The organism is Streptomyces sp. NPDC002640 (assembly GCF_053592575.1).
Window position 1 is genome coordinate 52,854 of record NZ_JBSFVZ010000005.1, and the last position, 56,251, is coordinate 109,104.

60 protein-coding genes and 1 pseudogene (1 of these 61 running past the window's edge) are annotated in these 56,251 nt (G+C 70.8%); 47 read left to right on the forward strand and 14 right to left on the reverse strand.

Annotation, left to right across the window (positions count from 1 at the left end; all coding sequences use genetic code 11):
- The 7 genes from ACWD3O_RS08545 to ACWD3O_RS08575 all read left to right on the forward strand — a co-directional run.
- The coding region (locus tag ACWD3O_RS08545; RefSeq protein ID WP_451415279.1) for a hypothetical protein at positions 1-567 on the forward strand (567 nt) is incomplete at its 5' end.
- Positions 568-683: 116 nt separating this feature from the next.
- Positions 684-1,028: an SH3 domain-containing protein gene (locus tag ACWD3O_RS08550; protein ID WP_332757089.1), complete on the forward strand. Its 345-nt coding sequence runs from the start codon at positions 684-686 to the stop codon at positions 1,026-1,028.
- Between the two features lie 606 nt (positions 1,029-1,634).
- Positions 1,635-2,819, forward strand: a complete 1,185-nt coding sequence (locus tag ACWD3O_RS08555) for an MFS transporter (RefSeq protein ID WP_451415280.1) — start codon at positions 1,635-1,637, stop codon at positions 2,817-2,819.
- Positions 2,820-2,864: 45 nt separating this feature from the next.
- Positions 2,865-3,683, forward strand: coding sequence for a tryptophan synthase subunit alpha (gene trpA, locus ACWD3O_RS08560; protein WP_413093173.1), 819 nt, complete (start codon positions 2,865-2,867; stop codon positions 3,681-3,683).
- A 57-nt stretch (positions 3,684-3,740) separates the two neighbouring features.
- Positions 3,741-4,130 carry an MFS transporter gene (locus tag ACWD3O_RS08565; RefSeq protein WP_451415281.1) on the forward strand — a complete coding sequence of 130 codons (390 nt, stop codon included), beginning with the start codon at positions 3,741-3,743 and terminating at the stop codon, positions 4,128-4,130.
- Positions 4,019-5,029: an MFS transporter gene (locus ACWD3O_RS08570; protein ID WP_451415282.1), complete on the forward strand. Its 1,011-nt coding sequence runs from the start codon at positions 4,019-4,021 to the stop codon at positions 5,027-5,029. The genes ACWD3O_RS08565 and ACWD3O_RS08570 overlap by 112 nt, the downstream gene beginning before the upstream one ends.
- Positions 5,030-5,093: 64 nt before the next feature.
- On the forward strand, positions 5,094-5,318 hold the full coding sequence (locus ACWD3O_RS08575; RefSeq protein ID WP_451415283.1) for a hypothetical protein: 225 nt from the start codon (positions 5,094-5,096) through the stop codon (positions 5,316-5,318).
- Between the two features lie 48 nt (positions 5,319-5,366).
- Here ACWD3O_RS08575 and ACWD3O_RS08580 read toward each other — a convergent pair whose 3' ends face one another.
- Positions 5,367-5,801: a hypothetical protein gene (locus ACWD3O_RS08580; RefSeq protein WP_451415284.1), complete on the reverse strand. Its 435-nt coding sequence runs from the start codon at positions 5,799-5,801 to the stop codon at positions 5,367-5,369.
- 261 nt (positions 5,802-6,062) lie between these two features.
- On the opposite strand from ACWD3O_RS08580, the gene ACWD3O_RS08585 reads away from it, so the two are divergent.
- The 3 genes from ACWD3O_RS08585 to ACWD3O_RS08595 all read left to right on the forward strand — a co-directional run bounded on the left by ACWD3O_RS08585 (position 6,063) and on the right by ACWD3O_RS08595 (position 7,716).
- A complete protein-coding gene (locus ACWD3O_RS08585) occupies positions 6,063-6,503 on the forward strand; it encodes an SsgA family sporulation/cell division regulator (protein ID WP_451415285.1) in 441 nt (146 codons plus the stop codon).
- Positions 6,504-6,695: 192 nt separating this feature from the next.
- Positions 6,696-7,175, forward strand: a complete 480-nt coding sequence (locus ACWD3O_RS08590; protein WP_451415286.1) for a hypothetical protein — start codon at positions 6,696-6,698, stop codon at positions 7,173-7,175.
- Between the two features lie 58 nt (positions 7,176-7,233).
- Positions 7,234-7,716 (forward strand): hypothetical protein, encoded by a 483-nt coding sequence (locus ACWD3O_RS08595; protein WP_451415287.1) that lies wholly within the window; start codon positions 7,234-7,236, stop codon positions 7,714-7,716.
- Between the two features lie 266 nt (positions 7,717-7,982).
- Here ACWD3O_RS08595 and ACWD3O_RS08600 read toward each other — a convergent pair whose 3' ends face one another.
- Entirely contained in the window at positions 7,983-8,189 is a 207-nt protein-coding gene (locus ACWD3O_RS08600; RefSeq protein WP_325749212.1) for a DUF397 domain-containing protein, read from the reverse strand.
- A 17-nt stretch (positions 8,190-8,206) separates the two neighbouring features.
- Positions 8,207-9,067 (reverse strand): helix-turn-helix domain-containing protein, encoded by an 861-nt coding sequence (locus ACWD3O_RS08605; protein ID WP_451415288.1) that lies wholly within the window; start codon positions 9,065-9,067, stop codon positions 8,207-8,209.
- 484 nt (positions 9,068-9,551) lie between these two features.
- On the opposite strand from ACWD3O_RS08605, the gene ACWD3O_RS08610 reads away from it, so the two are divergent.
- A complete protein-coding gene (locus ACWD3O_RS08610) occupies positions 9,552-9,995 on the forward strand; it encodes an ATP-binding protein (protein WP_451415289.1) in 444 nt (147 codons plus the stop codon).
- A 68-nt stretch (positions 9,996-10,063) separates the two neighbouring features.
- Here ACWD3O_RS08610 and ACWD3O_RS08615 read toward each other — a convergent pair whose 3' ends face one another.
- Positions 10,064-10,555 (reverse strand): TrmO family methyltransferase domain-containing protein, encoded by a 492-nt coding sequence (locus ACWD3O_RS08615; RefSeq protein WP_451415290.1) that lies wholly within the window; start codon positions 10,553-10,555, stop codon positions 10,064-10,066.
- 195 nt (positions 10,556-10,750) lie between these two features.
- Positions 10,751-12,133: a Tat pathway signal protein gene (locus ACWD3O_RS08620; RefSeq protein ID WP_451415291.1), complete on the reverse strand. Its 1,383-nt coding sequence runs from the start codon at positions 12,131-12,133 to the stop codon at positions 10,751-10,753.
- Positions 12,134-12,442: 309 nt separating this feature from the next.
- Here ACWD3O_RS08620 and ACWD3O_RS08625 point away from each other — a divergent pair, with 309 nt between their 5' ends.
- From ACWD3O_RS08625 to ACWD3O_RS08740, 24 genes and pseudogenes are all read left to right on the forward strand, one after another.
- A complete protein-coding gene (locus ACWD3O_RS08625; RefSeq protein ID WP_451415292.1) occupies positions 12,443-12,898 on the forward strand; it encodes an ATP-binding protein in 456 nt (151 codons plus the stop codon).
- A 263-nt stretch (positions 12,899-13,161) separates the two neighbouring features.
- Positions 13,162-13,668: a hypothetical protein gene (locus ACWD3O_RS08630; RefSeq protein WP_451415293.1), complete on the forward strand. Its 507-nt coding sequence runs from the start codon at positions 13,162-13,164 to the stop codon at positions 13,666-13,668.
- A gap of 303 nt (positions 13,669-13,971) precedes the next feature.
- Positions 13,972-16,215, forward strand: a complete 2,244-nt coding sequence (locus ACWD3O_RS08635; protein WP_451415294.1) for a nitrate- and nitrite sensing domain-containing protein — start codon at positions 13,972-13,974, stop codon at positions 16,213-16,215.
- Positions 16,216-16,230: 15 nt separating this feature from the next.
- Positions 16,231-16,689 (forward strand): roadblock/LC7 domain-containing protein, encoded by a 459-nt coding sequence (locus tag ACWD3O_RS08640; RefSeq protein ID WP_451415295.1) that lies wholly within the window; start codon positions 16,231-16,233, stop codon positions 16,687-16,689.
- Positions 16,686-17,075, forward strand: a complete 390-nt coding sequence (locus ACWD3O_RS08645) for a DUF742 domain-containing protein (protein ID WP_451415296.1) — start codon at positions 16,686-16,688, stop codon at positions 17,073-17,075. The genes ACWD3O_RS08640 and ACWD3O_RS08645 overlap by 4 nt, the downstream gene beginning before the upstream one ends.
- Positions 17,065-17,625 carry a GTP-binding protein gene (locus ACWD3O_RS08650; RefSeq protein ID WP_451415297.1) on the forward strand — a complete coding sequence of 187 codons (561 nt, stop codon included), beginning with the start codon at positions 17,065-17,067 and terminating at the stop codon, positions 17,623-17,625. Before ACWD3O_RS08645 ends, ACWD3O_RS08650 begins: the two co-directional genes overlap by 11 nt.
- A gap of 14 nt (positions 17,626-17,639) precedes the next feature.
- On the forward strand, positions 17,640-18,890 hold the full coding sequence (locus ACWD3O_RS08655) for a cytochrome P450 (RefSeq protein ID WP_451415298.1): 1,251 nt from the start codon (positions 17,640-17,642) through the stop codon (positions 18,888-18,890).
- 152 nt (positions 18,891-19,042) lie between these two features.
- Positions 19,043-19,330: a hypothetical protein gene (locus ACWD3O_RS08660; RefSeq protein WP_451415299.1), complete on the forward strand. Its 288-nt coding sequence runs from the start codon at positions 19,043-19,045 to the stop codon at positions 19,328-19,330.
- A 2-nt stretch (positions 19,331-19,332) separates the two neighbouring features.
- A complete protein-coding gene (locus ACWD3O_RS08665; RefSeq protein WP_451415300.1) occupies positions 19,333-19,506 on the forward strand; it encodes a hypothetical protein in 174 nt (57 codons plus the stop codon).
- A gap of 56 nt (positions 19,507-19,562) precedes the next feature.
- Positions 19,563-22,691: a lantibiotic dehydratase gene (locus ACWD3O_RS08670; RefSeq protein ID WP_451415301.1), complete on the forward strand. Its 3,129-nt coding sequence runs from the start codon at positions 19,563-19,565 to the stop codon at positions 22,689-22,691.
- 80 nt (positions 22,692-22,771) lie between these two features.
- On the forward strand, positions 22,772-24,622 hold the full coding sequence (locus ACWD3O_RS08675) for a glycoside hydrolase family 15 protein (protein ID WP_451415302.1): 1,851 nt from the start codon (positions 22,772-22,774) through the stop codon (positions 24,620-24,622).
- 159 nt (positions 24,623-24,781) lie between these two features.
- Positions 24,782-25,654, forward strand: a complete 873-nt coding sequence (locus ACWD3O_RS08680) for a helix-turn-helix domain-containing protein (protein WP_451415303.1) — start codon at positions 24,782-24,784, stop codon at positions 25,652-25,654.
- Positions 25,651-26,532 (forward strand): SAM-dependent methyltransferase, encoded by an 882-nt coding sequence (locus ACWD3O_RS08685; RefSeq protein ID WP_451415304.1) that lies wholly within the window; start codon positions 25,651-25,653, stop codon positions 26,530-26,532. The genes ACWD3O_RS08680 and ACWD3O_RS08685 overlap by 4 nt, the downstream gene beginning before the upstream one ends.
- Positions 26,516-27,844 carry an MFS transporter gene (locus ACWD3O_RS08690; protein WP_451415305.1) on the forward strand — a complete coding sequence of 443 codons (1,329 nt, stop codon included), beginning with the start codon at positions 26,516-26,518 and terminating at the stop codon, positions 27,842-27,844. Before ACWD3O_RS08685 ends, ACWD3O_RS08690 begins: the two co-directional genes overlap by 17 nt.
- A gap of 388 nt (positions 27,845-28,232) precedes the next feature.
- Complete coding sequence (locus ACWD3O_RS08695; protein WP_451415306.1) at positions 28,233-28,655, forward strand: recombinase family protein; 423 nt, start codon at positions 28,233-28,235, stop codon at positions 28,653-28,655.
- Complete coding sequence (locus tag ACWD3O_RS08700) at positions 28,652-28,960, forward strand: helix-turn-helix domain-containing protein (RefSeq protein WP_451415307.1); 309 nt, start codon at positions 28,652-28,654, stop codon at positions 28,958-28,960. The genes ACWD3O_RS08695 and ACWD3O_RS08700 overlap by 4 nt, the downstream gene beginning before the upstream one ends.
- Complete coding sequence (locus ACWD3O_RS08705; protein ID WP_451415308.1) at positions 28,957-29,571, forward strand: DUF6624 domain-containing protein; 615 nt, start codon at positions 28,957-28,959, stop codon at positions 29,569-29,571. Before ACWD3O_RS08700 ends, ACWD3O_RS08705 begins: the two co-directional genes overlap by 4 nt.
- Entirely contained in the window at positions 29,568-30,500 is a 933-nt protein-coding gene (locus ACWD3O_RS08710; RefSeq protein WP_451415309.1) for a hypothetical protein, read from the forward strand. Before ACWD3O_RS08705 ends, ACWD3O_RS08710 begins: the two co-directional genes overlap by 4 nt.
- On the forward strand, positions 30,497-31,318 hold the full coding sequence (locus tag ACWD3O_RS08715) for an endonuclease/exonuclease/phosphatase family protein (protein ID WP_451415310.1): 822 nt from the start codon (positions 30,497-30,499) through the stop codon (positions 31,316-31,318). Before ACWD3O_RS08710 ends, ACWD3O_RS08715 begins: the two co-directional genes overlap by 4 nt.
- Positions 31,319-31,450: 132 nt before the next feature.
- Positions 31,451-31,669, forward strand: coding sequence for a hypothetical protein (locus ACWD3O_RS08720; RefSeq protein WP_451415311.1), 219 nt, complete (start codon positions 31,451-31,453; stop codon positions 31,667-31,669).
- A gap of 50 nt (positions 31,670-31,719) precedes the next feature.
- On the forward strand, positions 31,720-32,613 hold the full coding sequence (locus ACWD3O_RS08725; protein WP_451415312.1) for an endonuclease/exonuclease/phosphatase family protein: 894 nt from the start codon (positions 31,720-31,722) through the stop codon (positions 32,611-32,613).
- Positions 32,614-32,638: 25 nt separating this feature from the next.
- Positions 32,639-33,535: an endonuclease/exonuclease/phosphatase family protein gene (locus ACWD3O_RS08730; RefSeq protein WP_451415313.1), complete on the forward strand. Its 897-nt coding sequence runs from the start codon at positions 32,639-32,641 to the stop codon at positions 33,533-33,535.
- Positions 33,532-33,657, forward strand: coding sequence for a hypothetical protein (locus ACWD3O_RS08735; protein ID WP_451415314.1), 126 nt, complete (start codon positions 33,532-33,534; stop codon positions 33,655-33,657). The genes ACWD3O_RS08730 and ACWD3O_RS08735 overlap by 4 nt, the downstream gene beginning before the upstream one ends.
- Before the next feature lie 12 nt (positions 33,658-33,669).
- Positions 33,670-34,206 (forward strand): annotated as a pseudogene (locus ACWD3O_RS08740) (DUF6302 family protein); the annotation flags it as partial.
- Positions 34,207-34,316: 110 nt separating this feature from the next.
- Here ACWD3O_RS08740 and ACWD3O_RS08745 read toward each other — a convergent pair.
- Positions 34,317-35,726, reverse strand: a complete 1,410-nt coding sequence (locus ACWD3O_RS08745) for a Twin-arginine translocation pathway signal (protein ID WP_451415315.1) — start codon at positions 35,724-35,726, stop codon at positions 34,317-34,319.
- A gap of 611 nt (positions 35,727-36,337) precedes the next feature.
- Between ACWD3O_RS08745 and ACWD3O_RS08750 the strand changes: the two genes are divergently transcribed.
- The 9 genes from ACWD3O_RS08750 (at position 36,338) to ACWD3O_RS08790 (ending at position 48,026) form a co-directional block, all read left to right on the forward strand.
- On the forward strand, positions 36,338-37,435 hold the full coding sequence (locus ACWD3O_RS08750) for an XRE family transcriptional regulator (protein ID WP_451415316.1): 1,098 nt from the start codon (positions 36,338-36,340) through the stop codon (positions 37,433-37,435).
- 187 nt (positions 37,436-37,622) lie between these two features.
- The gene (locus tag ACWD3O_RS08755) at positions 37,623-39,170 is read left to right on the forward strand and encodes a condensation domain-containing protein (RefSeq protein WP_451415317.1); all 1,548 of its coding nucleotides are present in this window, start codon (positions 37,623-37,625) and stop codon (positions 39,168-39,170) included.
- Between the two features lie 75 nt (positions 39,171-39,245).
- Complete coding sequence (locus tag ACWD3O_RS08760; protein WP_451415318.1) at positions 39,246-40,253, forward strand: sugar phosphate nucleotidyltransferase; 1,008 nt, start codon at positions 39,246-39,248, stop codon at positions 40,251-40,253.
- On the forward strand, positions 40,250-41,806 hold the full coding sequence (locus ACWD3O_RS08765) for an AMP-binding protein (RefSeq protein WP_451415319.1): 1,557 nt from the start codon (positions 40,250-40,252) through the stop codon (positions 41,804-41,806). Before ACWD3O_RS08760 ends, ACWD3O_RS08765 begins: the two co-directional genes overlap by 4 nt.
- Positions 41,806-43,689 carry a transketolase-like TK C-terminal-containing protein gene (locus ACWD3O_RS08770; protein WP_451415320.1) on the forward strand — a complete coding sequence of 628 codons (1,884 nt, stop codon included), beginning with the start codon at positions 41,806-41,808 and terminating at the stop codon, positions 43,687-43,689. Before ACWD3O_RS08765 ends, ACWD3O_RS08770 begins: the two co-directional genes overlap by 1 nt.
- Positions 43,686-44,822, forward strand: a complete 1,137-nt coding sequence (locus ACWD3O_RS08775) for a 3-dehydroquinate synthase family protein (RefSeq protein WP_451415321.1) — start codon at positions 43,686-43,688, stop codon at positions 44,820-44,822. Before ACWD3O_RS08770 ends, ACWD3O_RS08775 begins: the two co-directional genes overlap by 4 nt.
- Positions 44,819-45,829, forward strand: coding sequence for a BadF/BadG/BcrA/BcrD ATPase family protein (locus ACWD3O_RS08780; protein ID WP_451415322.1), 1,011 nt, complete (start codon positions 44,819-44,821; stop codon positions 45,827-45,829). The genes ACWD3O_RS08775 and ACWD3O_RS08780 overlap by 4 nt, the downstream gene beginning before the upstream one ends.
- Entirely contained in the window at positions 45,826-46,665 is an 840-nt protein-coding gene (locus tag ACWD3O_RS08785) for an inositol monophosphatase family protein (RefSeq protein WP_451415323.1), read from the forward strand. Before ACWD3O_RS08780 ends, ACWD3O_RS08785 begins: the two co-directional genes overlap by 4 nt.
- 14 nt (positions 46,666-46,679) lie before the next feature.
- The gene (locus ACWD3O_RS08790; RefSeq protein WP_451415324.1) at positions 46,680-48,026 is read left to right on the forward strand and encodes a hypothetical protein; all 1,347 of its coding nucleotides are present in this window, start codon (positions 46,680-46,682) and stop codon (positions 48,024-48,026) included.
- Here ACWD3O_RS08790 and ACWD3O_RS08795 read toward each other — a convergent pair.
- The 4 genes from ACWD3O_RS08795 to ACWD3O_RS08810 all read right to left on the reverse strand — a co-directional run bounded on the left by ACWD3O_RS08795 (position 48,010) and on the right by ACWD3O_RS08810 (position 50,626).
- On the reverse strand, positions 48,010-48,561 hold the full coding sequence (locus tag ACWD3O_RS08795) for an NUDIX hydrolase (RefSeq protein WP_451415325.1): 552 nt from the start codon (positions 48,559-48,561) through the stop codon (positions 48,010-48,012). The two genes, ACWD3O_RS08790 and ACWD3O_RS08795, sit on opposite strands and share 17 nt — an antisense overlap.
- Positions 48,562-48,669: 108 nt before the next feature.
- The gene (locus ACWD3O_RS08800; protein ID WP_451415326.1) at positions 48,670-49,344 is read right to left on the reverse strand and encodes a hypothetical protein; all 675 of its coding nucleotides are present in this window, start codon (positions 49,342-49,344) and stop codon (positions 48,670-48,672) included.
- Positions 49,341-49,934 (reverse strand): hypothetical protein, encoded by a 594-nt coding sequence (locus tag ACWD3O_RS08805; protein ID WP_451415327.1) that lies wholly within the window; start codon positions 49,932-49,934, stop codon positions 49,341-49,343. The genes ACWD3O_RS08800 and ACWD3O_RS08805 overlap by 4 nt, the downstream gene beginning before the upstream one ends.
- Positions 49,931-50,626, reverse strand: coding sequence for a hypothetical protein (locus ACWD3O_RS08810; protein ID WP_451415328.1), 696 nt, complete (start codon positions 50,624-50,626; stop codon positions 49,931-49,933). The genes ACWD3O_RS08805 and ACWD3O_RS08810 overlap by 4 nt, the downstream gene beginning before the upstream one ends.
- Positions 50,627-50,706: 80 nt before the next feature.
- Here ACWD3O_RS08810 and ACWD3O_RS08815 point away from each other — a divergent pair, with 80 nt between their 5' ends.
- Positions 50,707-51,483, forward strand: a complete 777-nt coding sequence (locus tag ACWD3O_RS08815) for an isoprenyl transferase (RefSeq protein WP_332757131.1) — start codon at positions 50,707-50,709, stop codon at positions 51,481-51,483.
- 2 nt (positions 51,484-51,485) lie between these two features.
- On the opposite strand, the gene ACWD3O_RS08820 is transcribed toward ACWD3O_RS08815, so the two are convergent.
- The 4 genes from ACWD3O_RS08820 to ACWD3O_RS08835 form a co-directional block, all read right to left on the reverse strand.
- The gene (locus tag ACWD3O_RS08820) at positions 51,486-52,331 is read right to left on the reverse strand and encodes a hypothetical protein (RefSeq protein WP_451415329.1); all 846 of its coding nucleotides are present in this window, start codon (positions 52,329-52,331) and stop codon (positions 51,486-51,488) included.
- Entirely contained in the window at positions 52,328-53,017 is a 690-nt protein-coding gene (gene uppS, locus ACWD3O_RS08825) for a polyprenyl diphosphate synthase (RefSeq protein WP_332757133.1), read from the reverse strand. Before uppS ends, ACWD3O_RS08820 begins: the two co-directional genes overlap by 4 nt.
- Positions 53,014-54,102: a polyprenyl synthetase family protein gene (locus ACWD3O_RS08830; RefSeq protein WP_332757134.1), complete on the reverse strand. Its 1,089-nt coding sequence runs from the start codon at positions 54,100-54,102 to the stop codon at positions 53,014-53,016. The genes uppS and ACWD3O_RS08830 overlap by 4 nt, the downstream gene beginning before the upstream one ends.
- A gap of 193 nt (positions 54,103-54,295) precedes the next feature.
- Positions 54,296-55,024 (reverse strand): SDR family oxidoreductase, encoded by a 729-nt coding sequence (locus ACWD3O_RS08835; RefSeq protein WP_451415330.1) that lies wholly within the window; start codon positions 55,022-55,024, stop codon positions 54,296-54,298.
- A 426-nt stretch (positions 55,025-55,450) separates the two neighbouring features.
- Between ACWD3O_RS08835 and ACWD3O_RS08840 the strand changes: the two genes are divergently transcribed.
- Both ACWD3O_RS08840 and ACWD3O_RS08845 read left to right on the forward strand, forming a co-directional pair.
- Positions 55,451-56,056, forward strand: coding sequence for an rRNA adenine N-6-methyltransferase family protein (locus ACWD3O_RS08840; RefSeq protein ID WP_332757136.1), 606 nt, complete (start codon positions 55,451-55,453; stop codon positions 56,054-56,056).
- Positions 56,044-56,251, forward strand: the beginning of a protein-coding gene (locus tag ACWD3O_RS08845) for a metallophosphoesterase (protein WP_451415331.1). The gene runs 968 nt beyond the window's last position; the window shows 208 of its 1,176 coding nt (coding positions 1-208); the start codon lies at positions 56,044-56,046; the stop codon falls past the right edge of the window. The genes ACWD3O_RS08840 and ACWD3O_RS08845 overlap by 13 nt, the downstream gene beginning before the upstream one ends.

The window sequence follows — 56,251 nt, forward strand, 5'->3', positions numbered from 1 at the left end:
CGTACGGACCCCGGTACGGACCCGGGCACCGACCCCGGTACGGACCCCGGTACGGACCCGGGCACCGACCCCGGTACGGACCCCGGTACGGACCCGGGCACCGACCCCGGTACGGACCCCGGTACGGACCCGAAGCCCGACCCGAAGCCCGACCCGAAGCCGGACCCGAAGCCCGACCCCAAGCCGGACCCGAAGCCCGACCCCAAGCCCGACCCCAAGCCGGACCCGAAGCCCGACCCCAAGCCGGACCCGAGCGTCGACCCCACCCCGGACCCGACCTCAAACCCTGGGGGTGGCGACGAGTCGACGCCGGGGGCCGGGTCGGGCAAGCCGGCGGGTGAGGCAGCTGGCAACGGCAAGTCCGAAGCGAGCAGGGTGTCCGACACCACCCAGAACGTGGCGGACAGCAAGCCGAGCGGATCGCTCGCCCATACCGGAGCGGACGGCAACACCCAGCTCGGCCTGGCGGCAGGTGGGTTGCTCGCGGCCGGCGTTGCCGCCCTCGGAGTCGCCGGCATCAACAAGCGCCGCGCCGCTCGAGGCGCCGGCAAGCCCGACGCCGCGTAATACCACGTCGCAACCGATCAGGCGGGGGTGAGAACACCCCTTACCCCCGCCTGCTCAGGCGTGTCGCATTTATGGCTTTTGTTCAGGAAGCGCCAGCGATCGAAGGAGCAGCACTCATGAAGTCCATCCGCCGTTTCACCACCGTCGCCCTGTCCGCGGCCCTCATGGCCGGCGGGGCGGCCGCCCTGGCACCGGCAGCGTCAGCGGCCACCGCCTCCAGCTGCACCTACAACCTGGCGGACCACAACGCCCAGGTCGACGGGAACGGAATCAACTACCGATCGGGCCCGGGGACGTCGTACGCCTCCAAGGGATTCCTCTACGACGGCGACGACCTGCGCATCTACTGCGGCAAGGGTGACTGGTACTACGGCAAGTTGATCTACCGGTCCAAGAGCGGCATGGCCGCGAACACCTACGGCTGGATACGCAAGGACATGCTCCTCAGCCTCGCCGGCTAGCCGAACCTGCCAGGCGGTGCGAGCTGTCACCGCTGGGCCCTCCGTATACGCGATGCCCGCAACGCGGGCTCCCCCCACACGCGCTGGGCGGTGCCCCGGCCCAGGGCCGGGGCACCGCCCACCCCTCCAGACCGCTGATGCCCTCTGCGGCCCACTTGCTCACGCCACGACGAGGAGACGCAGTGTCACCCGCTCAGCCAGCCCCCCGACCCCGACAGGTCCCGGGCGCACGCACCACCCTTCCCGGGCGAGCCCGTCGGCAGCCGCTGTCACCTCGACCGGTTTGGCAAGACGTCTTCCTCGAACCCCGGTACGACCCGGCGATTCAGCAGGAGATCGACGCCGACCTCGAGCTGGAACAAGAGATCGCACCTCCACGAAGACGAAGCGGTCGGGGCTGAGCATCGCGGCGCTCGAACTTGTCCGTCGGGTTCCAGAGACGGCCGACAGGTCCGGGCTCAATCCGGGCCACCCACCCCTCTCCCACCAGCACAACCGGGCGTTCGCCCCTCAAGTATCCGGAGCAGCTGCATGACCACCGCCCCCACCATCATCACCCCGCCCGTCAGCCCAGCGATGCGAGCGGCGCGATCCGTCGTCTGGACCTTGCTTGCCTCCTCTCTGCTCATCAAGGCCGCCGGCTTCGCATGGGACTTCCTGGGCTACTACGTCGCTGACGGGCTCGGATACGGCACCACGGCCGCAGGCGCAGCACTGACCGCATTCGGACTCGGCTGGTGCGCTGGCCTCGCTTCAGCCGGGGCCCTTACAGACCGGCTGGGACAACGGGTCGGCCTCTCGCTCGTCATGGCGCTGTCCTCCCTCGCCTGCTTCGCCCTCGCGATCGCCGAGTCGTTTCCCGCCCTGCTCCTGGTCTCGTTCTTCCTCGGCATGACGATGGAGATCCACCGGCCGGCGGTCAGCGCGCAGATCAACGCCACCATCGACAGTGAAGCCGGCCGTACCCGTGCGCAGTCCTGGCTGTACTGGGCTTCCAACGTCGGCATAGCCATCTGCGCGGCAGCCGGCGGATACCTGGCCCATCACTACGGCTACAAAGCCCTTTTCGTCGTCAATGGACTCGCGTGCCTGGGATTTGCGGCCGTGGCCTACCGAGTCCTGACACCACGGACCGCGACTGACAGCGCCGACGTCCCGGCCGTCACCTACCGCCAGGTCTTCGCCGACCCCTCACTGCGCTGGATCGCCGTCGCGGCAGTCTGCGGCATGACCTGCGCCTGGGGACTGGTCTCTGTCCTGCCGCTACTCATGACCGACGACGGACTCCCGCCCACCAGCTACGGCCTGGCGATGCTCGCCAACACGATCACGGTCCTGGCGCTCACTCCACCCCTCACCCGGCTGCTCGTCGGCTCCGGGGACACCCCCAGATATCCGCTCGTCCCCATCCTCGCCTGCGGCTGCGCCATTCTCGGGCTTGGCATCAGCCTCGCCGCTCTGCAGCACACCACCCTCGGGTACGCCGCCGCGGCCGCGCTCCTGGTCCCCGGTGAGATCGCCTTCTCCGTCGCGCTCGGCGCCTACATCTCGACCCACGCCCCCCGCAACGCCACCGGCCGCTACCAGGCAGTCCTCAGCGGAGCAACCGCCGTCGCCTCTCTTCCGCCGCTCGGCATAGCCCTGGCGCTGAACACCGGTGGCCGCCCCCTGGTCGCCGCCCTCCTGGTCGGCAGCGCACTCGTCGCCGTCGCCGCGTGCCGCCCCCTGGCCAAGGCCCTCCGAGACGCGCAGCAGGAACAAACACATCCGCTTCCCACCCCCGCCCCGTAGCCCGGGCCTCCCGGCCCCGGCCGATCACTCCCCCAAGGACCTTCCGTGCACGACATCACCCCCGCTGCGGCCCGTCTCACCGCCAGGCTGGCCCAGCCCGTACCCGTATTCGGTGCCTACCTGCCGGCCGGATTCCCGGCCCCCGGCCTGGACATCGAGACCCTGCAGATGCTCTCCGTGGCCGGAGCGGACGTTCTCGAAATCGGCCTGCCCCACCCGCATGCCCCCCTCGACGGACCGGCCATCACCGCGGCGAACCAGCGCTCCCTCGAACACGGGACACAGATCCAGGACGTCTTCACCACGGTCCGGCGCACAGCCGAAACCACCCAAGCCTCCGTGCTGGTGATGACGTACTGGGAGCCCGTACGCGCGCACAATCCGCGTCGATTCGCGTGTGAACTCGCCGACGCCGGCGCCGCAGGAGCGTTGATCCCGGACCTCCCCGCGGCTGCAGCTGCCGAGTGGGCCGTAGCCGCCCGGGCGGCAGGACTCCACAACCTGCAGTTCACCCCCCGACAGGCCACCGACACCGAACTCGGCCAGGTCACCGCACCTGCGAGCGGCTGGCTGTACGCCCCAGCCGTTACGGGCCGCACCGGCTACCAGGGACACCTCGACATAGCCGCCCTGAAGGCCTTCACCCGCAGGCTGAAGCGACTGTCCGACGTCCCCATCGTCACCGGGGTCGGCATCTCCAGCCCCGAGCTTGCCGAGCAGGTCGCCCCTCACGTCGCCGGCGTCGTAGTCGGATCCCCCATCGTCCGCTGTCTCCTTCGGCGCCCCGACAGCACCGGCGCAGCAGCTGCCGCCGATACCGCCGCCCTGTTCGCGGACTCCATCCGCACCCCCGCGCTGACCTGACCGAGCAGGCCTCGGCGCGACCACCCCCGCACAAGGAACCTGACCCCTGGAGCAGCCGTGCCTTCTGCCGTCGTTTCGCCGCAGGCCACCACCACAACACCAGCCGAGAACCGCCGATGGCCCCCGATCATCTGGGCAGCCCTGATCGGAACCTTCGCCATCCGTGCCCTCGGCTTCGCCTACCCCTTCCTGCCGTACCACGCCGACAGCCTCGGCTTCTCCGCACAGACGACCGGCTGGGTCGTGGCAAGTTTCGGCGCAGGCTGGCTCATAGGACAGGTGGGCGGCGGCTGGCTGTCCGACCGCATCGGACCGCGCGCAACACTGCCTACGCCATGGCCACAGCCGCGGTCATCCTGCCGATCCTGGCGGAATTGCGCTCCCCAACGGGGCTCATCACCGCCGCCCTCCTCACCGGCGTGGTCTACGACGCCGCCCGGCCGGTGATCACCACACTCATCGACGACACCTTCCCCACCAAGGCGCAGCAGGTACTGGTGAACGGCTGGCGACACTTCGCCGTCAACATCGGCGCCGCCCTCACTGGATCACTGGGCGGCTATCTTGCCGCCACAGCAGGACTTCCGACACTGTTCTGGGTCAATGCGCTCGCCTGCGCGATGTTCGGAGTGGCCGCCGTACTCCTACTCCCTCCGTACACCCGCCGCACCGGCCCCGAGGCAACCAAGACGGGGTACACCCACGCGGTACGCGATGCCCGTCTGTGGCTGCTCTCCCTCGCCAGCCTCTGCGCACTCATCTGCGCCGGCAGTGTCTTCACGGCCCTTCCGATGCTGATGAGCTACGACGACTTGGACGCCACCGCATACGGCTGGACGCAGGTAGCGAACGCGGCCGCCGTACTGATCCTGTCCCCGTTCATGACCCCATGGCTCAGCAGACGCGCTGCGCACGGAGGGCCCATGACCGGTCTGCTGGCCACCAGCGCCCTCCTCCTGGGCGCCGGCATGGGCCTGGCCGGTCTGGCGGATTCCACCGCCGGCTATTGCCTTGCCGCAGCCGCCGCCGTCCCAGGCGAGATCATCCTGTTCATCGCAGCCGGCGACCTCGTCTCCCGCCTTGCCCCGCCTGGAGCACACGGACGGTACGCCGGCCTGTGGGGCAGCAACCTCGCCCTGGCGGTCATCGCCGCGCCTCTCCTTGCCGCCTGGTCCCTGAGCCACGGCGGAGGAGTGACTGCGACATGGACCATCTGCGGCGCTGGAGCACTCGGGGCTGTCCTGTGCTGGCCCCTGCACTCCAGCATCCGCACGGCCGACGCACTCACTACCCCGGGACCCCGCTCAACGAACGATGAAGCAGAGCACTCCGCGGCGACAGCATGACTGTCGGTACCGCCAGGTACGTTGCCCATCACCACCTTTCGCGACTAGCACCTCAGGACAACCATTGAGTGACCCCATCGTCTTCGCGTGGTGCTTCTCCCACGGCCGACTGCACCACTTCGTCGGTGAGCCGTGGTGCACCGCCACCTGGGCTTCCCTTGCAGGCGCAACAGAAGAAGAGGCCCTGTCCGCCAAGGCGCAGCAGTACGGCGAGGCGACGTTTCTCGACCAGCTGCCCAATGAACAGCAACTCGCTCTCATTCGAGGAAGCAGCGACCGCACTGCCTGACAGCAACACCCGGCGGGCTGGAGAAGACGGCGCCTCGTCACGTTGGGCTCAGAACGTCACTAGCAGCCCGAGCACCATGACCGCCACGATGACGCCGACGACGATGATGCGCGTACCTGAATCGGCCGACCGCCACCAGCGGTCGGCGGTCGGCCAACCCGAGGCGTTCACTGCCTTGGAACCGATCCGCCTGGTTAGAGGCTTCCGCGCAGCATCATCGGGCTCCAGGTAGTCAAGATCACCGTCGTCGCTCTCCTGGATCTGTGCGGCAAGCGCACCGAGGAGCTCGTCCAGCCGTTCCGGGCCCAGCTCAAGATGCAACTCGGCCCTGTCGTTGCCCAGAACCAGCATGGGGAAGGGATGGCTCTCGTCCACACTGGTCACCACACTCCAGTCGGCGTAGTCAGCGTGCACCTGATCTTCGATCTCTGCAGGCATGGCCTCCGCGGTCTCGGCCGGCGAAGGGATGTAGTCGGCGGGCAAAGTCGTGACCTCCTTGCGGGCCACCGCGGTGGTGGCCCCGCCGCATGCTCACCGGTCAACCGGACACGGCCCGTCGGCGGTGGTGATCACAGACAGGAGCTCCGGATGGTTGTCCGCTCCACCCCGTAGGTTGCGTGCTCAGTCCCCGAAGAGACCAACGTCGACACCTGCTCACGGATGGCAAGAGATTCGCGACGGAACCCCGGTTCAACGGCCTCAGCTAGACACTCCTGCCATTCACTACCGAGGAGATCAGTTTCGATGAGCACTGATGTGCAGGAGCCGGTCAGCACCGCCTTTGCGATGAGGCTCCACATGCCGCAGCCGCACCCATGCTTCGTCATCACAGCGTTTCTGCACTACGCGCTGGAAGACCCGTACGCCGTACGGATCGTCTTCCGCATGAGCATGGGAGACGAGCCTGTCGTCTGGCACGTGAACCGCGACCTGATCCGAGACGGCCTGGTCCGGCAGGTGGGAGAAGGGGATGTGCAGATCGGTCCTGATCCGCGCAACGCAGACGACATCGTCTTCCGTCTCCGTGTGGGCGACGCCAGCGCGCTTCTGACGGCCCCTCGGCCGCCGATCGAAGACTTTCTCCGCCGTACGACCGAAGTGGTTCCGTACGGCCGGGAGACCTCTGTGCCCAGCGTGCGAGCGGCACTGGATGCCGAACTGGATCGCATCCTCACCATCTCGTAGCCCTGCAACACATCCTGCTGCCTCTCGCCAACACCGTCGCATTGCTTGCAGCTTGGGATGCCATGCCCCTGACTGATGTCAGGGGCATGGCCATTTCCGCACCGACTGGTTGTGTCATGCCGCAGGAGCCCCTGACGCGCATGTTTCCGCAAGGCCCTGGTCCCGTAGTGTCTCGGCTGTCAGGCTCGCGGCATGTCCGTACGCGTCTTCCGCCACGTCCACCAAGAGCGCAGCCACCGGACCCTCGGAGGCACCGTCGTACCGCCCGCAACCGAGACCGCCCGATGGGATGCCATGCTCGAAGCGGTCGCCATCAGCCGCGGGCTGCCCACGAACAGGGGGAAGGAGCTGTACGAATCCTGGCTCGCCGATGTGCAGCCGGCTGAATGCCCGTGCACGTCGTGCGGCGCCGTCCGCCAAGCCCTTGAGACCGAGAAAGCCCGGGAGGCCGCAGGGGCGTACCGGGGAGAGAACGGCTTCTGGATCTTCCCCAATGGGCTGCCCAAGGGAGAGACGCCGACGGGTTCCTACCAGGTCGCCGAGGGGGTCTGGGTAAACGCCGACGAGGCGCACCCGATCACTGCGGCCACCACGAAGGTCGGCGCCGCAACCCGCACGTCGCCGCAGAATGAGAGGGGGGTCACATCAGTAGCGTCCGATCGTGGACGATAGTCCTTCCATTCCCTGGCCATGATCAGATCCTCATCCGCGACCAGGAGGAGGTACCGCTGTGCCGGTCCTGCGCCAGATCACTACGTGCACCGAGCCGTCGACCGTCGTCATCGAACGGCGCGCCCGCGCACACGACCGGTCGGTGGACTACCGGCTGGAGGTCTGCCGACGCCACCGATGGCTGGCGAACAGTTGGAGTGGACGGCGCAGCACTGAAGGAGCCGGCGGGCGATGTGGGACCGTCACCGACTACCGCCCCTACACCCAGATCGTGCAGTCCCATGCCGACCTGTGGCTGCGCCCGTTGGCCGCGAACGGCCCTGAGGACCACGGCGGCGACCTCGCGACCGCGCTCCGCGCGGGGTACGAGTTGCTGACCGTTAATAGGGAACCGACCGGCGTGGCGGTTGCATTGGAACACGCGGCGCGTATCGCCGAAGCGATCACTCTCGGCACCCTGCCTCTGTCCGAGGGACGTGCTCAGGTCCTGGCGGCGCTCGGTGCGGCAGAGACCCTCGACGCCGGAGCACGAGGCGCCTAACTCTCCTGCCACATGATTGCGACCGCTGAGCGGGACGCTCGTGCTGTCCCTTTACCGGCCCCCTTCGGGAGAGCGGTCGAAGCGATGCCTGCAATGTGATGTGACTGCAGCAGGGGGATCCGCGGATGCGGAGGGGCTTGTTGCGGCTTGGGTTCTAAAGGGGGAAAGTAGATGCAGCGTCCCTCCCCACCAACCTTGGGGAGGGACGCTGTCGGCGCACATACTCGCGGCGTATCCGCTCGGACGTCAGATTTCCGTCCGGGTGATCACCCGAGGCGGCCGCTCTTTACATCGTCGACGAAGGCCGCCCACTGGTCAGCGCCGAACACGAAGGCGCCCAGGTGAGGGGCCTTGCTGTCGCGTGCAGCCACGAGGCCCTCCTCCGTCGTCTGTACCTCCAGGCAGTCCCCCTGCTGCGCTCCGCTGTAGGACGACTTCTTCCACTTGCCTTCCGGCAGGTCGTGCCGCATCATTTCACTTTCTTCGCGTCTCAAAGCTCTCGGCGGATTTCCGAGATCAGGTCATTCGACTTCGATGTCGACAGCATCGACGATCGCAGCAGGTCCAGCGAGTCTCTGTACTTTCGAATAGTTGTCTCCTCTTCCAGATATAGGGTCCCGTCCAGGTATTCCACCTGCACGACATCGAGATCCAGCTGGTCTGGGTAACTGTAGAGCGTGAAGGCCCCGCTGCTGGTTCCGGTATATCCCTGCTCGCTGAACGGGACGACGCGAATCTCCACGTTGGATTTTGCGCCGATCTCCAGCAGATGCCGCAGTTGGCCCTTCATCACCTCAGCGCCGCCCACTCGCTGGCGCAGCACGCCCTCCGTGACGATGCAGAGGTAGTCGAGGAAGGTGTCCCTCTCGAAGACGTCCTGACGGCGGAGCCGGATGTTCGCGTAGAAGTCGACCTGCTCATGATCCAGCGTCGGGTCGTTGGCGCTGATGACGGAGGCGGCGTACTCCTTCGTCTGGAGGAGGCCGGGCAGGACCTGCGGCTGGAACGCGACGATTCGTTCCGCGTCCTCTTCGAGCGCGAGCAGCTCCTTGAAGTCCGGTTCGAGCCTGTCGCCGTGGGTGCGCCACCAGCTGCGCCGCTGACCCTCGGCCGAGAGCGCGACCAGCCATGCGCGTACCTTCAGATCGCTGATCTTGTAGAGATCCATCAGCGTTTCCAGCTCGAGACGGCTGACGCGATGGCGTCCCGTTTCGATGCGGCTGATCTTCGGCTTGTCGCCATGGATGGCCTTGGCGGCCTGTTCCGGACTGGTCCCTGCCTTCTCACGCGCTTCGCGCAGAGCGGTGCCCAACCGGCGCCGGCGAGCCGTACGTCGCGCTGGCTGTCCCACCTTCGTCCTCCTCTGTCCTTGTCTTCCGTCAGTGTGACGGACGCGGCCGCCGCAAGGCTACGAGGGGAGCGCTTGCACTTCTTCCGCACGCAGTCCTGCATTTTGTAGCTCAGGAGGTTGCGGTCTGTGCCAAGTTAGGTCCATCGTAAGTAGGCGACCACGATGCGCAACCACTTCGTGGCGGTCAACTGCCGTGCCATGCCGTCTCAGAGGCAGAGCGCGGGTCTGTGAGCGATGACGCCGAGGCTTGAGAGGCAAGTCCATGACGCCAAGCGGAGACGAGGACAGGGGGATCCCCAGCGCCTCCCGGCGGGACGCCATCCCACCGGACGCTGGGGCTCTCCAGGCGCCGTCATCTGTTCAGTTAGCGCGCGACGTGACTTGCGGACGCGACGTCCGAGTGGCGGCCGGCCCCGGCGTCTACGCAGTAGACCGCGCGTGGGTGCATCCCCTCAACGGTGTCGGCTCAGGATGGTTGGCCCCGGTGGCCCGTCTGACCCCGATCGGCAGTCCGATCACCAGGCAGCACCCTGTCGAGCTCGCGATGCCGACAGCCCGGCGGATGGCCCGGGTCAAGGGACGCGTCGGGCTCACGATGCTGAACTGGCATGGCAGCGTGCCGGCCGCGCTGCAGGTCCTGTCCGTACTCGTGGACAACGCCCTCCAGCACGGCCGCGCGGCCGCGAACACGGAAGCAGCTCTTCGCGCATGCCTGAGCATCACAGTGGAGCAGCAACTGCTCGTTGATGTGCAGGACTTCAACCCCGGGTTCGCCGACTTCCGAGAAGTTCGATCCGGGATTGGAAAGGGTCCTTTGATCGAGCTCGTCAGGCGGCGGGCGATCACAGACCTCACATGGTTCGCCGATCCCAACATGCAGGGCAAGACCGTGCGGGCCGTGCTGACCGCTGGGGTGGTGGATCTGTGATCGCGCGCTCAACTTCTCGCCAGGCCCAGGAACGTGCGCATCTGCGGATGGCGCGCTCCCGACATGGGCTAGCGCTTCACGGGCGGGGCATCCCAGTAGTTCCCGAGCATCTCGTCGACCCACTTGGGGACGTGGATCTCTCCGCGGGGGCCCATGACCGGGAAGTACGGCGACACATCGAACACGGGGGTTCCGACGACCGCGTCGAAGTCGGTGACGTGAAGATCTCGTCCCTCGACCCTCACCAGCCTCGGATGGCTGACGGCGAGCTGGTTCGGTCGTCGATGGTTCCGGTGGACGAAGGTGCCTGTGGCCGGCCAGGCCGGGTTGTTGCGTGGGCTACGCGCGTGCAGCGCCACGTCCGTGGGGCTGGCCCGGTTGAATTGCCACAGGATCTCCAGGTGCGAGAACTCCTGGAGCCCCTGAAGGGTCTCCAGGGGGAAGTCCTCGTTCATGCGGATGATCGACTCCACACCGCCTTGGAAGTCGTCGACGGGGTCGATATGACCCGCGACGACCTGCGCGACTGCTGTGATCTCGATCCGCGTTGGGCTGGCCATCAGCGTCCCCTTCGTCACCTGCGCGTTGGGCCGTCCCGGCCCCGGCGGAGGTTCATCGGCACTTCAACCCGGTCAGCCTATGGGGCGCAGTGCGCGCCTTCGCCGACCGGTCCGGGCCGGAGCCCCGACGACCGCGACGTCCGCCGGGTCGGGAAGGGCAGGTTCGCGCGGGTCCAGGCGGGAACGTCCCGCAGGTTACGCCTGGCTCAGCATGGAGCGGGCGCGCGCATCCAGCTCCGCGGCTTGGCTTCCAGCCCGGTTCCGGAAGGGCGAGAGCGCGCGACGCATCTGGACAACGGTCTCCTTCGCCCGGCCCGACTGGACGCCGGTCATCGCGTCGAGGGCCTGGCTCCAGGTCTCGCAGGCGCTGTCGAGGTGTCCTTGCTGGGCCTGCACAGCGCCGAGGTAGCCCAGGGTGACGGAGTGCGTCCTCGCGAACTGGGCTCGCCGTGTCCGGACGCTGCGGTGGAACTGCGTCTCGGCGCCCTTGAGGTCGCCCAGGTCCCGCAGAGCGGCGGCGGTTTCATGGGCGAGGCTGGCCTCGGTGTAGAAGAACACCCGGTTCGGCTCGTCTTCTCCGTCGCTGACCCGTCCAAGGTCTTGCTCCGCACGCAGAAGTGCGGCGACGGCGGCCTTCTTCTCGCCGGCCGCGGCCAGACCGCGAGCGTGCACGACGCCGAGCAGCGAGCGTTCCCGCCAGCAGGCGTGTGCGTAACGGCGGCTGGACAGGGAGGCTTCGGCCAGCCGCACGGCCTCCTGCGGTTGCCCAAGGTCGACGGCCTGGTGGGCCATCGCCCGCAGGATGTGCCCGGCCAGCGGAGCGTCTCCGGCCTCTTCGGCGAGGCCCGTGGCGATCGTCAGCCAGCGCTGCGCGAGGGGGTGCTCCCGCCCGTCGAAGGCCGTCCATCCCGCGAGGTAGGCGAGTTCGGCTGCGGCGGAGGTCATCGAGCTCCGGACGCCGTCGGACAGGAACCGGCCGCTCAGAAGCTCGGCGACATCTGTGCGGAGGTATGCGACAAGGGCGGCGCGGCCGGCGCGGCCCCCGCGCTTCTGGTCGCGGCGGGAGAAGATCGCGGTCATCTCCCGTACGTCTTCGACGTCCTGAGCCGTCACCACGTAGCTCGACAGGGGTTTGCGCGCCCGGGCTCGGTCAGCGGCCCGCTCGAACCACTGGTCGTCGGGGAGGGCCAGGGCAGCCACCGAGTAAGCCGAGGTGGCCAGCAGGTGTCGGCGGTCGATGTCCACCATGTCTTTGCTCCCGAGCGTCACCAGCGTTGTCAGTGGGTCGTCGCTCCACGCCGGCAGCTCGAGCTCGTCGGTGTCCGCCGTCAGTCCGATGTCGGCGAGCGTCACGAGGCGACCGAGGCATCGGGAGAGCGTCTCGGCCAAGATACGGGCAGCCTGGGGCTCGGGGACGACGCCGCCCACCCACTTCGCGATGTGGGACTGGCCCACGCCGGTCAGCTCGTCGGCGCCATGTTCCGCGGCAACCGACCTGACACGCGCAGCCAGGCGGGCCTGAGACAGGCCCGCCTGGGCAATCGCAGCGGCCAGCTTGACGTTGCGCGTACGCCCCATGGTGCGTCCTCGTCCCCGAAACGATCTTTCATCACGTTCATTGGTCCCGCGACCTTGCCGGGATACCCAGCGCCGCGAAGACGCGGTTGTCTCGTGAAGACGATATTCCTCAACCCCTGCGGCAGCGCAGGTGATTCGAGGACCTCATCCACACGAACCCGCCGGGCGAGTGGCCCTGAAAGCCCGATGGCAGGAGAGGAGAAGCGGCCGATGAACCACCTGACGCTCAGGAAGCCCGGCTGCCCGACGGCTCTACCCGCCGTTATGCCGCATGGGGGCATGGCCCTCCCGGCCCAAGGAGTGTGTGCCGTGCCCCACCTCCCCCTTGACAGTGCCAGCACACGCGGCGCGGACGAGCCCCAGTTCGAGGTCTCACTGCCCGCCGAGCGGGCGGCCGTCTCGCGGGTGCGGCGTCAACTGCGCACACGGCTGGAGCAGGACGGCCTTGGTGACGTTGCGGACGACGTCGTCCTGATCTGTACGGAGCTCGTGACCAATGCGGTCCTGCATGGCTGCCTTGGCTTCCCGCCCGGGATCACCATCAAGGTCACCGTCGTCTGGTCTGACGTCCAGCTGCGCCTGGACGTGCGTGATCCGTCCGGCGTACGGCCCAAGGAGCGGGAGTTCTCTGCGAGCCGGGCGAGCGGGCGCGGTCTGCGGCTTGTCGATGAGCTCTCCGACCGCTGGGGCGTCGAGACCGACCCGTCCGGCAGCGGCAAGACCGTGTGGACGGAGCTCGACACCCCCCGGAGGCGAGCATCGTGAGCGTCTATGCAATCACTCGCTCTTCGGCCCACCACTTCGGAGCAGGACCTGCGGCCTCCGAGAGTGCGCCGCCGAACGCGCTTGCCTTCCCGCTGTCGAATGCTGCGGCGGCCAGGCTCCGCACTGCATCGACAGGCGCAAGGCAGAAGGTGTATGGGCACCTGCCCTTCCCCTCGCAGCGGCCCTCTCAGATCGGAGACTACGTGTTATCCGCATTACGCCAGGCCTTTGGTTGGCGTAGGCGTTCCCCGTCGCCCGGCGCCGTGCATGCCGTCGAGGACCTGGTGGAACGGGTGCTGGGTGCGTCACCGTTGCCCCGCGACGACAACGACGTCACGCTGCTCCTCGCGGGCCTGCGCCGGCAGCTCCCTCACCTGGAACAGCTCCTGGACGACACGGCCCCGGACTTGGTCAGCCAGGCACGCCGTATCCGTGACGAGCCGGTGCCGGATGGACGCATGCCCTTGGTGATCCTCACCATCCGGCTTGCAGAGATCGCCCAGGCCCTGGTCGGCGCTCTCCCGGAGAACGCCCTGCCGCGTCGCACGGCCACACAAGATCTTCTCCCCTCCGACGACCAGGCAGTGGACGGCCACCGAAACGTGGTCGAGCCGGATCTCGCCAAGACCGAGCCGCTGCCCCTCCCCGCGCTCGTCCGCACGCCGACGCCCGGTCCCGCCAGGATCCCTTCGCGGAGTCAGTCGAGTCGGGCAGCCGACTTGGTCAGTGCCGCTGCGGGTTCGCTGAGCGATTGCGGGCCCCCCGCATAGACCCGAGCCCGGCGACACGCCATGCCCCGCTCGTCGCCGGTGCTCGCCGTGGGCTTTCGGCTTCCGGGACCGGGGGACCGTCCCGGCACACCGCCGACCCGGTCCCGGAAGCCGAAAGCGAGTGGCAGATCCCCCGTGCTGCCCTCCCGGCTGCCGCGGTTCCCAGAACGCACCCGCGGCAGCCGGTCCACGCCCCCACGCCTTTCCACCCCTCCCACCGTCCGAGGACTCATGACCCCCATAGACCGCTCTGGCCACAGGGCGCCGCGGCGCATCATGACGGTGCGCACCCGACTCATCGTCGTGGCCACCGTCGCAATCACCGCACTGCTCGCCCTGGTCGTCGTCAACGCCGTGCCGGCCTGGGACAAGCAGAGGAACCTGCGCAACGACAGCACCACGGGACGCCTCGGCGGCGAAGCGTCGCTGCCCCTATTCATCGCGGCACAGGCCGAGCGCAAGCTCACGGCCGCCTACCTGGCTCACCCGTCTTCCTCAGCGAAGGCGGCCCTGAAGGCGCAACGGGGCAAGACCGACGCCGGTCTCGCGTCCTTCAGGCGCTTGTCCGGCACCGAGCTGCGCACCGACCAGCGGCACCGATGGGAGTACGTCGAAGCGGTCTACCGGCAGCTCGATGACCTGCCCCGGGTGCGTAAGAGCGTGGATGCCCGGGAGGGCGAGCCGGATGAGGCCACCGGCTACTACACCTCCCTGATCAACAGGATGATCAGCTTCTACCAGGCGTTGAGCGCGATGGACGACGGCCCGCTCACCCTGGAGACCAGGCCGTTGGTCGGGCTCTTCTACGCCTCGGACGCCCTGGCCCAGCAGGACATGCTCATCACCCAGGCCCGGGAATCCGGGCAGATGACGGACGCCCACCGGGTGGCCTTCGCGGAGGTGTACGGCACCCAGCAGGTGATGTACGAGCGGTGGATCGCTCCCTATCTGCCCGAGCAGGAGAAGGCGCTCTACGACAAGATCACCGCGAGCCCGGAGTGGAAGGAGCTCCAGGCGGCGCAGCGGTCGGTCATCACCCCGCCGGCCGATGACCTCGGCAACGGGCAGATCGGCGGCCGGTCCTCCCTCCTCCAGTGGGACGACGCGTACGCGAAGGCCAGCGGGCAGCTCGCCGGCCTGAACCTGCAGCGGACGCAGGGGCTGCTCGCCCACGGCTTCCAGCGGGCGGACGAGATCCGCACTCAGGTGTTCCTCCAGGCCGCCTTCAGCCTGGTCGCGATCCTGCTGATCGCCGGGCTCATCATCTGGTTGATCCGTTCCATCTCCTCGCGGCTGCGTCAGCTGCGTCAGCAGACACAGGAGGGCGCCGAGCGGCTACCGCAGGTCGTGGACCGGCTGATGCGCGGCGAAGCGGTCGACGCAGAAGCTGAATTCCTCGAGCCGGACCGCGGTGACGAGTTCAGCCACGTCCAAGCCGCCCTGATCGAGGCCCAGCGCACTGCGGTGCGCCAGGCCGCCGCTCAGGCCGGCGATCGCCGAGGGATCGGCGCATTCGTCGCGGCGGCGACCGAACGGACCCTCGGACACATCAACCGGGCCCTGGGCCACCTGGAGAAGGTGATGGCCCGGCCGGACGTCGACTCTGCCCTGCTGGACGACCTGATCACCATCGACGGGGCCGTCTCTGCCAGCCGCCGCCACCAGGAGCATGTCGGGACGCTGGCCGGCAGCATGCGACAGGACCTCTACGACCGGCCGAGGTCGATCCTCGACCTCGTCAACGACGCCGCGGTGGAGACCGGTTCTCCCAAGCGGGTAGCCAACCAGGTCACCGACACCGCCTTCATCCCCCCACAGCACGCGGCCGCCACAGTGAAGATCGTCGCCGCGCTGATCGAGAACGGGATCGGCAACTCCACCGGCAATGTGACCGTGCGCAGCGTCAAGGCCGTGCACGGAATCGCCCTGGAGATCGAGGACACCGGCTTCGGGATGCCCCAGGAGGCCATCGACGCCGCCAACGCCGAACTCGCCCAGCACAACCAGGCAACGTTCGAGGCCATGGCACAGCGGCGAGGCAAGCTCGGCCTGTTCGTCGTCGCGCGCCTGGCCGGCAACCACCATCTGAACGTGTCGCTCAGGCGATCCGCGTACAGCGGGATCACCGCCGTCGTCATGATCGACAACAAGGCGCTCACCACGGTGAAGCAAGACGCCTTCGCGCCTCCCGCACCGGCCCGCCCCGCCGCGCCGACGGCTCCCACTACGACGGCCGCGGACGGCGTGACGTCACGCGCTTCCCTGCCTCGTCGGCGACAGCCGGCCCTGGACCCGGCCGCCGCTCATGCGCAGCGTCAGGCCGAGCACCTCGGCGCCGGCGCACTTCCGGCAGCCACCGACGCCGACGCCGTACCGCTGCCGCGCCGCCACGCAGGCCAGCACCTCAACCCCATCCTGCGTAACAGCGCTCCCTCCCCCCAGCCGCGGGGCGCGAGGGACGAGTCCGACCCCCAGCAAGTCGGGGCCGACTGGGCGGACTTCCAGGCCGGAACACAGCAGGCCCCTCAGAACCACCCCCACCGATAAGGACGAGAAGACATCATGAACCCCGAGATCCAGAACCTCCTCGACCAGCGCGTCGGCCAGATCGCTCACGTGCTCGGAGCGGTCGTCGTCACCGAGGACGGCATCTTCCGCTACATGAGCGGCTGGACGAACGTGGCCGCCGACCCCTCCAGGGACAAGTCCGCCGAGGCCGCACGCCAGGAGCTGGGCGAGCACCTGGCCGCGATGACCAGCAGCATGGCCACCCTGGCCCAGCGGCAGGCCGACTACATCAGCGGCGGCCACATGCTGCGCACGGTGGTGGAAACGGAGAAGGGCTGGTGCGTCGCCAGCCGCGCCGGCAATCACTGCGTCATCGCCGTGCACGCGTCGAAGGAGGCCACCCTCGGCCAGCTCGGCTTCGAGTTGACCGATCTCGCCGGTCAGCTCGGCGGCATGCTGGACGTCGAGCAGCGAGAGCTGGCCACGGGCGAGCACGGCGGGACGATCCTGTGACGGCGGCGTCGGGCGGCCGCCGGACGCGGCCGTACGCCGGAACCGGCGGCCGCACCCAGGCTCCCGACGCCACGCTGAGCATCGACACCCAGATCACCGCCCAGACGGGACACGGAGGGCGGCTGCTCAGCGAGCAGCATCAGCTCGTTCTGGACCTGTGCTCCGAACCCAGGGCGGTGTCGGAGCTCGCCGGACTGCTGCAGATGCCCGTCGGGGTCATCACCGTCCTGGTCACCGACCTCCGGCAGCGCCAGATGGTGACCACCCAGGCCCCGGTCGACATGTCCCGCAACGACAACGTCACTCACCGCCTCATGGAGCGCGTACACGCCGCCCTGCAGGCCCAATACGAAGAAGAAACCAGGGGGGCACGGGGTGCCAACTGAACCCGCTCCGGAAGTCGTCAAGCTCGTCGTCGCCGGGGGCTTCGGGGTCGGCAAGACCACGTTCGTCGGTGCGGTCAGCGAGATCGAACCGCTGAACACCGAAGCCGTCATCACCGAGGCAAGCACCGGGATAGACCGCACCGACGGAGTCGAGAAGAAGACCACCACCACCGTCGCCTTCGACTTCGGCCGGCGCACCGTCGACGACGTCACCCTGTACCTGTTCGGCACGCCCGGCCAGGACCGGTTTTGGTACATGTGGGACGACATGGTCCGCGGCGCGGTCGGAGCCATCGTCCTGGCCGACACGCGGCGGCTCGCCGACTGCTTCGCGAGCATCGACTTCTTCGACGTCCGCGGCGTGCCCTACATCGTTGCGGTCAACGCCTTCGACGGCGCACCGGCCTACAGCGAGGCTGACCTGCGCGCCGCCATAGCTCTGCCGCCGCACATCCCCCTGCTCCAGCTGGACGCCCGCGAGTCCGGCTCGAGCACCCTCGCGCTGCTCACGCTCCTGAAGTACCGGCTCAGCCAGTCCGCCACCGCCTGATCCGAAGGACCCCCATGCCCGCCTTCTCTCCCTCCAGCCCCCTTCCCCTCTTCACCGACGAGCTCCTGACCGACCCCTACCCCGCGTACGGCACCCTGCGGAGCACCGGCGCCGCCGTGCACCTGGAGGAGTACGGCGTGTGGGCCATATCCCGGCACGCCGACCTCGCCGCGATCCTCAAGGCCCCGGACATGTTCGGCTCCGAGGGCGGGATAGCCCTCACCGCCCTGGCGAACCAGGAGATCCTCGCCGGCACGGTCCTCGCCTCCGACGGCGCACAGCACGCCAAGCTCCGCAAGGTGCTGTCCAAGCAGCTCGCCCCCCGCGCGATGAAGACCCTGGCCCGCAGGATCACCGACCGCGCCGAACGCCTGGTGGACCAGTACACAGAGCCGGGCCGGTTCGACGCCGTCGCTTTGGCACGCCACATGGTCTGCGACACGGTGATGGAGCTGATGGGCCTGCCCGACGCGGACCGGGAGGTGCTGCTGTCCGGCGCCGCGGCGACGTTCGACGTGTTCGGCCCGCACGGCGACCGCTACCAGCAGGCGCTGCCGCTGGCGTCCCGCATGGTCGAGATGCTCCACGAGAAGCTGATCCGCGAGAACGTGCCCTCCGAGTCGTGGATGGGGGCCATCTTCGAAGCCGTCGACGCCGGGCAGATCGAGGAGAGCGACGCGGTGCCCCTCGCCTCCGCCTACACGGCCGCGGCCATCGACACCACCGTCCTCGGCCTCGCCGACTGCCTCGTCCAGCTCGCCCGGCACCCGGAGCAGTGGCAGGTCCTCCGCCGCGACCCCGTCCGCTGGGCCACGCCCGCCTTCCACGAGGCCCTGAGACTCGAAGCCCCCATACAGGGCTTCGGGCGGCTGCTGACCAAGGACGCCGACATCGGCGGCGTCCACCTGCCCGCGGGCGACCAGGTGTGGCTGCTGTACGGCTCCGCCGGCCGCGACCCCCGCCACTGGGGAGACGAAGCCGACGAGTTCAACGTCAGGCGCCTGCGCAACCACCAACACCTCGCCTTCGGCGGCGGACCCCACCTGTGCGCCGGCATCCCGCTCGCCGAGCTCCAGGCCCGAACCGTCCTGCGGGCCCTGGCCGCCCGCTGCTCCCACCTCACGCTCGACGGCGAGCCGGTCCGCGTCCTGAACAACCTCCTGCGCGGGTACAGCGCCGCGCCGCTCGCCGTCGAGCTCTCCCCCCGTACCTGCGCGCCCGGGACCGGGACGCCGGAACCCTGCCAGCAAGGACCCGTGCCGTGACCCTCGCTACTCGCTCGCCCGGCACGGCCCCTGCCCGACCGGGGAGCCTGGACAGTGCTCCGCAGTCGAGGCCAGTCGGGCCGGGCTGGGAGGTCCTGCTGATGCCCAGCCCCCTCACTGATCGCGTTGTGCGCACCCTCGGAAGGGCCACGATGGCGGCCTCGGCCCTGGGCTGGGTCTTCTCCTACGCCGGGCAGCGCGGGGTCTTCCTGCCTGAGCGATCCGACACCCCCGCCTGGCCGCCCGGCACCACCTACCTCCACACAGGCGAGAGCGTGACGCTGCCGCCCTTCCACTGGCAGATGGACGAACGGGACGACACCGGGGGGTGGATGAACCTGGACGGTCCTCCGCTCAGCAAGCCGCTGCTGCTCCACCCCATCGTCACCGCGATCGCGGCCGACATGTCCACCTGCTCCCTTCCGGCACCGGAGTTGTGACCATGCCCGTCCTCAGCCATCTCTCCCCTCCGACAACCGGCGCCCCGCAAGCAGCCGGACATCAGGAACCGCGCGACCAGCCGCCGAGCCCCGCTCTCATCGAGGTGCTCGACCTCCAGGAGACCGAAGTCCCCCACACCGCGCACGCGCTGGAGCACTTCTTCCCCGACGCCTGATCCGCCTCGCCCCCGACCACTACGACAGCTGTCCGCAGCAGGAAGGCCACGACGCCATGGGTTCCCGCCCGCTGTTCCGCGCCCAGCCCGGCATCATGGTGCGGTCCGTGCTCCTCCACGACCTCCCCGTCCCGCCGGCGCCGGACCCGACCACCGCAGCGCCCGCCGCGACGGCATCGTGGCGGCGCTGGGCGCTCGAGGTCTGGGACGTCCAGCAGATCGCGGCCGCCGTCCGGCACGCAAGTCCCGACCTCGCCCGTGAACTCGACACCCTCAAGGACGCGCCCGCCGAGGCGGAGCCCCTGCGGCGCATCGCCCTGACCCTGCTCAGCTACGTCCTGCGCCTGGCCCACCGGGCCACCCCCTTCGGCCTCTACGCCGGCATCGCCGAGGGGCGCTTCGGGCCGAACGCCGAAGCGCGGTGGGGAGATACGCACCGCACCCTCACCCGTCCGGCCGGCCTGTGGTTCGCCACCGTCGTACAGCAGTTGGAGGCAATCCCCGAGGTGCGGCAGCGCCTGCGGCTGCTCGCCAACAACGCGCTGCGCGTACGCGGTGAACGTCTCGTCCTGCCCTGGCAGCCGCGCGAGCTGGAGGAGACAAGCACGGCCGTGCGCGAGGTGTCGCTCCGGCACACCGCCGCAGTCAGGTCGGTCATCGAGCTGGCGCGCACGCCCCTGCCGTACGGGGACCTCGTGCGCGAACTCGGCGCCGTCCACCCTGATCTCCCTGCGCGCGACGCCGAGGAACTGCTGGACGTCCTCATCTCCAAGCGGATGCTGCTGACCAGTCTTCAGCCCTCGGGCACCCAGACGGACACCCTCGGGTACGTGATCGCCGAGCTCGACCGGGTGGGCGCCATGCGCAGCGGCCCGGCGGCGGAGATCGCCCTCGCCCTGCGGGATCTCCACGCGCAGATGCGTGACCTCGACGACCAGGACCCGCTGTCGGAGAAGGCCGACCGGCAGCGGACCGAGATCGCCGCCCGGATGCGCACGCTAGCCGACGAGCCCTCACCGCTCGCCGTGGACGCCCGCCTGGACGCGACCGTCGTCCTGCCCCGGGCGGTGGCCTGGGAGGCGGAGGCGGCCGCCAGCGTCCTGGCCCGGGTCACCCCGGAACCGCGCGGGACACAGGCGTGGATCCGCTACCGCGAGCGGTTCCGCAGCCGGTACGGGGAGGGCACGCTGATCGCGTTGACGGACCTGCTCGACCCGCACTGCGGCCTCGGCCTGCCCGAGGACTTCCACGGCACCGCGCGGGCCCCCGAGCCCGACGCCCTGCACCGCGACCGGCTGCTGGCCGCCCTCGCCCAGCGCGCCTGGGCCGCGGGCGAGGATCTCGTCCTCGACGACGACCTCGTCCACCAGCTCACCGCCGGGCAGCCACCCGCGGCGACACAGGACATGCCGGCGCACATCGAGCTGACGGCCTCGGTGTACGCCGCGGACGCGCAGCAGCTGGAGGCCGGGGACTTCAGCCTCGCGGTGCGCCGCACCGGCCGCGGGTGGGGCCACTTCAGCGGCGGCCGGCTCGCCGCCCTGCTCGCCGAGCAAGACTCCCCCAGTGACCTGCTGGGCATGATGGCCCGACGCCCGACGACGGTCCGCGGCGCGCTGCCCGTGCAGGTCTCCTTCCCCTCCCTGATGCCGAGAGCCTCCTACATCACACGCACCCCCCGCCTGGTCGCCCCCCTGATCTCCCTGTCCGAGTACCGGCCGGCAGACCCTGACCTCATCCCGCTGAGTGATCTTGCCGTGACCTGCCACGGGGAACGGCTGCACCTCGTCTCCCTGTCGCGGCAGCGCGTGCTGGAAGCGGCGATTCCCCATCCCCTTCAGCTCGAGTGCCAGACGCCCGCCGTCGCGCGTTTCATCGACGAGCTCCAGCGCGGCCAGAGCAGCCGGCTCATCGGCAGCATCGGCAACCTCGCCGCATGGGACTGGGGCGCGGCGGCGCGGCATCTGGCGTTCCTGCCGCGCGTACGGGCCGGGCGCAGCATCCTCAGCCCGGCCACCTGGCGCCTGGTCCACACCGGCCTGCCCGCGGCGAGCGCCTCGACCGCCGAATGGGAGGAGTCCTTCGCCGCCCTGCGGGAACGGTGGAGGCTGCCGCGCAACGTCTACCTGGAGCGCTACGACCACCGGCTCCGCCTGGACCTGGAACAGCCGGCACACCGTGCGCTGCTGCGCTCCCACACGGAGCGGCCCCACTTCGGAGAGCTCACCCTCACCGAGGCCGAACCGGACAACGCCTACGGCTGGTGCGGCGGGCGCCCACACGAGTTCGTGACCTACCTGGCGTCCTCCGCGCCCGCCCGACCCGGGCCCGCCGTCCGCAGCACGCCGATCCTCCGCCGCGACCATGCCTACCTGCCCGGCGCCTCCCGCTACCTCTGCGCCCGCCTGCACTGCCAGCCCCAGGTGCGCCGCGCGCTGCTCACCGACCACCTCCCCGCGCTGGCCGCCGACCTCCCCCACTGCGTGTGGTGGGTCACCGCCCACGACGAAGGCGACCGCCCCCACACCGAGTTGACCCTGCGCCTGCCCCACCCCAGCGACGCGGCCGAAGCCCTGACCCGGCTCGGGCAATGGACCGCAGACCTGAACGACACCGGGGTCATCAGCGACTCCGCCCTCGTCCCGTACCGGCCACACCTGGGCCTGTGGGGGGAAGGGGCCGCGCTGAGCGCCGCAGAGAATGCGTTCGCCGCCGACGCCGCCGTCATCGCGTGCCAACTGGCTCGCCCGGCCCTCCAGGCCCTTCAGCCGGTACTGGCGGCGGCCAACGTCATCGCCATCGCGGCCGGCTTCCACCAGGACGTGACCGAGGGGATGGCGTGGCTGGTCGCCCAGCCCAAGCCGGCCGCCGCCGCGTCGCTGTCCCGCCCCCTGGTGCAACAGGCCCGAACGGTCGCCGACCCGAGCGAGGGGTGGGCCGGTCTACGCCGCATCCCGGCCGCCACCGGACTCGTCGACGGCCCCTGGCTGCGCCGCCACGAGGCGCTGGTCACCTACCGCGAAACCCTGCGCGCCTCGCCCCCGGCCGATCCCGACTCCGTACTCCGCGCGCTGCTGACCGCCCACCTTCACCACGTCGGTGAAACCTCCGAAGGCACCGCGTGGCGCCTGGCCCGGGCCGTCGCCCTCGCCGGCGCGCGTCCGCGCCAACGGCAGACGCATTGATCCCCGCACCCGCACCCGCACCCGCACCCGCACGATCCGTTGGCCACCCCGCGGCCAACGGTCAACCCGAACGGACCCTAATGACCGCGCTCATCGAGGACCACGCCCTCGTCGGTGATATGCACACCGCCGCCCTGATCCACCGCCGCGGCTCCGTCACCTGGCAGAGCTTTCCCGACTTCGACTCCCCCGCCGCGTTCGCCTCGCTGGTCGGCGCCCCGGAGCACGGCTCGTGGGACCTGTGCCCCACCGCTCCCGACGCCCGCGTACGGCGCCGGTACCTGCCGGGCACCCTCGTACTGGAGACGACCTGGACCACGCCCGACGGAGAGGCCCGCGTCCTGGACTTCATGCCGACCCGGGCGCCCGGCAGCGGCAACCCCCAGCTGATCCGGATCGTCTACGGCGTCCGCGGCGAGGTGCAGATGTCCTCGCGGATCCTGATCCGCTTCGCCTACGGAAAGGTCGCGCCCCGCCTGGTGCGCCACCCCCACCAGTTCGGCGGTGACCGGTACGCGGCGCTCGCCGGACCGGACTCCCTCTACCTGGACTCCTCGATACCGCTGAGCGAGCACGCGGACGGGAACGTGGAGGCCACCTTCTGCGCCCGCGCCGGGGAGCAGCAGGTCCTCGCGTTGTCCTGGCAGCCCTCCCACCTGCCCGCGCCGCACCGCCCCGACCCCGCGGCCGCGCTGGAGAGCACCGTCGCGTTCTGGTCCGACTGGTCCGCCGGCAGCACGTACACCGGCCCGTACCAGGAGGCCGTCCACCGCTCGCTGATTGTCCTCAAGGCCCTCACCTACGCTCCCACGGGCGGCATGGTCGCCGCCCCCACCACCTCGCTGCCGGAGGAGATCGGCGGCGTACGGAACTGGGACTACCGCTACACCTGGCTGCGGGACGCCGCGATCGCGCTGAGCGTCCTGGTGCTCACCGGGCAGCTGGAGGAGGCAGCGGCCTGGCGGGACTGGCTCGCCCGCGCCATCGCCGGCGATCCCGCCACCGTGCAGATCATGTACTCGATCAGGGGCGAACGCGACCTCCCCGAGAGCACCCTGCCCCACCTCCCCGGGTTCGAAGGCTCCCACCCCGTACGCATCGGCAACGGCGCCGCCCACCAGCCGCAGCTCGACGTGTTCGGCGAGGTCCTCGACGCCTTCCACCTCGCCGAGGAAGCCGGCCTCGCCCCCTGCGACGACGCCTTCGCCCTCCAGAGCGCCCTGCTCGCCCAGGTCGAGACACGCTGGCACCTGCCGGACGCAGGGATCTGGGAGATGCGCGGCCCTGAGCGGCACTTCGTCCACTCGAAGGTCATGGGCTGGGTCGCCGCCGACCGGATGGTCCGCCGCATCGAGGCCGGCCGCGCCACCGGCCCCGTCGAGAAGTGGCGCAAGCTGCGGGACGCCATCCACGCCGACGTGTGCGCCCACGGCTACGACCCGGTCCGCAACACCTTCACCCAGTCCTACGGCTCCACCGAACTGGACGCCTCCTTGCTGCTCATCCCTTTGGTGGGCTTCCTCCCGCCGGACGACAAGCGGGTCATCGGCACCATCGAGGCGATTCAGCACGAGCTGTCCACCGGCGCCGACGGCCTGATCCTGCGCTACCGCACGGCCGGAGACGTGACCGGCGCCGACGGTCTGGCCGGCGACGAGGGCGCGTTCCTCGCCTGCTCCTTCTGGCTGGTCGAGGCCCTGACGATGATCGGCCGGACCGCCGAGGCGACCGCGCTGTTCGAGAAGCTCCTCGCCCTCGCCAACGACGTCGGGCTCCTCGCCGAGGAGTACGACTGCGTCGCCCATCGCCAACTCGGCAACTTCCCGCAGGCCTTCAGCCACTTCGCCCTGGTCTCCGCCGCGCTGCGCCTGGCCTCCGGGGAGAAGACCGCGGCCCGTGACGAAGCGCTCGGACTGGACGCCGCCGCCTGAACAACGGCTGCCCGGCCCCGCACCGGGCCGGGCAGCCGCCCCGCCCCTCTGACCACCCTGACCACCGACGAAGAGGACGACGCCACCCGTGTCCCCGGCCCTGCTCCCGCATCACCACCCGGCGCCCGCCCGCCGCCCGGCGGCAGCGGCGGTGCGCCCATGACGACGCCCAGCTCACCCGCCTCCACGCCGTGCGCACCGCCCTGCGACATCCCCTCCCTTCCGCCCGTGCTGGTCGGTGCGCTGCTGCGACACCATCGGACGCGCGCCGGTCTGAGCCTGCAGAACGCTGGCCATGCCACCGGGGAGTCGGTCGGCCGGATCGGCGCCGCGGAGACGGCCGGGCTCCGGCTGCCGACCGCGCGTGTGCGTGCTCTGCTGGACCTCTACGGCACACCCGGCCCCGTGATCCAGCACGCGCTGAAGATGGTGACCCTCGCGGGCCACCAGCACCGGATCGACCTGATCGCCCCGCCACAGGCGTGGGCGGACGCCCTGGTTGCCGGGTTCCGGTCCGTCCTCGTCTACACCGCTGATCCTGACGCGCTGACGCTGCTCGCCGCGACCCGACAGCCGGCCGCAGAGCGCCGGTGCCGGAAGGTGCTGCTGTTGCACGAGAGCCTGATGGACTATCCCGTCGACGGACACCGTGCCGCGGCCCTGTCCCACCTCGTAGGCCAGGCCGAGAGCGACGCCCTCACCGTTCACCTCATACCGGGACGGCTCCCCGCCCCTGCCCCGCTGGTGGCCGAGTACACGAACACGGCCTGGAGGTGGGACGGAAGCAACGCCGACCGGCTGCGCCGTCAGATCTACGTCACCCACCAGCACGACGCCACGCAGACCAGCCTGCGCAACGGGCCGGCGGCGCGGGCCGAGCGCCAGGTCTTGGAGCAGGCTGCCCGCACCGCGCAGTCCGCCCAGTGGAGCCTGCACCGGATCCGGCAAGTCATCACCGCCGCACAGCACTTCGCCCCCACCGGGCCTCGCACCTCACCTACAGCCCCCTGCCCGGCACGGAGGACGGCATGACCCTCTCCCTGCCGCATGTGTCGGCAGCCCGCGTCCACGCCGAACTCGCGGGCGGCGAACCGGCCTTCGCGCTCGATCACTCCGTCGCCCGCCACGTGACCGCAGCGGCACCCTGGTGGCCCTCGGCCGTCCAGGGCATGCATCGGCACGGCGCGCGGTTGGTGGCCCACCTCGCAGCGCGAGGTCTTGACCAGATCCTCGACCTGGGCAGCGGACTGCCCGCACCCCGGGGCCGGCAGGTCCACCAGATCGCCGCCTCCTTCCACCCGGGGCCGCGAGCCACTCGTACGGTCTACGTCGACCGCGATCCCCACGCGCACACCGGCCGCCGTATCGATCTGGTCGACCAGATCGGCGCGACTTCCGTCCTCGCCGACATCACCGACACGGCAGCCCTGTTCGAGCTGTCTTCGGTCCGATTGTTCGACTTCCGGCGTCCCGTTGCCGTGCTGCTGCACGACGTGCTGCCCTGGCTGTCCGACGAGGAGGCCACCCGCCTGGTTGGAGAGCTGCGCCGCCGTCTGCCGTCCGGCAGCGTCATCTCCGTCACCCACCTCCTCGCTGCCCCGCCGCCCTACGCCACGACACCGCTGGCCCGCTCCTACCGCGAAGTCGGCATGCGGCTGCGGCCGCGCGGCCTGGCGGTGATCAGCTCGTGGAGTGGCACCTGGCCCGCCTACACCCACGGACCACACACCGGCGCCGGGCCCTTACCGGTGTGCGCGCTCCTCCTGCGCTCCCCCGGTCCCGGCCGCTTCACCCGACCCACGTTCTGGTCGCCTTCCCAGCGCAGCACAGCGCCCGGCACGCCGGCCGTACGGCGTGCGCCCTGGAGCCACTTCCGAGCAGAGGGGGCGATCCGTGCCGGCACATGTTGACAGCGCACCGCAGCAGGGCAGCCGCCCTTCGCTGCGCGGTCACCGCGGCTTCCGCGCGTACTGGCTGGGCAGCGCGACGAGCCTGCTGGGCTCCTCGCTCCACGCCGTCGCGCTGCCCGTGATCGCCGCGGTGGAGCTCGACGCCAGCCCCGGCCAGGTGTCCACCCTGGCGGCCGCCGTTCTGGCGCCCATCTGCCTCTTCGCCCTGCCCGCCGGGGTCGCCGGCGACCGGTACTCGAAGCGACTCTTGATGATGGTGACCGACCTGCTGGCGGCCGGCGTCGTCGCGACGGTCCCGGCCTGCTGGGCCCTCGGCACGCTCTCCATGCCGGTCCTGTACGTCGTGGGTCTGCTGCTGGGCACGCTGACCGTGCTGCACCAGGCCGCCGCGATCGCCATCGTTCCCGAGCTCGTCGAACCCGAGCACCTGCACCGGGCCAACGGCCGAGTGATGGCCGCGTCCGCCGTGGCCACGTCCGCCGGAACCTACGGCGCGACCGCTGCCGTCAGCCTCCTCGGTGCCACCTGGTGTCTGCTGCTGGACTCCGCCTCCTACCTCGTCAGCGCCTGGTGGACCTCGCAGATCCCCCCGTCCCCGGTTCGCCGGCCGGACGGGCCGCGGTCTCGCCTACTCGGCGCGATCCGCGAGGGTGTCACCCACGTACTGCGCGACCGTATGCAGCGGCCGCTGGTCCTCACGATGACCATCCATGCCTACGCCGACGGCATCGTCGTCACGTACTTCGCCTACTACCTGCTGACCGGGATCGGCTTCGCCAGCGCAGGGCTCGGCCTGGTGCTGGGGGCCGTGGGAATCGGCACTCTGGTGGGCTCGCTGGCTGCGGCACGGCTGGTACGCAGGGTCGGGCCGGGCACCGTCCTCCTGGTGGGCTTCGCCGCCTACCCGCTGTGCGGTCTTCCGCTTGTGCTCGCCCCCTCCGGCTCCACCCTCTGGTTGATCATCCTGGCGACGGCCAGCGCCCTCCAGGCGGCCGCGGCCGCGGCGGCCGGCTCCACCCAGCGCTCGCTCCGCCAGCACACCTGCCCGCCGGACCTGCAGTCCCGGGTCCAGCAGACCTCCGTCTGGCTTGTTGCCGGCGCCCGGCTCCTGGCGGCCCTGTCCGCCGGGACGATCGCCCACGCGGCCGGAGTTCGGGCAGCGCTCGTCGTCGGCCTGGCGATCCTCACTGCCCCCGTGGTCCTGCTATGGATCTCCCCCGTCCGTCTCCTGAAGGTCATGCCCGGCGCCACCACGGCGCTGCCCGACCACGCCGCCCGGCGCCTAGAAGGGGGCGGAGACCGTGTCCGTTGACCGCGCCTCCTATGAAGCTCTCCGCCGCCTCCGGAGCAACGACACCGCGGCCACGCCTTCCCATGTCCGGTCCACCCCTCTCGAAGGAATCTCCCGTGAAGCCCGTGAAGGTCTCGATCCGGTCGGCCCGCCCTACGCTGCACGGCGAGCGGCAGTCCGCCGTCCTGCCTCGGCGCCCGCGTGCCGCACTGCGACGGGAAGCCCAGGTGTTTGCTCTGGGCGATCTGCCCTTACGCATATCGGTGATGCTGGCGGGCCTGCTCCACGCCCTGCGTGTTCCCCTTCCGGGATCCGCCCCGACCGGGCCGTACGCCACCTTCCACCACACCCCGGCGCGGCCCCAGCTCTCTTCCCTGTGGGCAGACTTCACCGCTGCGGGAGGTCCGGCATGACCGCGGCCCCGGCAGCTGCGCGCTGCGACGCCGGGGCGTCGCGCCTCGGCCTGCTGCGGCGCTCGCAGCTGGAGACGGCCCTGCGCGGAGCAGAGGGTGAGAGGCGCTTCGCTCTCTACGTCCAGGTCGGCGCCCGGCAGGATCCCGCTCCCCGTCTCGCCACCGCGCAGGCCCTCGCGACACGGCACGGCTGGACGGTCGTGGACCGCGCCTTCGACAACACCGGGCCGACCGACCCGGCCACGCGGCCGCAGCTCGCCCGGCTGCTCGCCGCGGCCCGACGGCGGGAGATCCACGGCATCCTCGCCGCCTCCCGAGACGACATCAGCAACGACGACGGGACGTACGAGGCGATGCTCAAGCAGTTCCGAACCGCGGGCGCCGGACTCGCCCTCGCGCGCGAGGAGAACGTCCTGTGACCCCACCGAGACCGCACACGGCTGCCGTGACGGGCGCGAGCCCGGAGGGCCCGTTCTCCGACCGCCTCGACCTGCCCTTCATCAAGAAGGGCAGGAAGCTCACCGGCGCCGCGCGGCAGAAATTCGCGGCGCAGGTCGTGGCCGCCTACCGCACCCCGGGCCGCAGGGTCACCATCGCCGAGATCTGCGCGGCGACGAACCGGTCCTACGGCGCCATCCACTCCCTCCTGAGCCAAGCCGGCGCCACCAAGCGCGCACAGCGCACCGCCGACACCGACAGCGCCGCCGAGCAGGTGAACCCGTGAACGAGCCGAATCCGCCCGCCCAGGGCTACGCCGCCCTCGCAAAGGACCTGCTGGGCCGCGCGCAGCGCGCCAAGGAACTCTGGCGCACGCCCGGCGCCGAACGCCTCAGCATGACGCCGAACGCACTCGCCGCCCTCGACCAGGCCCAGCACGACCACACCGCCGGACTGAAACGCGTCGTCGAGCGGCTCGGCGGCCGGTGGCCGGGCCGCAGCACCGTGGGCACGGACGCCTGCCAGGCCGCCGTGAAGATCGCGGTGCACAGCGACCACGACCCGGCGCTCCAGCGGACGTTGCTCGGACTGCTCCGCAAAGCCGTGGAGAGCGGCGACGCCAGCAGCGCCCAGTTCGCTCACCTGCACGATCGCTGCCTCGTCCGCGCCGGACAGGTCCAGCTGTACGGCACCCAGCACTGGTACCGCCCCGACGGGCTCCTTGAACCGCACCCGATCGCCGATCGCGCGCAGCTCGACACCCGCCGGGCCGGCGCGGGCCTGCCGCCGTACAGCGAACAGGCCCGCCGTCTGCGTGAGCGGCACGGGCCGATCGCCTCCTTATCCGTCTCCGCTGCAGCGGAGCCCGCCCTTCTGCCCGAAAGGCACGCGGCATGAATGCAAGCACGATCACCGCGCTGAACTGGAACGTCGAAAAGGGCATCAACTGGGAGGAAGCTGCTGCCTGGGTGCAGCTGCAGGACCCGGACATCTTCTTCCAGCAGGAGGTCCAGCCCGGACAGCTCGATGTCCTCGCCGAGCGTCTGGGCATGGACGGGTACATCGCCGTCCACCGGCCCGGCAGCAACAACGACAACGCCATCTTCGTCAAGCGCGGCGGCCCGCTCGCCTTCGTCGAGGAGTACGAGCAGAGCTGGGCCCCCTGGCATGCCCCGGCCAACGTCGCGGTGAGACTGCGCGACGACGATGGCACCTTCAGCCCGCGGCAGATCAGCTGCGTCAGCGGGCACGCCTGCTACTGGTCCGCCGAGTACCGGCTGACCGAAGCGAAGTGGTGCTCCACCCTGGCCAAGCCCGGCTGGCTCGCCCTCCACTTCTGGGACTGGAACAGCTACCGCGCCGACGAGGGCGGTCCGTGGGAGGACTACGACGACCTCGCCTTCGTAGCCAACCGCACCTACTTCGAAGGCGGCCGCCGTCATACCGACGACCGCCCGGACCGCGAGATGCTCGCCGCCGGATACGTCGAGATGGGCCGCCACGCTGCCGAGCACCTCGGTCAGCCGGATGCTCTGAACCCCTCCTCCGGCTACCGCGACCACCCCGGCCGGCCGAAGGGACCCAGGTACTGCATCGACCGCGGATACCTCAGCGCGGAACTCGCTTCCGCCCTGACCAGCTACACCGTCTGCGACACCCCGGAACTGCGCCGACTGTCCGACCATCTGCCCCTGCGCGCCGAGTTCGACTTCGCGCAGATGCGCACCATCCTGCACCGGCCCGCCGCCATGTATCAGCCGCACGACAACCGGCACGCCGCGTCCGCCCGCGGCCACCACCAGGCGGCTGCCGGCGGTGTGGCATGACCATCACCGTTCGGCTGGGTACGTACAACCTGCTCAATGGCGGCGGTGAGCGCTGGCGCGCCCAGGCGGAGTTCCTTCGGGCGCAGAACCTGGACGTCCTGTGCCTGCAGGAGGCGAAGAGGTGGGACGAGGGCGGCTACGCCCGCATGCTCGGCTTCGCCGAACTTCTCGGGATGCAGGCCCAGTTCGCCCCGTCCAACAGCCACAAGTGTCACCTGGTCACCCTTTACCGGTGGCCCCGCGTGCGGTGTACGGCGTTCCATCCCGATGTCGCAGAAGGCACCTTCCACCATGCCGTCTCCCGTGCCCACCTCACTGTGGACGGTCACGAACTCACCGTGCTCAACACCCACCTGGCCCCGTTCAACGGCAGCAGCCGCACCCGCGAAGCCGACTGGCTGACCGAGTACGGCGCCGCCGGCCGGCGCGTCGTCCTGGCCGGAGACCTGAACGTCCAAGGCCTCGTCGACGAGGAGCTGGAGGACTGGGGAGTCATTCCGGCCGAACTGCACTCCCGCCACCGGTCGCAACTGCCCGACGGCAGCTACGGCGCCAGTGACCGCCTGGCGATGGCCAAGCTCGTGAACGCCGGTTTCACCGATCCTGTCGCGGCGCTCGGCATCCCGGTGCCACGCACGGCCGGCTACTGGAGCGACGCTGAGCGGTGGGACCACCGCTCGGATCACATCCTCCTCGCGCCGGGCCTCGCTCCCGCCCTGACCGGGTGCGAGGTCCCCGATACCGAGGAAGCCCGGGGCCTGAGCGACCACCTGCCGTTCATCGTCACGCTGGAACTGCCGCAGGCGGGGGCAGCGTGATCCACTTCAGGCGCCCTGCCCCTTGTGCCGCCCTCACTGCCGGTGTGGCAGACCCAGACGTGGCGGCCCATGCGGGCGCACTCCGGCCGGGTCAGCCGGGCGTGGAGACCATCGGACTGTCCTGGTGTCGTCGTGCTGAGTCCGATCCCGGCCGGGGCGTCACCGCCCGTCCCGTTCATCACCCTGCACGAGGGCGCACGACTGTCCCGGCAGTCCCTGACCTCGCGCAGGCCCTGCGGTGGCCTGGAGGCCTTCGCCGACGACGCAGTCGCCGAGGTCTCCGACCGCTCCCCGGCCCTGGCTCCCTTCGACCACGCGATCTTCCACTGCGTCCTCACTCCCGCCCGGTGAGCCCCGCCGCGTCCGCCCACTGTCGAGACCACGAACAGGGATTGCCGTCTGTGACCAATGAAGTTCGCATCGCCTGCTGGAACATCGAGCACAACGGCCGCGGCCGGAGCGGAGGGGAGGACCACCGCGACCTGGCCCGAGACATCCTCGCCTCCATCGAACCGCACATCGTGCTGCGCCAAGAACTGACCGGCGCGTGGGACCGCGGGAAGGCCGACCTGTACGCCGAGGCCAATCGGCTCGGCGGCCTTGTCCCGTTCATGCCCGCGCCGCGTGAAGGGCGCAGCAAGAACCCGGTCGGCGTCATGGTCGACCCCACCCTGTTCCTCATCGACGGCTACTTCGAGCACGACATGCCGTGGAAGCCGATCTGCAACCCCCGCGTCCGCCTCAAGGGCTGCTCCAAGTCGCTCGACCTCGCCTCGGCGCACCTGTGCCACTTCGACCCGGACCTGCGCGCGACCGAAGCAAGGCGGCTCACCACCCTCGCCGACCACGGCCGCAGCGCCCTGGTGGGGATGGACGCCAACAGCTACCCGCACCAGACAGCGCTGGAGTCCGTGGCGCTCCCGGACTGGGACACGGTCGAGGACCGCGTCCACTTCCAGCACCGCACCATCGAGCGCGACGGCCGGCGTGTCTCGGACACCCGGCCGGACGAAGTCCTCTCCGGCGGCAATCCCGTCTTCACCGACCTCGGCCTGCACGCCGGCACCGTCCTCGGCCAGCCCGGCGCCCTTGCGGCGACGGCGAGCCTGAAGCGCAACGATCAGGGTCCCGCCCAGCGCATCGACCGCATGTACTGCACCCCCGACCTCGCCCCGGCCCTCCTCGCCTTCGACGTCCTGGCCACCGACGAGGTGCGGGAGGTGTCCGACCACGCCCTGCTGGTCGCGCGCTTCGACCTCGACGTCCTGCGCCGGGTCCTCACACCCGCCCGCTGACACTTCGACCTCTGGGGAAAGCTCCATGCTCATCAACGCGGCGATCTGCAACTTCGAGAACAACGGCGGCGGCGACCGCGCACTGTGGCAGCGGATGCACGACCGGCTGGCCTCACTCGACCTGCATCTGCTCCTGAGGCAGGAGGTGTGGAACGCGCAGGACAACGGCAACGAGCTCGCGGACGCGGCCGAAGCCGTGCTCGGCATGGCCGGCCTGATCGGCCCGGAGTGCTGCACCGCCCTCTACCACGACCCTGACCTCTTCGCCCCGGTCAGCGAGTACCCCAAAACCGGCCCCGGGTGGGCGCTACCGCCGACCGTCTGCAGCTTCCAGCTCGCCGGAACGGCCCCCGACGCCGCCCCGCTGATCGTGGGCTCCTACCACCTCAACTACTGCTCCCCCACGACGCGCCTGGCGGAGGCCGAGTGGCTGACCAAGTGGAACGACAAGTGGGTGAAGGACGGCGACCGGTACGTCCACTACCCAGCGCTGCTCGGCGGCGACAACAACAGCTACCCCGTCGTCGGCACCCCGGGAGACCCGGCCCTGCCCGTTCTGGAGCAGATCCGCGACGAACCCCACCGGGCGCACCGCTCCTACCTCGGAGCGGACGGTGTTCGCCGGATGGACGACCGGCCGGACGACACCCTGCGCACCGCCGGCCTCCAGGACGTCGCCCGCCACCTCGGCGCGGGCACGGGCGACACCAGCGCGGTCGCGGCCACCGTCGACGCCTGCGCCACCCACGGCCCGGACGCGCGGATCGACCGGATCTACGCCAGCCCAGAGCTCCTGCCCGCCGTCCGCGAGGTCGAGGTCATCGACATGACCGGCCTGTCCGACCACCACACGGTCGTGGTCCGCCTGGACCGGGACACCCTCACCGACATCCTCAACCACCCGATCACCCGGGCGGCGTGAGCGATGACCAGGAGGTATGGCCCGCACCCGGCAAGTCCCGATTCCCACTCGCGCACATCGCCGCGCCGCTGTGCCGCCCCTCACCCGAGGAGTGCGCCGAGGACTTCGCCTGGTACCGGTAGCGCCTTGCCGACCCGGGCCTTCTCGACTGCGCGGTTGGTGTGAAGGTGGACGGCGCTGTACTCCTTGCGGTGCCCGCCGGCGGTAGCCGCCACGGCGGCTACCTGCCGACGGGCACCGTGGCCGACGCTGTGCGCGTCTGGGCGGCCCTGCGGGGCCGGCCCGGATTCCCGCACGTCCGACTCGGTCTGTCGGTCCACCCCGACACCTGCCACACCGTCAACTGGGGAACGCGCCCGCCCAGCGACGATGCCGAGCGCGGCAGGTACTTCGGGTACGCACCGTCCGCCATTTACGCCTTCCTCCGCCGCGTCTCCATCCTCGACCAGCAGCCGGGACCAGCGACGAGCGAGCCGACTCAGGCTGGCGAGCGGACCTCGCAGCAAGATCCACTCCTGTCGACACTCCGCGCCATGGGCGGCTGTCTGGCCGTGATCTTGATGGGCCTTGTGATCACCCTGCTGGTGTCAGCGGCCCGCGACACCTGGCCGCTGCTCAACGGGATCTCCTCATCTCTCGTCGTGTACCACGACTCACAGGACAAGCGATGACTACGAACCCATCCTTCCCAGCCCCGCACTCCGACCCTCCCACCGCCGCGGCCGCGGTCGCCAACCCCACCCAAGCCGCGTTCCCCGCCGGGAAATCCGGTGGTGAGCGGCTACGCCGCTGTTCCGTCCGCACGGATCGGAGCCGGGAGGGTGCGCAAGCGTTCCGCCAGCTCGATGGCCGAGCTGACCGCCGAGGTATCGAGCAGTCGTCCCAGCCGTGTCAGACGGTCGCGGGCGGTTGCCCGGAGCCGTGGTGGAGGGATCAGGTCGAGTACGCCCAGCGCTCGGTTGGCTGCCTGATTCGGGGCGTCGCGGGCCTCCGCGAGCGCCAGGACGAGGGTGGCAGCCACCCACCCCGGCGTCTCGGCGGGCGCGGCGCCGATGGATTCCAGGGCGACAGCGGCGGCCCGGTCGTAACGTTCAAGGGTCAGGTGAGCCTCGGCCACGTGGAGTCGGTGCTCCGCGCGGTCGTATCCGAAACGACCGGGCAGTTCGACGCCCGTGCGCATGATGTCGTCGCTCTCGTCGACGACATCGTCTGCTTCAGCAGTCCGACCTGTGGCGGCAAGCGCTGGAAGCAGAGCCCATCCCAGGAGCTGGGCGCGCCGCAGCCCTTCGGGCGCGTGCTGGAGTCCGTACTCGGCGTGTCCCCGGGCGTGCTCCCAGTCCTGGCGCGCAGTCGCGACCATGGCCAGCGCGCCGCTGGCCCAGGCGGTGAGCGCTGGCTCGCGGGTGGACTCGCCGAGCGCGCCTGCGAGCGTGAGATGTGTTCGGGATCCCGCCCGGTCGTCCAGGTGGTAGGCCAGGTTACCGAGAAGCGCCGACAGCCAGCCGACCTGTTGCCGAAGACCCCGTGCGGTCTCGCGGTCCGCTCCCGCCACCGCGGTGGAGAGCAGATTGCGGGTCTCGCGGACCTCCTCCAGCAAGATCGCCGGCGGGTGTTTGCTGTAGTTGAGGGCGTAGTGCTCCACGGCAGCCTCGGCCAGGGCAACCAGGGCCGGCGAGCCGTCCGGTGCCTCCTGGACGGCCCACTGCACGGATTCGCGGATGGCAGGCAGCCCACTGGCAGTGGTCATAGCTCCCTTTCGACTGGAGTTCGTCTCCTCACGCTGGAACTGACCGTAGTGGAGCGGCAGCGGGGACGTGCAGGTGCTGCACCACAGGCAGCGTGTCTCCAGGGCGAGCTGATCGGGACGGGCCCCGTACGCGCGGGAGATCATCAGGCGGTATTCGTCTCCGGGCTCCTCCTGGCCGTGCTCGTATCGGCACAGCATGGCGGGCGTCAGTCTCGGCGGGAGCAGGCCGTCCGCCCGGTAAACGGCGGCGACCTCGCGGATCGCCTGGGGCCGCGACCACCCCAGCGCGAGGCGCCACGCCTCCAGGGCCGTGAGTTCCGGCAGGGCCGTGCGGAGGGTGGTGACTATCCGCTCCTGGCCGTGTCCATCACGCTGGCATTGAGCGCGGATCCGAGATGCCTCCCGCTGAATCTCCGCGCGACGACCTCGGGTGACTCCGCCCACTGCCCGGCCCTCCGTCACTCCGTCGTACCGCTGAGCCGTCCAAGCCAGAAGGGACCTCAGACGGACATTGCGCAGATGCCTCAATGTTCCTACACACCATCGGCAATGACGGGCAGTCAGGCAACAGCGCATGGTGGAAGACAGTCACCGCCGCGCTCTGAACCTCCGGCCCAGCGCCCCGGCCTGCCGCCACCTCAACCCAGTGCCGGGGTGTCCAGGGCCGCTCTGCGGTCGCCCCGCACATTCGCGCTCGCCCTTCTCGACACCACGACCGTTGCTCGGATCTGCGGACGCAGCTCCTCTCTTACTCACCGGAGAAGATCATGGCTGGTGGCACTGCCCGCGAATCGACGTCCTTGGCGCCGACCGGCAGCCGTGGAGGCGAACCTGCCGTCCCGTCGGGAGGAGTCTCAAGGGGGCCCAGGCGCCGGGTTCGGGAGAAGAAGCCGAACCCTCAGCTGCAGAGTGCCATCGAGGCCTCTGGTCGCTCGTACGGGCAGATCGCCAAGGACCTCACGGATCTCGCCCGCCGGCGAGGCCACCACCAGATCGCGACAGGCCGTGCGCGAGTAGCGCACTGGGTTTCAGACGGTGAGCAGCCCAAGGATCCGGTGCCGGAACTCTTGGCGGAGTTGTTCACCGGATACCTCCGGCTCGACCGGCCTCTGACGCCGGCGGACCTGGGGCTTCGGTCGGCCTTGCCCGAAGACGCTCCCGCTCCAGCAGTGGCCTCGCCCAACGGCCTCCTGGGCATGGGGACCAGTCTCGAGGCCGTACGGTCCTACACCCTCTCTTCCCGGATCAGCGAGCTGCGGGCTGGGGACATCGAGGACCTGGAGCTGTCCGTGGCCCAGTTCTCCGCGACCTACTCAGCCCACCCGCCGATGGAGTTGTGGAAGAAGGTCACTCGGCACCGGGACCGCGCCGCATCGCTCCTGACCCAGAGACGCCACACCCTGCGCGAAGGAAGGGAGCTGTCCCATCACGCCGGGATGCTCTCGGTCATCCTCGCGTGGCTCGCGCACGATCTGGGCGACCGCGGTTTCGTCGACGCGTACTGCGACGACGCGTGGGAGCAGGGACTTCAGGCCGGCGACCTGGAGATCGGCGCGTGGGCCGAGGACGTCCGTTGCACCGATGCTCTCTACTCCGGCCGCGAAGTGGATGCGCTTGCCGCGGCGACCCGAGGGCTGGCCGTCGCGCCGCCGGGGAGCAGGGTGGCCCTCCGGCTGCGGGCTCAGCTGGCCCGTGTGTACGCCAAACTCGGCCAGGCCGGGCAGTTCGAGGAGGTCATGCGTCGCGTGAAGCGTGAGAGCGACCGGCTGCAGCCCCACCGCGCGGGGCTCTTCGGCGTGGACGCGGCTGTGGTCACCTCCTACGGTGCGTCCTCCCTGGTGTGGCTGGGCCGGCACGAAGGGGCGCTGGAGTCGGCCCTTGAGGCGATCGAGCGGTACGAAGACATGCCCCTTCCATATCAGGCGCCGACGCGGCTGGCGATCGCGCGTCTCGACCTCGCCCTTGCCCACACGTCCCTCGGCGACCCGCAGGCGGCCATCGGCGCCGCGACAGCAGCGCTGGCCGAAGGTCGGATCGTCCAGTCGGTCCGGACTCGAGCCGAGCACGTTCACTACCGGCTTGCCCTGCGGTACCCGACCGTCGAAGGCCTTCTTGAGCTGCAGCAACTTCTGAACGGCTTGCCGAAGGAGTAGGCCACCTTGCTGCTGCGCGCCGGGCCTCGGCGTTGCGCCCGCACCGCAACGCCGACGCCTCTGGTGGCGCTACGGGGACATGCGGTCAACTCGCATCGCCGGACGAACTCCCGGCCCTGCGTGGCTGTACGGGCACCTGACTCCCGTACAGCCACGCGGTTTTCCTTGACGAAGGGGAGGAGCGGCTATGGCCCCGCCTGTGACGCCGCCGCTGGACGAGCACCGCCTCGCCGGCGTGCTGCGTCCCATCTGGGAGACGGCCCTTGGTCGCGCTGTGGAGACGGACGAGGACTTCTTCGAGGCCGGGGGTGATTCGCTGACCGCGCTCGCCGTGGCCAGCGCCGTTACCCGGGCAACCGGCCGGACCGTTCCGGCCGGATGGCTCTACCACAACCCGCGGCTGGTGGATGCGGTTCGGTCCCTTCTGCAGGCCGAGGCGGTGGGCATCAGCGCACCGGTGCCGCAGCCGAGGCAGGGGCACCATCCCCTGTCTTTCCAGCAGGAGGGGCTCTTGGACGTCATCGGTCACATCGGGGGGAGGCACCGGTACCAGGTGGCCTACGCGGTCGCGCTGGATCCTTCGGTGGACGCCGGCCGTCTTCAGGCTGCGTGGGAGCGGCTGCCGGACCGCCATCCCGTACTCGCCACCCGTCTCGCCCACCACGGCGCCGAACGCGTCCAGGACGTCTCCACTGCGCCGCCGTCCCTGGAGACGATCGTCGCCACCCGCCAGGGCGAAGTCGCGCAGGAGACGGACCGCTGGGCGTCCGCCACGATCGCCCTTGACGACGCCCTGGTCCGCGCCGGGCTGGTGCGGGGCGCGGATGGTTCTCAACTCGTACTCGCGGCCCATCAGATGATGATGGACCCCTGGTCCTGGGGCCTGCTGCTTCAGGATTTGTCCGCCCTGTACACCTCGCCGGACGCCGAGGGAGCACCGGAGCTTGCGTACTCCGACTACGCCCGCTGGCAGCGCACCCACCTCATCGGAGAGGCCTACGCCCGGCACCTGGATTTCTGGCGTGGGACGGCCGACGACTTCCCCGCCGACGGGATACGCCTGCCGGGAGCCCGGGGCGGCGCCGGGCCCGCAGGCCCCGCCGCGCGGCTGCCGCTCCACATTCCCCACGCACGGGTTGCCGCACTCGAAAACCGGGCCAGGGCGGCCGGGGCCTCGCTGTTCGAGGTACTCCTCACCCTGTTCAAGCTCGCCGTCGGCCGCTGGACCGGCATCGACGACGTCCTGGTCGCCAGCGCCACCGCCAGCCGGACCGCGGCCGGCACGCAGGACGTCGCCGGCTTCTTCGTCAACGGCCGTTTCACCCGTACCCGTCTGTCGGCCGGGACGGTGGCGGACCTAGTCGACCAGGTCAAGCAGTCCTGGCGTGCGGCCGACGAGCATCGCGAGCTCCACCTGGAGAAGACCCTCTTCGACCTGGGCCGACCGGACATGGCGAACGTGAAGTTCTCGCTCAACACCGTCCCTGGGCTCGCTCAGTTGCCGTCCCTGGGCGGACAGCGGCTGCGCGCCGTGCCCGTGACCGGCGACGCCAGTGCACGGCGTCACCTGAGTGTCGGCCTCACCCGGGTGGGCGGCGCCTTGGCCGGAGCGGTGACCTACCGCACCGACGTGCTCGGCCGGGATGTGGTGGCCGAGCTGCTCAGCGAGTTCGACCGGGCGCAGCGCGCGTTCGCGGCGGACCCGGATCAGCACATCGCTCTCACGACCCACTAGTCCACCAGTCCGCTGAACGCGGGCCGCCTGTCCTGGAGCGAACCGCCGCGCGGGCGCTGGGGGAAGGACGCACCGATGAAAGCTCTCGTACTGGCCGGCGGACAGGGCAGCCGCCTACGGCCGCTCACGCCCACGCTGCCCAAGCCACTGGCCCCGGTGGCGAACCGGCCGGTCCTCTCGTGGGTACTTGACCACCTGGACCGCGCCGGCGTCGAGGAGACCGGGGTGATCGTCCCCGTGGCCGACATGACGCTCTACCGGCGGATCATCGGCACCAGCACCGCGGCTGGAACGCCGGTGCGGTGGCTGCCCGAGGCGGCCGCGGCGGGAACCGGAGGATGCCTGCGCCAGCAGGCATCCTTCTTCGACGGCGGACCGGTGCTCGTGGTGCCCGCCGACATCGTCTCCTCGGTCGACCTCGCCCGCCTCATCGGTCACCACCACTCGGTAGGCGCAGCGGTGACCGTGGCCGCCGTCGTGCGGGACGGGGCCCAGTGGGCCGGAGACGTGCTCGTGCCCGATCCCGCCCGGCCGGGCACCGCCACCGCCTACCGGTTCAAACCGGGCAGCACCGGCCGCCTGCTGGGATCGACCGGAGCGTGGATGGTCGGGCCGGACGTCCTCGATCGGATACCCGCGCACGGCTTCACCGACTTCTCAAGCCAGACCCTGCCCGCCCTGCCGGCGGCCGGTCTGCCCCTGGGCCTGTTCGACGCGGGCGAGATCTACCTCCGGGACATCGGCACCCCGGCCAAGCTCCTCACGGGCAACCAGGAGGCCGTCGTCGGGGCATCCCCGCTGGAGGTGGCGTCAACTCTCGGCGACGGGGCTCGGATCGACCCGAGCGCTCACGTTGGTGAACAGGTCCTGATCGGTGAAGGCGCCCAGATTGCCGCGGATGCCTGTCTCACTGGCCCGGCCGTGATCGGGCCGCACGCCCGCATCGGCGCGGGAGCTCACGTCGACGGTGCCCTCGTACTGCCGGGCGCTCGTGTCGACGCCGGCTGCCGGGTCACCGAGGAGATCGTCGGCGACCCGGGCCGGGCGCGCGACGTGCTGCTGCGGCTGGCGGCTGAACGATGACGGGCTCGAGTGCCTCCGTCGCCGCGCAGGTCCTGGCCTGGTGCGCCCGCACGCCAGACGCCGTCGCCGTGGAGCAGGGGGCGCGCCGGTGGACCTACCGGGAGCTGGAGCACGCCGTGGCCGGTGTCGCCGGCGACCTCCGGGATGCTGGGGTGGGCCCCGGGCAGGTCGTCGCGGTCACCGCGCACCGGGGTCTGCCCCTGGCCGCCGCGTGGGTGGCGGTGCTGGCGAACCGCTGCATCCTGCTCCCCCTCGACCCCGCGCTCTCCCCGGCCGCCCGTACCGGCATGCTCGCCCGCAGCGGAGCCGGATGGGATCTGCGCGCCGGGGACGTCGACGCCCGCGCCCTCCCCGGTGTCCCGGTGCTGTCCGTCTCCGGGGGGCCGTGCCCTTCCCGCCCGGCCCTGGGCCCGGTGCCGCCCCCGGGGCCGACGGAGGCGGGGTACGTGTTCTTCACCTCGGGTAGCACCGGGGAGCCCAAGGCGATCCTGGGCCGTCACCGAAGCCTTGCCGCGTTCCTGCCGTGGCTCGCCGCCACCCTGCGCGTCACGCCGGACGACCGGGTCCCGCACCTGGCCGGGGTCGGCTTCGACGTATCCCTGAGAGAGGTGCTCCTTCCGCTCACGTCCGGGGCCCGTCTGTGCCTGCCCCCGCCAGGGCCCTTGCCGCCCGGCGACGTCCTGGCGTGGCTCGCCGATGCCGGCTCCACGCTGGTGCACACGGTGCCGACCGTCGCCCGCGCCTGGCTGCACTTCGCGCCCGAGGGGATGCGTCTGCCGCGGCTGAGGGCTGTGCTGTTCAGCGGCGAGCCGCTCACCGACACGCTTATCCGCCGGTGGCGGGCCCACCTCGACTACCGGGGCGTGATCGTCAACCAGTATGGGCCGACCGAGACCACCCTCATCCGCTGCTGGCACCCGGTCGACCATCCGGTGCCCGGCATCCAGCCGCTGGGCTGCCCGATCCCCGGCAGCGAAGCATGGGTCGAGGACCCGCCCGGCGTGCGCGCCCCCGCGGGCACGGTGGGCGAGATCGTTATCCGTACCAGTTACGGCACCAGCGGCTACCTCGGTGAAGAAGCCCTCACAGCCGCCCGGTTCACCTTCGGACCTGACGGCGAGGTCACCTACCGCACCGGCGATCTCGGCAGCGTCGACGAGCACGGCCTGCTCCACTTCCACGGCCGCAGCGACGACCAGATCAAGATCCACGGCGTCCGGTTCCACCTCCACGGCGTCGAAGCGGCCCTCGAGGCCCAGCCCGGCATCGACCAGGCCGCCGTCACAGCCGAATCCGGCGTCGACGGCTCGCCGCCGCGCCTGACCGCGCACCTGATGCTCGCCGCCGGCTACGACCGGATTCCCGCCGGCCTGCGTGCGGCCCTCCTCGACCAGCTCCCGGCGGCCGCCGTCCCCTTCCGGCTGATGGTCGTGGGCGCGCTGCCGCGCACCTTGGCCAGCGGCAAGCTCGACCGCTCCCGCCTCACCACCGCCCCACCATCCGCGCCGCACGGCATCACGCCCGCGGCCTCCTATCCCAAGGACACCTCCTGATGCGTACCTCACCCCAGTCCCAGCCGGCCCAGCAGGACCTGACGACCGTCGCGCAGGGTCTGCGCGCCTTCGTCTTCGCCGCCAACAAGCACCCGGGCGGAGCCTCCTCTTCGGTCGAGGCGATCACCGCCCTGTACTTCTCCGGCGCCACCACGCTCGCCGCGGCGGGCCAGGTCCGCGACCGGCTCATCTACTCCAAGGGCCACGCCGCCGCCAGCTGGTATGCCGCGCTGTGGACCCTCGGCGCGATGCCCCAGATGACGTGGCAGGAGGCGACCGGCTTCGGTCAGGTCGGCCACCCGGTGCCCCGCATGCCGGTCCGCGGGAGCGTGCCGGGCATGGAGATGAGCACCGGCGCGCTCGGCCAGGGCCTGTCCTTCGGGGTCGGTACCGCGCTCGCCGACCGGCGCGACGGCCTCGGCACCCGGACCTTCGTTGTGCTCGGGGACGGCGAGTGCACCGAGGGCCAGGTGTGGGAGGCTGCGATGACCGCCTCCCGCCTCGGCCTGAAGAACCTGGTGGCGCTCGTCGACGCGAACGGTTCCGGCAGCGTCATCAAGCTCGACCGCACGCAGTGGGCCGAGAAGTTCGCCGCCTTCGGCTGGCGCGCGGTAAGCCTGGACGGACACGACATCGGCGCCATCGCCCAGGAGCTGCGCGCCGAGACGGACCGGCCGACCGCGCTCATCCTCAACACCATCAAGGGCCGGGGCCTGGCCGAGGAGGTCGAGGGCTCCAACACCCTGTCCGCAGAGGTCGAGGAGCAGCACCTGCCCGCCTGGGACACCGGTGCGCTCATCGAGGCGGCCCTGGCCGTCATCGACCGCCACCACCCCCACGCCGCCCGGGCCCGTGTCTCGTCCGGTATCCGCCCGGCCGTGACCGCGCCGGTCCGGCCCTCTCGCGCCGAGCTTCTCGGCCGACTCGCCGGGCACTCCGAGGGCGCCGAGGTCGTGGCGAAGAAGGCTCTCGGCGGGGATCTCGCCCAGGAGCTCGCCGGGCTGCCCCTGCTGTGGATGGCCCCCGACGCCATCCGCAACTCCGGCCTCCTCGCGCGGATGGAGCAGGTCGGGTCCTGGACGTGGGGCACCCCCGGCGCGGACGTGCTGCAGTGCGCCATCGCCGAGCAGGACGCGGCCTCCCTGGCCGCCGGCGCGGCGAGCGCCGGACTGTGGCCGGTGCTGTTCTCCATGGAGGGCTTCTACTGGCGGATGCTCGACCAGATCCGCGAGTCGATTGCCTTCCCCCAACTGCCCGTTCTGCTGGTGGGAACCTCCGGAGGCCTCGGTGACCCGCTCGGCCCCATGGTGCAGTCCGACGGTTGCCTGACGGCGCTCGCCGCCATCCCCGGCCTGGAGCTGTTCGAGGCCGCCGACATCAACACGGCCAAGCTCCTGGCGGCCGAAGTCCTCGCCTGCGGCCGCCCCGCCTACCTGCGGCTGCCGCACGAGGCCGTGCCCGTCCGCCACAGTCTCACCGACCTCGCCACCCGCCCGACCAACGCCGGTGCCTGGACGCTCGCAGACGCCGACGCCCCCGACCTCGTCCTGGTGACGGCTGGCGCGCTCCGCGAGCGGGCCCTGGAGAGCGCCGAGCAGCTGCACGCCCACGGCCACACCGTCCGGGTGGTCGAGGTCTTCAGCACCAGCCGCTTCTCCCGCCTCACGGCCGAACAGCGCGCCCAGTTCCTGCCGCCCGGGGTGCGGGCCGTCAGCATCCACAATGCGCCCAGCAGCGTCCTCGGGTCTCTGCTGGGTGACGGCGCTCTGGCCATCGGCGTCGACACGTACGGCATCGCGGGCTGGCCGCAGGCCGCCTTGTACGAGGCGGCCGGACTGACCACGGACGCGCTCGTCGACCGGATCCTCAAGGAGCTGGCATGACCTCCTCACACCTCGGTCTGTCCTTCCTCGACCAGGGCCCGATCCTGGTCAGGGCACACCGGATCGACAACTACGCCGTCCACGTCGACGACGGTCTGCTCACCCGCCTGACCGGCCTTCTCACCGACGTCCTGGAGCGGCTCGACAGCCCCGACGTGGTGATCGCCGTCGACACCGGCGCCGCCGAGCACCACCTCGGCGCCGTCACCGCCGCCGTCCTGTCCACCGGCCGGCCCTTCCAGGTGGTACCGGTCCCGGCCGGCGAGGCGAGCAAGTCCCCGCGCGGGCTGAGCGCCCTGGTCCGCGCCCTGCACCACCACCGTGCCTCCCGCCGCACCCTGCTGCTGGCGGTAGGCGGCGGCATGGTGTGCGATCTGGCCACCACCGCCGCCGCCGGGTACATGCGCGGCATCCCCTACGCACTGCTGCCCACCACGGTCCTCGCCCAGGTCGACGCGGCGATCGGCGGCAAGGGCGGACTCGACGACAACGGCGCGAAGAACCTCCTCGGAGCTTTCCACCACCCCGCGGCCGTCTTCGTCGACCCGCTGCTGACCGGCACGCTGCCCGAGCGGCACGTCCGCAACGGTCTGGCCGAGGTCATCAAGGTGGCGCTCATCGACGACACGGACGACCTGTTCCACGTCCTGGAGCAGCACCCCGATCAGCTGCCGACCGGCCAGGCGCTGACGGGGATCGTCCGCGCTGCCATCGCCGCCAAGCTCCGCCTCCTGGCCGACGATCCGTTCGAGCAGGGCGACTTGAGGCGGCTGCTGAACCTCGGCCACTGCATCGGGCACCCCTACGAGGCCGCCACCGGTTACCGGGTCCTGCACGGCGAAGCCGTCGCCGTCGGCATGGCGGCCGCGGCCGCGCACGCGCACCTGGCCGGCGTCACCACCCTGGCCGAACGGGACCGGATTCTCCGTCTCCTCGACGCCTACCGGCTTCCCGCCGCACTGCCGGAGGCGATGCGGGAGCGCACCTGGGAGGGGATGGACACGGTTCGCCGCGTCCGCGGAGGCCCGCTCCACCTCGTCCTGCCCCGCACACCCGGCCACTGCACTGTGACCGACGACATCGACCGCGCCTCCTACGACAAGGCCGTGTCCGAACTGGCGGCCCGCCCGTGACCGACGACGCCGATCCGTACTGGCTGCTTGTCGAGGGTGGCGGGAGCCGTACCTGGGCCGCCCTGGCCACCTTCGACTCCGTCGTCGCCGAGCGGGAGGGGCCCTCGACCAACCCCCGCTCCGTGGGCCACGACCAGGCGCACGACACCCTGGCCGGGCTGGTCCGCGCGCTCCCCCGCACCGGACCGTTGCGGGGAGTCGTCGCCGCCCACGGAGCCGCCTCCACCCGCGCCTGCGCAGACGAGTTCGCCGCCCTGATCCGGCGGGCGCTCGCCACCGCCGGCCACCCGCCCGTCCCGGTGCTGGTCACCAACGACATCGTGCCGTTGCTGCTCGACGGCGACGGTCCCCTGTGCGTGGTGATCTGCGGCACGGGCACCGGGTTTGCCGCCCGCAACGGCGACCGCTGGGCGCGAGCCTCCGGACTGGAGTGGCTGCTGGCCGACGAAGGAGGCGGTCACGACCTGGCGGCCCGCGCCCTGCGGGCCGTCGTCCGGTCCCAGGACGGCCGCGGCCCCGCCACCGCGCTCGTCGACGCCGCCCGCCGGTGGTGCCCGCCTGGCCCCGGCGCGGACGCCTCCCTCGGCGAGACCCTCTTCCACGCCGTACACGGGGACGCCGCCCGCAAGCCGTACGTCGCCTCGTTCGCGCCGTTCGTGCTCGATGCGGCCCGCGCCGGCGATGTGGTGGCCGGCGGGCTGCTCGACGACGCTGCCCGGGAGCTGGCCGAAGGAGCCGAGGCGGTCTGCCGAGCCGTCGGACTAGCCGCAGCGACGCCGCCCGCCCTGGTCCTGTCCGGTTCCCTGTTCCACTCCGACGTCCTGCGCGAGCGGTTCCTCAGCCGGGCCCGCGCACAGTTCGGGGTCGGTGTCGTTCCTCGGGTGGCCGCGGTTCCGGGGCCCGGCCTGCTGCACCTGCTCGGCCTGTGGCGGGATCCGGCGGCGCTCGCGGCCCTGGGCCGGGCCATGCCCGTGCACGCTGGCCCCATCCCGGGGAGCCGGCCGTGACCGCGCGGCGTGCCAGTCCGTCCGAGCCGAGGGCAGGCGCGGATCTGGGACTCGGCCGTGCACTGCGCCCGGCCCTCGACACCTGCCGCCAGGACATCGCCCGCTTCCGCGCGGCACCGGCCCCCGGGCGGGACAAGGCGAGTGTCCACGGCGGCCGCGAAGTCGTCACTGAGCTCGACCTCACCCTGCAAGACCGCCTCACCACCGAGCTCTCCCGCGCGTTCCCGGGAATCCCGGTGATCGCCGAGGAGGGCCTGGCCGAGATCCCCCAACTGCCAGACGAGTGCCTGCTCGTGGATCCGCTGGACGGCACCGCGCCGTTCCTCGCCGGCAGCAGCGACTACGCGATCGCCATCTGCCTGATCCGCGACGGCATCCCGGCCGAAGGCGTCATCGACCTTCCCGCCCACGACATCCGGGTCAGCGCGGCGCCCGGCCTCCTCCACGTCACCGGAGACGTGACCCGGCTGCCTCACCACGGCCCCCGCACCGTCCTGACCAGCCCCGGCCACGTGGCCGCCGTCCAAGCCCGGTTGACCGGGACCGGCTGGTCCGCGCACCCCGTCGCCACCGCCAGCGTGAAGATCACCTTCGTCGCTCTCGGCCGCGCCCGAGCCGCCGTCTACCTGCCCCGGCCCGGCAGCGGCGCCGCACCGTGGGACTACCCGGCCGCCGTCCTCGCCGTCGCCGCGGCCGGCGGCACCGTCCACGACACCGCCGGGAACGACCTTGCCCGGACCCGGCCCGCCCGGCTCGACGGCTGGCTCGCCTCGCTCCAACCGCCCGACGCGGACCTGTCGGCGCTGCTGCGCCCACCGGCCGCTTCCCATCTGTAGAAGGACCTTCTTCGATGCGCTCCCTCGCCACCACCACCGACGGCTGGCGCGGCCGTCCCGGCCCGGACTGGGCCGAACCGCAGCTCCTCGCCGCCCTCGACCACTGCGCCGCCCAGGGTGCCTTGGGCGAGCACGTCCTCATCGGGCACGACGCCCGGGCCGGCGCCCGCGAAGTCGCACACCTCGCTGCCGACCTGCTCGCCCACCACGGGCTGACGACCTACTTGGCGTCGGCGCCCGGGCCCACGCCCGCGTTCGGAAGCCTCGTGCACCGCCGGTCCGACCTGACCGCGGCCGTCGTCGTTACCGCCAGCCACAACCCGCCCGGATACATCGGCATCAAGGTCCGCGACCGCTCCGGGCACGGCATCCCCTGGCCCCAGCCCCCGGTAGACGCTGCCCTCGACCCGGGCCTGCTGGAGGTGCGCCACCATCAGCGCACCGACGTCCTCAGCCCCTACGTCGGTGCCGTCGGCGACCCGCTCAGCACAGTCGCCGGAACCTTCGACGGTGACGTCTTCCTCGACGCCGCCCACGGCGCGGTCGGCGTCCTCGCGGGGCGCCTGACCGGCATCCGGGTCCTGCGCGGGCGTCCGCTGCCGTTCTTCGCCGGGCAGAGCCCCGACCCCGTCCCCCGCGTCCACGCCGAACGCGCCGGGCGCACCCTTTTGGACCAACTCGCCCACCGCGAGCGGGCCCTGCTGGCGATGACCGACGGCGACGGAGACCGGCTTGTGCTGTTCACCCACCGCTCCGGCTACATCCCCAGCGCCGAACAGGCCGCCGCGCTGCTGTACGCGGGACTGCCGGTGAAGCGGCTGATCACCACCCACGTCGCCCCCCGCATGGCCCTGCGCGCCGCGAGACGCGCGCAGCCCGGCCTCAAGGTCACCGAGACCAGTGTCGGCTTCAAGCACCTCGTGGCGGCATGGCGCGTCCAGCCCGTCCCGACGCTGGCGCTGGAGCCCAATGGCGCGCTCGTCCACGTCACCGGCCCGGACGGCTACTTCGAGCGGGACGCCCTCACCGCCCTGACCACCCTCCTGCGTACCTTCGCCTCCCTGGAGGACCTGGACGACGCGATCCAGGACGTCCGCCAGGCCCATCCGCACACCCAGCTCGTCCACACCACGCCCGTCCCGCTCACCGATGTGCTGCGTGCTCTGCCCGGACTGCTGCCCACCTGGCGCGCCGACATCGCCGGGGAGGTCGCCCACTACGACGACGGCGCGCACGGCCACATCGCCGTGCGCGCCTCCGGCACCGAACCGGGCACTCGCCTCTACATCGAAGCCCCCGCCGAGACGGCCGAGCTGCTCACCCGGACGCTCGGCGGGCCGGCGTTCAAACTGTCTGCTTGAGCAGGCCGGCGGCCACCAGCCCGGCCAGGCCCATGTCCGCGTCGGTCAGCTGACCGCCCAGGACATGGGCCACGTACTCCTCCAGTGGCACCGTGAGCGGCTCCACGAACTCGTCGCCGTCGGGCCGGGGCTCGGCGACCTTGCGGCAGCCCTGGGCGAGGACCGCGTAGCGGACGTGGGTGGCGTACGAGGCCAGGTAGGTCTGCATGACGACGGTGAGCGACTGGGCCTCGAAGCCGGTCTCCTCCAGCAGCTCGCGGGCCGCGGCGTCCTCGACGCGCTCGTCCGGCCCGACCAGGCCGCCGGGCAGCTCCTTGAGAACCTTGCCCGGGCCGGGGCGGAACTGGCGCACCAGCACGCCGCGGCCGTCGTCCGTGAGCGCCACCAGCGCCACGGTCCGCGGGCCGTTGAGGATGTCCCAGTCGCCCTCGCGGCCGTCGGGGTAGCGGTAGGTGCGGCATCCGACCTTCAGGAAGCCGGCCGGCTCCGGTCGTTCGCCGACCAGGTTCCATTCCAATGCATCTCGCTCAGTCACAATACGTATCCTATTCGGCTCGAAGAGTGACGTTGTTGTGGGTGGAGAGGGAGGCGCGGGGGTGTTGCGCAGGCTCCGCAACACCCCCGCCATGGACTGCGCCCAGGTTCAGGCCGCCTTGATGACGCCCTGGTCGACGAGCTGCTGCCGCATGGCGCGGTACTCGTCCATCGTGACCGGGCGCTGCCCGCGGGCGTGCTTGGGCTTGCCCGCCTGCGAGGCCTCCGGCCAGTCGTCGGCGGCGGGCAGCATGTCCAGCGCGGCATGGGACCGGCTCTTGGCGCGCGGCCCCCGGATGAACAGGGTGACCGTCCCGGGCAGCATGACCGTCTGGTGGATCATCGGGTGCCCGAGGGTGTACGCCGAGCCGGGGCGCTCGATCGTGATGACGCCCGGTTCGATGTCGGCGGCGGTGAACTCTCCTTCGCTGGTGCCGGTGCGGCGCCGCCACACGTGGATGTAGGCGCCCTTGAGGATCTTCACCGTGAAGGAGTACTTGTGGTCGTGCGGCACCAACTCGCTGCTGCCGGGCGACATGTGCAGGCGGATCTGCAGCCCGCGGGCGTCGTCCTGGTAGAGGACGAGCCGGTTGATCAGCGGGTGGATCTCGCTCTCGGCCAGGCGGTGCGGGTCGTGCTCGATCTCGTGGACGAGGCGGGTCAGCAGCGTCTGGTCGGCGCCGAGGCGTTCGAGGATCTCGCTGCGGGCGCGGTGGCTGGCCCGCAGGTCCGTGTCGTCGATGGCCGGCAGGTCGTCGAGCCAGCTCGGGGCGGCGGTCGTCATCGCGCACTTACCTCCGTGGCCGCTTCGCGCCCGGTGAGCGCGGGCGTGATCAGGGCCTGGGCGGCCGTGAGCCTCTGCAGGTAGGCATCGGGGTCGAGAGATGGCCCTTGCGGCGCCAGAGGGGCGCGGGCGACGACCAGTTGGATGCCGTCCGGACTGGTCTCCGTCGTACGCAGGGTTCCCGGGTGGCAGGCGTAGATGCTCTCGGGCTGGAAGGTGCGCAGGTACCAGGGGTGATCGGCCTCGGCGTCGCCGCGATGGCGGAAGCACTCCAGGTAGTGGGTGCCGGCCAGGGTGAGGGTGACGGTCTTCTCGGCCGCCTCGGCGGGAGCGGGCGTGCCGTCGGCGTGGGTCCGAAGGTAGAGGGCCACGTCGTCCTCGTGGTGCAGGAGGAGCTGGGCGTGGCCGTTCCCGGTGAACGATCCCGCGGCGTTGGCGGTGCCCGCGCCGGCGATCAGGGTGAGGACCTGGCGGGCCGCGTACGGCAGCCAGCCGCCGTGGAGGATGTCGGGGCTGTCCGGGACGTCGGAGGGAGCGCTGCTCTGGTCGAGCAGCGCGGTCACAGGCGCAAGCAGGGCAAGGCGGGTCACGTGCGGGCGAACCTCTCTGTGGTGATGACGCCGAGACGTGCCAGATCCGCGATGCGGTTCTGGAGCTGGGCGGGGGACATGGGTATGGAGCGCCGATAGCGGGTGTCGTCACGGACCGGGCGTCCCTGGTCGTCCTGGTGCAGGTCGTGCAGGTCGGATGCCGAGTGCCACCGGCTCTGGCGCGCCGGGCCGCGCAAGAAGAAGGTGACCGAGCCCGGGAGGACGGCCGTCTGGTGGACCAGGGAGTGCAAGAGGAGGTATCCGCTGCCCGGCCCTTCGACGGTCACGGTGCCGGCCGCGAGGTCGGCGGAGGTGAACGGACCTGTCTGGGCCTGGCCAGTGCGCCGGTTCCACGTGTGGAGGTAGCCGCCGTGGAGGACGCGGACGGCGAAGGGGTACTTGTGGTCGTGAGGGATCAGTTCCAGCTCACCCATGGGGAACGCGTGCAGACGCAGCTGCCACTGGTCGGCCCCGGTGGCATCCTCGGCCAGGACGAGCCGGTCGACCAGCGGGTTGGTCTCGCACCTCCGCTGCCGGGCGGGGTCGTCCCGTAGGGAGCACACCAGCTCGGTCAGCAGGGCACGGTCCTCGGCCAGGGCGCCCAGGAGCTCCCCGCTGGCCTTCGCGCAGGCACGCGGCCGGTTCCAGTCGATCGCGTCGAGCGCGGTGGCGAGAATTGTGGGTGTCAGCATCGAACCTGCTTCGGGCCGGTGAGGATGGCGATACGGTGACGCTGATCTGGCAGTGCGGGTGAACAGCGAAGGGGAGCGGCGTGACGCTCAAGGCCGTCCGGTCGGCGTTGGAGAAGGTGTACGTCAGGCGCCTGGCCGGCAAGCTGAAGGGCGCGCCCCGGCCCGCGCACGTCGGGATCATGCTCGACGGCAACCGCCGCTGGGCCCGCGGACAGGGGCACTCCGACCCGCGTGAGGGCTACCGCATGGGCGGAGCCAAGGTCAGCGACTTCCTGCGCTGGTGCGTCGAAGCCGACCTCGAGCACGTGACCCTGTGGATGCTCTCCGACGACAACCTCAACCGGCCCGCCGAGCAGCTCGGCCCCCTGCTCGAGGTCATCGAGGAGACCGTCCAGAACATCTGCGCGGTCCCAGGCCCGTGGGAGATCGAGATCATCGGAGCCCTGGACCTGCTGCCCGGGGACAGCGCGCAGAAGCTGAAGGCCGCTGCCGCGCAGACCACCGGCCGGGGCGGGATGCGCGTCGACGTCGCCGTCGGCTACGGCGGCCGCCGGGAGATCGTGGACGCGGTCAAGGCCGCGTTCGAAAAGCACACCGCCGCCGGTGGCGACCCGATGGAGCTGGTGGACAGGTTCGACATCGAGCACATCTCCGAGCACCTGTACTCCTCGGCCGGGCGCGACACCGACTTCATCATCCGCACCTCCGGTGAGCAGCGGCTGTCCGGCTTCCTGCTGTGGCAGTCCACCTACGCCGAGGTCCACTTCGTCGAGGTCCTCTGGCCGGCGTTCCGGCAGATCGACCTGCTGCGCGCCCTGCGGTCGTATGCGGCCCGCGAGCGCCGGTACGGCCGTTGACATCAGGCCAGATGCGCGGTGCGCGGGTCGGCGAGGATCGTCTCGATCGCTCGCTTCACTGAGCGGTCCTGGTCCTCGTCGTCGCTGTCGACCACGACGCACCGCCAGCTCTGCGCCACGTCCTCGAAGGCCTCCTGTACCCGGACCATCAGGTCCATGTACGCCTCCCGTCCGGTGCCGCGGCCGGCCAGCCCATGGTGCTCCAGCACGCCCAGGCCGCCGCGCGCGGCGATGAGCCGGTCGTACGCGCGCTGCGGGTCGCACCGCACGAGGACCGGCACGTCCCGGAAGGGGTCGGGGGCCAGGACCATGGTGGCCGACCGGAGTGCGGTGACGGCTGCGCGCCCGTGGCGTTCATCGGACGCGATCTGGGAGGCGATCAGGCACAGCTTGGTGACCATCTTCAGCGGGTGGGTCTCCTCGATCACCGCTGTGCCGCGGTCCAGCTCGGGCCGGACGACGCTGGTGTAGTAGACGAGGCTGCCGGCGATCTCGCTCAAGGCGGCGGCGGTGATGGCCTGCGGGTCGTTGGCACTGATGCGGGCCGCGTTCAGCTTCCGCTCCAACGCGGTGTCGCGGAGGTCTCCCGACGGGCCGGGGAGCAGCTCCCCGAGCGCCTCCCCCTCGTCGGTGCGGGCGAAGGAGTACAGCGAGCGCAGCCCCGCGTCGTAGAGCGCCCGATTGACGTCGGCGACGTGCCCTTGGGGCTGGTCACGCAGGTAGTCGCGTCGCGACAGAATGCGCACCTTCCTGCCGGCCGCTGCCAGTTCCTCGCGCAAGGCCCGGGCGATGGTGGACTTGCCCGAGCCGTCCACGCCCAGGAACGAGATGGCGGATCCAGGGGTCATAGGTATGCCTTCCGGTGTTCGGCCAGGGCCCGGGCCAGGTCGTCCCGGCTGAAGTCCGGCCAGTGGGTGCGGGTGAACCACAGCCGCGCATCGGCGGCGGTCCAGAGCAGGAATCCGCTGCCTCGCTGTTCACCGGAGGTCCGTATGAGGAGCTCGGGGTCCGGCTGGCCGCGGCTGATGAACTGGTGGAGGTCTTCTGAAGTGATCCGTTTGGCCGCCTCACCCGGCGAGATCCCCTCGCCGGCCCAGTTTGCGAGCAGGCGGCGGATGCCGCCGGTGATCTCGCTGCGGCCTCCGTAGGCGATGGCCAGGTTCACAGTCAGCCTGTTCGACACCTCAGCAGTGGTCATCTCAGCGTGTCGCACGGCGGCCGCGACATGCGGAGGAAGAAGCTCGGCGTCACCCAGATGATGGATGCGCCACCGCTGCGACCACGCCAGCTGGAGCGCTGCGGCCGTGATGATCTCCATCAGGGCGTCCACCTCCTCCCTGCCGCGGCGCAGGTTGTCGGTGGAGAGCATCCACAGGGTCACGAAGGAGATGCCCGCCTCCTCGCACCACGCCAGGACCTGCGGAATCTTGCCGAAGCCGACCCGGTGACCGTCGGAGGGCGACAGCCTGTGCCGCCGCGCCCATCGCCGGTTGCCGTCGAGGACGATGCCGACGTGGCTCGGGACGGTACTCACAGCAGACGCTCGATGCCCCAGACGGGGACGTCCCGGAAGAACGCCACGGATTCGGCCTCGCCCCAGCCGGCCCAGGTGGCCGCTTCCCGGCTGGCGAGGTCGGCGTAGCGGCGCATGGCGGTCAGCAGCGACCGGTCGACGCGGTGGTCGCGGATGATCTGCCGGACGTTGTCCACGTCCACCTCCGAGGCATCCGGCCGGCCCAGGACCGACTCCAGCACCTTCCGTTCGCTGGGCGAGGCGGCCAGCAGCACCATGCGGATCGGGTAGGTGACCCGGCCGTCGCGGACATCGGCGCTGGCCGGCTTCCCGGTGACCTTCTCGTCGCCGAACAGGCTCAGATAGTCGTCACGCATCTGTCCCGAGACGCCGAAGGCCCAGGCGTAGCGGCGCAGACTCTCGTCGTGCTCGCGGGGGTCCTGTTCCGCTGCGAGCAGACCGAGCTGGAGCGGGGCGAGCGCGGAGGAACGGGCGGCCTTGTAGTCGCAGACGGAATGCAGCAGGTCCTCGTCCGGAACGCCGAGGAAGTCGCGCTCAAGGTCGAAGATCTGACCGAGGAACGTAGAGGTGGCCGCCTTGAGCTGCAGTTGCGTCATCGACTGGGCCATCCACGCGGGGAGGGCGGCGTCGGCGATCACCTGCAAGGAGAGCGTCAGGGCGAGATCGCCCACGAGCATGGCGAGCCCGAGAGCGTGCTGGGGTCGGTCCGGGATCGCGTCGCGGTAGGCGTAGTAGGTGGACGGGCCGCCGCGACGCGTGGGGGCGTCGTCGATGATGTCGTCGTGGATGAGAAGGTGGGCCTGGAGCAGCTCGATGCTCAGCGCGGCCGTGTCGACCGCATCCTGACGACCCGTTCCGGGCACCAGGTTCATCGCCTCGTACACGAAGGCGACGCGCTGCCGTTTGCCTCCGCGCAGCGCCAGTTCCTCGACGCGGTCCAAGGCCTCAGGAGCAAACCGGCTGAGCTCCGGCGCATCCCAACTGCCACGCAGCGAGCGGAAATATGCCTCGAACAGATCCTGGAACCGGTCGCGGTGACCGGAGATGCGGCGCCCCATCTCGTGGGTGACCACAGTGGCGTTCATGCGCGGGAAGAGCCCTTCTGTGCACACCAGCCGGCGATTCCGTACTCGGTGGAACCGCTGATCAGGACGGAATGTGGCCGTGCAGGCATATGCGCCCTGCGGCCACGGCCAGTGCATCCCGGCCGGGTGTTGCGCCGATAGAGGTGGCGGTGTCGCGGTTGTCGCGCAACAGCCGAGGGTGCCCCCGGAGGGTTCAGCGGCGCGTGCCCATCGGCCGGAGAACTGCCTGTGTGACGGCAAGGTGCGGGGGCCGGGTGACCATGTACGCGATGGCGTCGGCGACATCCTGCGCGGTGAGCGCCGCACGGTCCCCGCGCAGCAGGCCAGCGGTCAGCGCGGTGTCGACGAGACCAGGCTCGATGACAGCCACCCTCACCCCGTGCGGTTCCAGTTCCTGTCGCAGGCCCTCGCTCCAGGAGGCGACCGCGCTCTTCGTGGCCGCGTACACCGCCGTTCCCGCCTTGGCCGCGTACCTCGCGACGGACCCGATCGTGATCAGGTCCGCGGTTCGACGCGGCCCGGTAGCGGCCGCTTTGAGGTGTTCGACGGCCGCTCCAGCGGTGTAGAGGGCGCCGAGGAGGTTCGTCTCGACCATGGCCTGCCACTGATGCGCGGCGCCGTCGACGAACGGGCCCAGGGCAGCGGTGCCGGCCGAATTCACCAGGATGTCCAGGCTGCCGAACTCGGCGGCAGCGTGCTCGACCGCGTCGCGAGCGGAGGCCGGGTCGGTGACGTCTCCCACGACCTCGATGGCGGTGCCCCCTCGCTCGGCCACGGCAAGGCCGGCGGCCCGCAGCGCTGCCCTGCTCCTGGCCACCAAGGCGACCTGGGCCCCGAGTGCGGAAAGCTCAAGTGCCGCCGCGCGGCCGATCCCGCTCGTGGCCCCAGTGATCAGGACGGATACGCCCGCCAGACGGCTCACCTACTCCCCCTTCTCCGACGCGCAGAGCCGCACCCTACGGTCTGGCCACGCCTCCCGTCTGCATCGGGCGGTGTTGCGGTACAGGCGCAACACCGTCGAGGTCACGACGCCGCACGAGGTGCCCGAGCAGCCACCTCGGAACAGGCAACGAACACGAGGCCGGCCCCCCAGAGAGCCCAACTTCTCGGGGTTCCAGTCCACTTCTGTCGGCGACACGGCTGTCAGCGGACCCTCGTCGCCACAGCGCACGGCCGTTGCGCGGATACCGCAACGCGTGAGGACCTAGCGGCGCAACGGCCGCCTCGGATCGACTGTCCCGCACCCCGGTTCCCGCCACGCTCTCGTCGTGCTGGCGGTTGAGGGCTTCTTTCGCCCCTGCGGTACCTACGTCGGCGCCGCCTGGAGCATCCTGAAGGGACTCCGCAGATGCAGCAGACACCGACCCTCCCGCCGGTCGTGGAGGCCGACGAGATCGCCGCGCGCGGCTTCCTGACGCGCACGGAGCTGGGTCAGCATTTCCTCCGCTCGTCGGAAACCGCCCGCCGCCTCCTGGGCGCCATAGACATTCCCGCCGATGCCCACGTGATCGAGGTGGGCGCGGGGCTGGGCACGCTGTCCAGGACGATCGCGCTGGCCGGCCACCGCCTCTGGGCCATCGAGAAGGACGAACGTCTCCGGCAGCAGCTGACGGGCCAGCTGGCCGAGTTCGGCAGCAGGGCTCGGCTCACCATCGGGGACGTCCGCCACGTCGACCTGGAGCACGGCGTCGGCGAGCGCGGCGTTCTGGTGTCGATCATGCCCTTCGACCCGGAGCTGTCGGTGGCCCTGATCAAGCACGTGCTCAGCTTCCCCGCCGTGACCCGCGGTCTCGTGGTCCTGCCGTGCGCCGCCGCCGACCGCCTGGCGTCCGAGACCGACCATCAGCTGGAGGTCGAGGAAGTGGACGGGATCTCCCGGTCCGACTTCTGGCCGGAGGCGCCGACGGTCCTACGCGTGGTGACCATCGAGAAGGTCCTGCCGTGCAGGAGCTGATCGCCACCGGCTGCTTCCACTCCGCCCTCCCCGACGGCCGGGCCACACTGGGCGCTGTCCGCCGCGCGAAAGCGGACGGCGCCCTGGTGATCGACGCCGGCGACTTCTTCTCCGGCAGCGCGTTCTACGCCTTCTCCGAAGGAAGGGTCGAGCAGCGACTCCTGGCGGAGCTGTACGACGTCGTCGTGCCCGGCA

Excerpts from the sequence above, each read along its gene's own strand:
- ACWD3O_RS08570 (WP_451415282.1), top strand. The coding sequence starts at position 4,019 with ATGGCCACAGCCGCGGTCATCCTGCCGATCCTGGCGGAATTGCGCTCC.
- ACWD3O_RS08550 (WP_332757089.1), top strand. The coding sequence starts at position 684 with ATGAAGTCCATCCGCCGTTTCACCACCGTCGCCCTGTCCGCGGCCCTC.
- ACWD3O_RS08660 (WP_451415299.1), top strand. The coding sequence starts at position 19,043 with ATGGCGGCCTCGGCCCTGGGCTGGGTCTTCTCCTACGCCGGGCAGCGC.
- ACWD3O_RS08615 (WP_451415290.1), bottom strand. The coding sequence starts at position 10,555 with ATGGCCAGCCCAACGCGGATCGAGATCACAGCAGTCGCGCAGGTCGTC.
- ACWD3O_RS08620 (WP_451415291.1), bottom strand. The coding sequence starts at position 12,133 with ATGGGGCGTACGCGCAACGTCAAGCTGGCCGCTGCGATTGCCCAGGCG.
- ACWD3O_RS08600 (WP_325749212.1), bottom strand. The coding sequence starts at position 8,189 with ATGATGCGGCACGACCTGCCGGAAGGCAAGTGGAAGAAGTCGTCCTAC.
- ACWD3O_RS08680 (WP_451415303.1), top strand. The coding sequence starts at position 24,782 with ATGACGACGCCCAGCTCACCCGCCTCCACGCCGTGCGCACCGCCCTGC.
- ACWD3O_RS08685 (WP_451415304.1), top strand. The coding sequence starts at position 25,651 with ATGACCCTCTCCCTGCCGCATGTGTCGGCAGCCCGCGTCCACGCCGAA.
- ACWD3O_RS08820 (WP_451415329.1), bottom strand. The coding sequence starts at position 52,331 with ATGACCCCTGGATCCGCCATCTCGTTCCTGGGCGTGGACGGCTCGGGC.
- ACWD3O_RS08840 (WP_332757136.1), top strand. The coding sequence starts at position 55,451 with ATGCAGCAGACACCGACCCTCCCGCCGGTCGTGGAGGCCGACGAGATC.
- ACWD3O_RS08715 (WP_451415310.1), top strand. The coding sequence starts at position 30,497 with ATGACCATCACCGTTCGGCTGGGTACGTACAACCTGCTCAATGGCGGC.
- ACWD3O_RS08800 (WP_451415326.1), bottom strand. The coding sequence starts at position 49,344 with ATGACGACCGCCGCCCCGAGCTGGCTCGACGACCTGCCGGCCATCGAC.
- ACWD3O_RS08770 (WP_451415320.1), top strand. The coding sequence starts at position 41,806 with ATGCGTACCTCACCCCAGTCCCAGCCGGCCCAGCAGGACCTGACGACC.
- ACWD3O_RS08675 (WP_451415302.1), top strand. The coding sequence starts at position 22,772 with ATGACCGCGCTCATCGAGGACCACGCCCTCGTCGGTGATATGCACACC.
- ACWD3O_RS08730 (WP_451415313.1), top strand. The coding sequence starts at position 32,639 with ATGCTCATCAACGCGGCGATCTGCAACTTCGAGAACAACGGCGGCGGC.
- ACWD3O_RS08670 (WP_451415301.1), top strand. The coding sequence starts at position 19,563 with ATGGGTTCCCGCCCGCTGTTCCGCGCCCAGCCCGGCATCATGGTGCGG.
- ACWD3O_RS08755 (WP_451415317.1), top strand. The coding sequence starts at position 37,623 with ATGGCCCCGCCTGTGACGCCGCCGCTGGACGAGCACCGCCTCGCCGGC.
- ACWD3O_RS08810 (WP_451415328.1), bottom strand. The coding sequence starts at position 50,626 with ATGCTGACACCCACAATTCTCGCCACCGCGCTCGACGCGATCGACTGG.
- ACWD3O_RS08765 (WP_451415319.1), top strand. The coding sequence starts at position 40,250 with ATGACGGGCTCGAGTGCCTCCGTCGCCGCGCAGGTCCTGGCCTGGTGC.
- ACWD3O_RS08655 (WP_451415298.1), top strand. The coding sequence starts at position 17,640 with ATGCCCGCCTTCTCTCCCTCCAGCCCCCTTCCCCTCTTCACCGACGAG.
- ACWD3O_RS08775 (WP_451415321.1), top strand. The coding sequence starts at position 43,686 with ATGACCTCCTCACACCTCGGTCTGTCCTTCCTCGACCAGGGCCCGATC.
- ACWD3O_RS08695 (WP_451415306.1), top strand. The coding sequence starts at position 28,233 with ATGACCGCGGCCCCGGCAGCTGCGCGCTGCGACGCCGGGGCGTCGCGC.
- ACWD3O_RS08665 (WP_451415300.1), top strand. The coding sequence starts at position 19,333 with ATGCCCGTCCTCAGCCATCTCTCCCCTCCGACAACCGGCGCCCCGCAA.
- ACWD3O_RS08830 (WP_332757134.1), bottom strand. The coding sequence starts at position 54,102 with ATGAACGCCACTGTGGTCACCCACGAGATGGGGCGCCGCATCTCCGGT.
- ACWD3O_RS08585 (WP_451415285.1), top strand. The coding sequence starts at position 6,063 with ATGAGCACTGATGTGCAGGAGCCGGTCAGCACCGCCTTTGCGATGAGG.
- ACWD3O_RS08790 (WP_451415324.1), top strand. The coding sequence starts at position 46,680 with ATGCGCTCCCTCGCCACCACCACCGACGGCTGGCGCGGCCGTCCCGGC.
- ACWD3O_RS08590 (WP_451415286.1), top strand. The coding sequence starts at position 6,696 with ATGTCCGTACGCGTCTTCCGCCACGTCCACCAAGAGCGCAGCCACCGG.
- ACWD3O_RS08710 (WP_451415309.1), top strand. The coding sequence starts at position 29,568 with ATGAATGCAAGCACGATCACCGCGCTGAACTGGAACGTCGAAAAGGGC.
- ACWD3O_RS08640 (WP_451415295.1), top strand. The coding sequence starts at position 16,231 with ATGAACCCCGAGATCCAGAACCTCCTCGACCAGCGCGTCGGCCAGATC.
- ACWD3O_RS08760 (WP_451415318.1), top strand. The coding sequence starts at position 39,246 with ATGAAAGCTCTCGTACTGGCCGGCGGACAGGGCAGCCGCCTACGGCCG.